This window comes from Sulfitobacter sp. G21635-S1, from assembly GCF_027213915.1.
Taxonomy (GTDB): domain Bacteria; phylum Pseudomonadota; class Alphaproteobacteria; order Rhodobacterales; family Rhodobacteraceae; genus Sulfitobacter.
Genome location: NZ_JAPWGV010000008.1, coordinates 110,036 through 166,573 on the forward strand (window position 1 = coordinate 110,036; position 56,538 = coordinate 166,573).

The following is a 56,538-nucleotide window of genomic DNA, read 5'->3' on the forward strand; positions in this document are numbered from 1 at the left end:
CTCAAGGGCCTGCGCTTTGACATCCGCTTCCATCTGCACCCGGATGTGGACGCGACGCTCGATCTCGGCGGCGCGGCGGTGTCGATGGCCCTGAAAAGCGGTGAAATCTGGGTGTTCCGCCATGACGGCACGCATAACCTCTCGCTGGAACCGGGTGCCTATCTTGAGACCACACGTCTCAAACCCCGCGCTGCACAGCAGATCGTGCTGTCCGGCATGGCATTTACATATGCCACCCGGGTCAGGTGGTCCTTGTCCAAGGCGCAGGAAACTGCGATTGGCGTCCGTGATCTTTCGATGGACGACCCATTGGCTGACAACACCGAACCGGACGAACAATAGGACCCTGCCAAATGCCTGATCTCTACCCCGTGAAACGCGCCCTTCTTTCCGTATCCGACAAGACCGGCCTGGTCGAACTTGGCCAGGCATTGGCCGCGCAGGGGGTCGAGCTGTTGTCCACGGGGGGCACCGCATCGGCGCTGCGCGACGCGGGGCTCACGGTCAGGGACGTGGCAGAGGTGACAGGCTTTCCCGAAATGATGGATGGCCGCGTCAAGACGCTGCACCCGGTTGTGCACGGCGGCCTGCTGGCGCTGCGCGACAATGACACGCATGTCGCGGCGATGAACGAACACAACATCGGCGGCATCGACCTGGTGGTGGTCAACCTCTACCCCTTCGAGGCAACCGTGGCCAAGGGCGCGGCCTATGACGAGGTGATCGAGAACATCGACATCGGCGGTCCCGCCATGATCCGCTCTGCGGCCAAGAACCACGGTTTCGTCAATGTCGTCGTGGATACCGAAGACTACGCCGCCCTCATCGCAGAGCTTGAGGCCAATGACGGCCAGACCACCTATGCCCTGCGGCAGCGCCTGGCGCAGACCGCCTATGCCCGCACGGCAGCCTATGACACCGCCGTCAGCACCTGGATGGCCGCGCAGATCGGCGAAACGCCGCGCCGCCGGACATTCGGCGGCACCCTGGCCCAGACCCTGCGCTACGGCGAAAACCCGCATCAGAACGCCGCCTTCTATACCGATGGCTCCGACCGTCCGGGCGTGGCGACGGCACAGCAGCATCAGGGCAAGGAACTGAGCTACAACAACATCAACGACACCGACGCGGCCTTTGAACTGGTCAGCGAATTCGACCCGGCACAGGGCCCGGCCTGCGCCATCATCAAACATGCCAACCCCTGCGGCGTGGCGACGGGCAAGACCATGGTCGATGCCTATACCCGTGCCTTCGACTGCGACCGCACCTCGGCCTTTGGCGGCATCATCGCGCTGAACCAGCCGCTGGACGGTGAAACCGCCGAAGCCATCAGCGGCATTTTCACGGAAGTGGTCATCGCCCCCGGGGCCGATGCCGATGCCATGCGCATTTTCGGCAAGAAGAAGAACCTGCGCCTGCTCACCACCTCGGGCCTTGCCCCGCGCGACGCGGCGGCGCTGGCGGTGCGGCAGGTGTCGGGCGGCTATCTGGTGCAGGACAAGGACGTGGGCCGGATCACCCGCGACGACCTGAAGGTGGTGACCAGACGCCAGCCATCCGAGCAGGAACTGAACGACCTGCTCTTTGCCTGGACCGTGGCAAAACACGTCAAATCCAACGCCATCATCTATGTGAAGGACGGCGCGACCGTGGGCGTCGGCGCAGGCCAGATGAGCCGGGTGGACAGCACCCGCATCGCCGCGCGCAAGGCCCAGGACATGGCCGAGGCGATGGGCCTCTCCGCACCGCTGACACAGGGTTCGGTCGTGGCCTCGGATGCGTTCTTTCCCTTCGCTGACGGTCTGATCACGGCGGCCGAGGCCGGGGCAACCGCCCTGATCCAGCCCGGCGGGTCGATGCGCGACGACGAAGTGATTGCCGCGGCAGACGAAGCCGGGCTCGCCATGGTCTTTACCGGCATGCGCCACTTCAGGCACTGAGACGGAGGCACCGATGCGCAGTTTCATCCTATTCACTGTGGTGGCCTTTCTGATCGACCAGATCAGCAAATACCTGGTCATTCACACCATGGAACTGGCGCGCATCCGGTCCATCGACGTGCTGCCGCCGCTGCTGAATTTCCGTTATGGCGAAAACCGGGGCATCAATTTCGGGCTGTTCGGCGGCGGGTCAGAGGCCAGCCGCTGGATCCTGATTGCCCTGGCGCTGCTGATCTGCACGGCAGTGACAATCTGGCTGATGCGCTCCGCCCAGCCCCGGCTTGCGCAGATCAGCGGTGGTTTGCTGGTCGGTGGCGCCATGGCGAACGTGCTGGACCGGCTGATCTATGGCTATGTGCTGGATTTCCTCAACATGTCCTGCTGCACGATCAAAAACCCCTTTGTTTTCAACGTCGCGGATATTTTCATCTTTGCCGGTGCCCTGGGCCTGATCCTGTTCAGCGGTGACGGCAAGACCGCCCCGCGCCGCCCGTGCAAAAAACCTAAGTGACATTGCCTGCCTGCCTGCGATATTGAAGGGCAGACCCAAAGGAGACGCCCATGCGCCGTATCGCTCTGATGATCCTGATCCCGCTGGCACTCTCGGCCTGTGCCAACAAGGGATTGCGTGACCTTCGGACAGAATCCAAGGGCCCGGACGAATTCATGCTGTCACCCTCTGCGCCGTTGCAGGAACCGGCCAACTACAGGGACCTGCCGCCGCCGACGCCGGGGCAGGCGAACCTGACGGACCGTTCCGCCAGAAATGAAGGCGTGGCCGCGTTCGGCGGCAACCCCCAGGCGCTGCAGGGGGGCGTGGACGGGCGCGATGGCGCCCTGGTCAACCACGCCAGCCGCCTGGGCGTGACACCGGGTATCCGGGGCATCCTGGCTGAAACAGATGCCCAGTTCCGCAAGCGCAAGGCACGGTTCACCCAGATCAGGATCGTGCCGGTGGACCGTTACCAGCAAGCCTACAAACGGCAGGCGCTGGACGCCGCTGCCGAGGCGGCCCGCTGGCGCCGCGCCGGTGCGCGCACGCCTTCCGCTCCACCGGAAGAACGGCGGTTCAACCCCAGCTAAGCACAGACCAGAACTCATTTATCCGTGAGTTGCCTTGAATACGGTGGCCGCCCGCGTATCTCTCCCATGTTGTTTTCAAAGGAGCGATCATGAAACGATTGCAACTTCTTGGCGCTGTTGCGGCGCTTCTCCTGCCGGGTCTGGCGCAGGCCAGGGACAACGAGGCGGTAACCACCTTTACACTCGATAACGGGATGGATGTGGTGGTGGTCGAAGACCACCGCGCACCGGTTGTGCAGCAGATGGTCTGGTATCGAGCCGGATCGGCGGATGAACCCAAAGGGTCGTCCGGCGTGGCGCATTTCCTGGAACACCTGTTGTTCAAGGCGACCGACAAACTTGAATCGGGCGAATTCTCGGCCACTGTCGCGGCGAACGGCGGGCGTGACAACGCCTTTACCAGCTACGATTACACCGCCTACCACCAGCGTGTCGCGGCGGACCGTCTGGAACTGATGATGGAGATGGAAAGCGACCGGATGCGCAACATCCGCCTGACGCCGGAAAACATCGCGACCGAACGGGACGTGATCATCGAGGAACGCAACCAGCGCACCGAAAGCAATCCCGGCGCGCTGATGAGCGAACAGATGAACGCGGCGCAATACCTCAACCACCGCTACGGCAGCCCCGTGATCGGCTGGATGCACGAGATGGAGGCGCTGGACCTCGATGATGCGCTGGCCTTCTACAAGACCTATTATTCGCCCAACAACGCGATCCTCGTGGTCTCGGGCGATGTGCAGCCCGACGCGGTGCGGGCCCTGGCCGAGAAATACTACGGCGTGATCCCCGCCAATCCGGACCTGCCCGAACGCCTCCGCACCCAGGAGCCGCCGCAGACCGCCGAACGGCGGCTGATCTTCCGCGATGCACGGGTGGCACAGCCCTATGTCAGCCGCTCCTACCTTGCGCCCGAACGCGACCCGGGCGCACAGGAAGAGGCCGCGGCCCTGACCCTGCTGGCCGAGATCCTGGGCGGCGGGACGACCTCCTTCCTGGCCGAGAAACTGCAATTCGACCAGCAGATCGTGACCTATTCCGGTGCCTTCTACCGGGGGGCCTCGCTGGATGACACGACCTTTGACCTCGTGGTCGTGCCTGCGGCCGGTGTCAGCCTGCAGGAGGCCGAAGACGCGATGGACAAGGCCCTTGCCGATTTCATGGAGACCGGCGTGGACGCCGAGCAGCTTGACCGGATCAAGCTGCAGATCCGCGCCAATCAGATCTATGCGCGCGACGACGCCGATTCCGTCGCCAACCGCTATGGTCAGGCGCTTGCCATCGGGCTGAGCGTGGAAGACGTGCAGAACTGGCCCGATGTGCTGGAGGCGGTCACCGCCGATGACATCATGGCCGCCGCGCGCGGTGTTTTCGACAAAAGACAATCGGTCACCGGCTGGCTGATGAAACCGGAGGTCACGCAATGAAACTGATTTATGGCCTGATCCTCGCGGTCCTGATGGCGCTGCCCGCCAGGGCAGAGGTGAACATCCAATCGGTCGAAAGCCCCGGCGGCCTGACCGCCTGGCTGGTCGAGGATCATTCGATCCCCTTCGTGGCGCTTGAACTGCGCTTTCGCGGCGGTGCCTCACTGGACCGGCCCGGCAAGCGCGGGTCCGTCAACCTGATGACCGCGCTGCTGGAAGAAGGGGCGGGCGACATGGATTCGCGCGCATTCTCCAAGGCTTCCGAAGCGCTGGCCACCTCCTTTGGGTTTGACGCCTCGCGCGATGATGTCTCGGTGTCGGCCCGTTTCCTGACCGAGAACCGCGCACCCTCCGTCGCGCTGCTGCGCGCCGCGCTCACCGAGCCGCTGTTCGACGAGGCCTCGATCGAACGGGTCCGGGGGCAGGTGCTGTCGATCATCCAGTCGGACGCAAAGGACCCCGATGACATCGCGTCAGAGACCTTTGATAGGATCGCCTATGGTGATCATCCTTATGCCAGTTCACTCAACGGGACGCTGGACAGCGTCGCGGCCCTGACCCGCGACGACCTGGTTGCGGCGCGCAAGGACGTCATGGCGCGGGACCGGGTGTACATCGGCGCGGTCGGCGACATCACGCCCGAAGAACTGGGCGCGCTGATTGATGAGCTGCTGGGCGATCTGCCCGAGACCGGGGCGCCGATGCCGCCACGGGCAGATGTGACGATTCCCGGCGGCGTGACCGTGGTGGATTTTCCAACCCCGCAATCCGTTGCCGTCTTCGGTCAGAAGGGCATCGCGCAGGACGACCCGGATTTTTTTGCAGCACTCCTGCTCAACCACGTGCTGGGCGGCGGGTCTTTTGAAAGCCGCCTGATGAACGAGGTGCGCGAAAAGCGCGGCCTGACCTATGGGGTCTATTCCTATCTGGTGGCGCGCGACCTGGCGGAGGTCTACATGGGGTCGGTCAGTTCCTCGAACGACCGCATCGCCGAGGCCATCGAGGTGATCCGCGCCGAATGGGCCAAGGCGGCCGAGAACGGCATCACCCAGGAAGAGCTGGACGCCGCCAAGACCTATATCACCGGGGCCTATCCGCTGCGGTTTGACGGCAATGCGCCGATTGCGAACATCCTGGTGGGGATGCAGCTGCTGGGCCTGCCCATCGACTATATCGCCACCCGCAACGACAAGGTCGAAGCAGTGACACTGGCCGATGTGAAACGCGTGGCGGGCGAATTGCTGAACCCGGAAGGCCTGCAGTTCGTGGTGGTCGGCCAGCCCGAAGGGCTGCAATCCACCACCAGCAACTGAGCGGACGGCGCCGCCAAACTTTTTGAAAAGTTTGATACGGAGTTTTTGAAAACTCCGTATAGCATCGCCCCGCGCGGCGCCCTGTCCGGTTAGGGATTCCCCGGCCAACCCTGCCTCATCACCTTCACTGCGCTGTCCGCCCTTGCGCAGCCAAACTTTTTGAAAAGTTTGACCCGGAGTTTTTGAAAACTCCGGCACCGGGCCTCACTCGCCGTAGGGGATCCAGATGTTCTTGACCTCTGTCGCGGCCTGAAGGAAGGGTTTGCCTTCGCCGTCGCGTCCCATCCAGTCGCGGGCGAAACCGTTGTTCACCCAGGTCCGCTTGATGTTCGAGGCGGCCCCTTTCTCCACCACCTTGCTGAATGCTGCCGCCCCGAAGGACCAGACCGCATCCACATCCATATGCCGCGCCATCGTGTCGGCGACATCCGCATGCGGCCCGGTCAGGATGTTCACCACGCCCGCAGGCACATCCGATGTCTCCAGCACCTGAACGAAATCCGTGGCCGCCAGCGGATAGGGTTCTGACGCGGCAAGGATCACCCGGTTGCCCATCGCCATGGCCGGGGCCATGACAGAGATCAGGCCCAGCAACGGTGCCTCTGCCGGGCAAAGCGCCGCGATCACCCCCACAGGTTCCTTCATCGCCAGCGCCACGCCCCGGATCGGCACGCCATGCGCCTGGCCGTCGTATTTGTCGGCCCAGGCGGCATAGGTGAACAGCCGCCGGATGCAGGCCTCCACCTCTTTCGCGCCGGTCTTGCCCCCCTGCATCGCATCCAGACGGGCCGCGAATTCATCTGTCCGTGCCGCCAGATTCTCGGCCATGTAATAGATGATCTGCGCCCGCAGATGGCCGCTGGTCTTTCCCCAGCCCCTGGCGGCCTGCGCCGCCTCCACCGCATTGCGCAAATCCTTGCGGTTGGCGACGCCCGCATGCCCCAGCAGCGCGCCGTTCCGGCCCCAGACCGGGGTGGAGTAGCCACCGTCGGGCCGCGCCTGCTTGCCCCCGATATAGAGCTTCGCGGTCCGGTCGATCAGGTCCTGCGGCCCCCCTTCGCCGGTGTGGGGCTCGATCTCCTTCAGCGGTTTGGGCGGTGTTTTGGGCCGCGTATAGGCTGCCAGCCCTTCCCAGCCGCCCTCGCGGCCAAAGCCGCTTTCGCGCACCCCGCCGAAACCGGCTGCGGCATCCATCAGGTTGGTGCCGTTGATCCAGACAATCCCGGCCGCCAGTTGCGGTGCCACATCCAGCGCCAGGTTGATGTTCTCCGACCACAGGGTCGCCGCCAGCCCGTAGCGGGTGTTGTTGGCCAGGCTCACCGCCTCCGCAGGCGTGCGGAAGGTGGTCGAGACCAGCACCGGGCCAAAGATTTCCTCCTGCATCAGCGTATCCGCCGGGTTCAGCCCGGTGATCAGCGTCGGCGGGTAATAGCAGCCATTCTCCGGCAGCGGGGTATCGGCGACAAATCGTTCCCCGGCGGTATTCGCCGCCACCATCTCGCTTACCGATTTCAGCTGCACGGGATCAACCAGCGTGCCCACGTCGATGCTCTTGTCCAGCGGGTCGCCCACGCGCAGCCTGGCCATCCGCGCGCGCAGCTTGGCATAGAAGGCATCGGCCACCGGTTCATGCACCAGCAGGCGCGAGCCCGCGCAGCAGACCTGCCCCTGATTGAACCAGATTGCATCCACCAGCCCCTCGACCGCGCTGTCGAGGTCGGCATCGTCAAAGACGATGTAGGGCGACTTGCCGCCCAGCTCCAGCGTCAGGGCCTTGCCGCTGCCCGCCGTCGCCTCGCGGATGCACCGCCCGACAGATGTGGAACCGGTAAAGGCAATCTTGTCGATATCGTCATGTGCCACGATCATCTCGCCCACGGCCCCATCGCCGGTGACAATGTTCACTACACCCCTGGGCAGGCCCGCCTGACGGCAGATATCCGCGAACAGCAGCGCGGTCAGCGAGGTGTATTCCGCAGGCTTCAGCACCACGGTATTGCCCATCGCCAGAGCGGGCGCGACCTTCCAGGCCAGCATCAGCAGGGGGAAGTTCCAGGGAATGATCTGGCCGCAGACCCCCAGCGCCTGCGCCTCGGGCAGCTCGCTCTCCATCAGCTGCGCCATGCCCGCATGGTAATAGAAATGCCGCTGCGCCAGCGGCACGTCGATGTCCCGCGCCTCGCGGATCGGCTTGCCGTTGTCGAGCACTTCGAGGACCGCAAAGAGACGGCTGTGTTTCTGGAGCAATCGCGCCAGCGCATAAAGATACCGCGCCCGGCCATGCCCGCCCAGCTTCTCCCACTTCGGCTGCGCCCGGCGCGCCGCCTTCACGGCGGCGTCCACATCTGCCTGCGTGCCCTGTGTCAGGGTCGCCAGAACCTCGCCCGTCGCGGGGTTGGTGCTGTCGAACCCCTTGCCGGGGTCGGTAAAGGCCCCGTCGATGAAATGGCCAAAGCGGCTGCCCTGATCCACCAGCCAGGCCAGCGCGTCGGCTGCGGATTCCGGGGCGGGGCCGTAGTCCATGCTTTCGAAGATTTCGGGAATGGTCATGTCGTCACCTCAGAGAAGTTCGAAGTATTGCGCGGTCAGGAAAAGGCAGAAGATGGTTGCGAACTCGGTATAGAGCTTTCGTGCCACCACGCGCTGTGCCGGTGACATTCCGATGACGGAAAATCCCCACCGGCCCGGCTCAGCGACCTTCCCGACAAGCGCGCAGCAGCGGGCAAGGTATGCGATGAAAAACACCGTCAGGATCAATCCTTGCAGGCTCTCTTTCGTCATCCGCCGCCCTTTCCCGTTAATATTTCTTAGATGATTTCAGGAATTTCCCCGAGGGGACGCCTAGCTTGTCGCGTGGCGGTAGCCCGCCGAATAATTGCCGGTGACGTGATGTTCCAGCTGCCGCTCGATGTCGTTCAGCAGCGATGAAGCGCCAAAACGGAACAGATCGGGCTGAAGCCAGCGGTCGCCCAGTTCCTCCTTCATCAGCGCGAGGTAGGTGATCGCATCCTTGGCCTTGGAGATCCCGCCCGCCGGTTTGTAGCCGATGCGAACGCCGGTGCGCTCGTGGTAATCGCGGATCGCGCGTATCATCACCAGGCTGACCGGCAGGGTGGCATTCACGCTTTCCTTCCCGGTGGAGGTCTTGATGAAATCGGCCCCCGCCATCATGCAGACAAGGCTGGCCCGCGCCACGTTGCGCAGGGTGCCCAGCTCGCCAGTGGCCAGGATCGCCTTCACATGCGCGTCGCCGCAGGCCTCCCGCATCGCGCGCATCTCGTCATAAAGCGCCTGCCAGTTGCCGGACAGCACATGGCGGCGCGAGATCACGATGTCGATCTCGCTGGCCCCGGCAGCGACGCTCATCTCGATCTCTTTCAGGCGCAGCTCGAAGGGCGACAGCCCGGCGGGAAAACCGGTGGAGACGGCGGCAACCGGAATGCCCGTGCCCGCCAGCGCCGCGACGGCGGGGGTGATCATCTCGTGATAGACGCAGACGGCCCCGGTGGTGATCGGGCCCATGCCCAGCGCCTTCAGCAGGGCGGGGGCGACGGGCTGGCGCGCCTTGGCGCACAGCCGCTCGACCCGGCGTGCGGTGTCGTCGCCCGACAGGGTGGTCAGGTCGATACAGGTGATGGCGCGCAGCAGCCAGGCCGCCTGATGCGCCTTCTTGACCGACCGGCGCGCGGGCAGGCTGGCGGCGCGGCGTTCGATCGCAGAGGTATTGGCACGCGCGGCCAGCACCCAGTTCAGGTCCAGCGGCATCCCCGGATTGCGCTGCAGGGTCACCTGCGGCAGATGCGTCTGGCCGGTGCTCACGAGGGGTGTCTGGGACGGGGCGAGTGGCTGTGCCATCGGGGCTCTCCGGTTCGTGTCAGAGTGCGAAGGTGCCACGCCTGCGCCCCCTTTGGCAAGCGGTGCTGCCGCCACGTCTTCTGCGGGAAAACTGCACGAACCGACCCTTTGATCTGCACATCACGCAGGCATCAAGGCCCGGAACAACAGAACGAGGGCAAGAGACATGAAGACTTTCCTGATCCGGGGGGTGCCGATGGCAATGCAGCAGGACGGATGGTGGCTGAACGCGCCACCTGCGGAACCGCCGCAGGGAAAGGCCCGCAGGGCACCGGGAACGCCCTGGCGCGCCGGTTTGCTGGTGATGCTGCTGGCGCTTGGTGATCTGCTGGTCTGGCAGGTCACGCCGGGGCTGTCGCTGGCGGTTTTCGCCGTGGCGATGGTCATCGCCGCGGCGGCCGCAGCGGGCCGGATGACGGCGCGGCGCTGCATGGTGGTGGGGGCGGGCAGCCTGCTGGCCTTCCTGCCGCTGGTCGAACTGGTGCAGCCGCTTTCCTTTGCCATTGCGGTCGCTGGCGGATCGGTGCTTTTCGCGGTGATCGCCGGGCTGCGACCGGGGCAGGTCGCCCGCGCCGCGCTGCGGCTCTGGCCCCTGGGGATGCGGCAGACGGTGCAGGACGGGGCCGATGCCCTTGGCCGTCCTGACGCCAGCCAGGTGCCCGGCTGGATACAGGGGGTTCTGAAACGCTGGTTCGTGCCGGCCTTCCTGGGCGGCGTCTTTGTCCTTCTGCTGCTGATGGCAAACCCGGTTGCCGACCGCTGGCTGGCCGATCTGACCCGGCATGAGCCTGCGCTTCCGGATGCCGACCGGGTCGGCTTCTGGCTGTGCCTGCTGCCGCTGGTCTGGACCGTGCTGCGCCTGCCCGCGATGCGCGAGCGGCTGGGCGCGGCACCGGCACCCGCCCGCATGGGCCCGCGGCGTGAGGGGCTGATCAACCCCGGCTCGACGGCGCGCGCGCTGATCCTTTTCAACGCGGTCTTTGCGGTGCAGACGCTGCTGGATGTGGTCTATCTCTACGGCGGTGTCGGCCTGCCGGATGGGATAACCTATGCCCAATATGCCCACCGGGGGGCCTATCCGCTGGTGGTCACCGGGCTGCTGGCCGGGGGCTTTGCCCTGATGACCCGGCGCTGGGTTCTGGGTGACCGGGTCCTGCGCGTGCTTCTGCTGCTCTGGGTGGCGCAGAACGTGGCGCTTGTGGTGTCGTCGCTGGTGCGGCTGGACCTTTATGTCGGTGTCTACGGGCTGACCCACCTGCGGCTGGCGGCGGGCATCTGGATGGGGCTGACCGCGGCCGGGCTGGCGCTGATCTTCTGGCAGGTCTGCGCCGGGCGGAACAATGGCTGGCTGGTGCTGCGCGGCGGCGGCATGGCGGCGGCGGTCCTGTATCTTTGTGCCTTTGTCAGCTTTGACGCCATGGTCGCGCGCTATAACCTGAGCCATCCGGTGCGCCAGGACCGCGCCTATCTTTGCGCGCTGGGCGAGGCTGCGCGTCCGGTGATTGCCGGTTTCGAGCTGGCACAGCGGCGCAGCATCTGCCCCGGCACGCATCGCATCACCAGCCCGCGCGACTGGCGCGAATGGGGCTTTCGCAACGCGCGCGCCCGCAATAGCCTTGCCACCATCCAAGCAAAGGCCCTGCGATGACTGCACCCCATATCCTGATCGTCGACGACGACCCCCAGATCCGCACAGTGCTGCGCATGGCCCTGGACAAGGCGGGGATGACCAGCGACGCTGCGGGCGACGGGGACGAGGGGCTGACCAAGGCAAGGTCCGGGCGTTATGACCTGATCGTGCTCGACATCGGATTGCCGCTGATGGACGGGCTGGCCCTGTGCCGGATATTGCGCCGGACCGACCAGACCCCGGTGCTGTTCCTGACCGCGCGGGATGACGAGATCGACAGGGTGCTGGGGTTCGAGCTGGGCGGTGACGATTACGTCAGCAAGCCGTTTTCGCCGCGCGAACTGACCGCGCGGATCGCCGCCATTCTCAAACGCAGCGGCGGCAGGCCGGCGCAGACGCCGCCAGGCCAGTCGCGCGGCGTGCTGACACTGGATACCGGCCGTCACACCTGTGCCGTCGCAGGGCAGGTTGTCGCCCTGACCGCGCGGGAGATGGGCATTCTGGGCCACCTGATGGCCCGCCCCGATCAGGTGCTGCCGCGCCCGGCGCTGACCGATGCGGTCTATGGCGCCCATGTCCATGTGTCGGACCGCACGCTGGACAGCCACCTGCGCAACCTGCGCGCCAAACTGGCAGAGGCGGGTTGTGCGGATGCCATCGAGACGGTGCATGGCGTCGGGATCAGGATGGGGCCATGCCAAGGCAGGTAAGGCGCAAATGGCGGCCGCCCCTGGCGCTGATCGTGATCGGGGCAATGGCGGGGATCGTCGCGGTGCCGGTCCTTGGGCTGACCTATTTCCGGGTTGCGGGGAACGTGCTGGGCTGGGCGGAAACCGCCTGGCTGATCTTATGGGTGGCGCTGGCTTCGGCGGGGATACTGGGGTTCCTGCTGTGGCGTCTGGTGTTGCGCCCGGTGACAGCGCTGACAGCACATGCCCGCGACATGAAGGCGGGCCGCGCCGGAAAGCCGCCTGCGCATTTCGGCACCCCGGAGTTTTCGGAACTGGGGCAGAGCGTGATCGACATGGGCGCCACATTGCACAGCCGCGCGGCCACGATGCGGGCCTATGCGGATCATGTCACCCATGAAATGAAATCGCCGCTGACCGCCATCGCCGGTGCCGCCGAACTGCTGGAGGACGCCACCGGGGAAGAGCGCAGGGCGCTGGTTGCCACGATTGCGGAGTCCGCCGCACGCATGGACCGCCTGCTGCGCGACCTGCGCCGCCATGCGGCGGCGGGCCTTGCGCGGGAGGGCGGCGAGGTGCTGCTGTCGGTGGCGGCAGGGCAGGTGCGGGGCGCTGTGGCAGAGCTGCGCCGGGACGGCATGGTGCCGATGCCGCAGGACGATCTGGCCGCGGTGCTGGAGCAGTTGATACAGAACGCGGTCAGCCATGGGGCGGATCAGGTCAGCCTTGACTGGGATGGCGGCAAACTGTCGGTCGCGGACAATGGCTCTGGCGTGGCGCCGGGCGACCGGGACCGGATGTTCGATCCGTTTTTCACTACCACCCGCGCACAGGGTGGGACCGGCATGGGCCTTGCCATCGTGCGGGCGCTGATCGGGGCGCATGGCGGCACCATCGCCCATGTGCCAACGCAGAAAGGTGCGGTCTTCGAGATATCCTTTTGAGGGGGGGCTTGCGCCGAGGGTCAGCGCACCCTTGGGTTCGAGTCACTTTCGCGGGCATTCGGCATAGAAGCGAAAAGTTGAGATTGCGAATTACTTGCAACTGTATTGACTTAGTTGCGAATCAATCTCATATAGAAATCATGAAAAACATGATGACCAGATTCACCCCGACCCGCCGCGCCACCCTGTTGGGGGGGCTCGCCCTTCTCGCCACAGCACCTGCCCTGCGCGCAGCGGACGTGCTGGACGTTGTTGCCACGACCGGCATGATCGCCGATGGCGTTCGCCGTGTCGGCGGCGATGCCGTCACCGTCCGGGCCCTGATGGGGCCCGGCGTCGACCCGCATGGATACCGCCAGACCCGCAGTGACATTGTCGCGATGACACGCGCCGATCTGACCCTGTGGCACGGTCTGTTCCTTGAGGCGCAGATGGAGCGGTTCTTTGAGGAACTGGGCGGCCAGCGCCGTGTCGTTGCAGTGGCCGAGGCCCTGGACAAGAGCAGGTTGCTGGAACATGCGGATTACGCGGGGCGCTATGACCCGCACGTCTGGATGGCACCCGATATCTGGACCGACGTGGTGTCCGAAATCGCCCGCGCCCTGACCGAAGCACGCCCCGACATGGCGGAAGAATTCGCCGCAAATGCCGCCGCCTACCGCGAAGAGCTTGCGGCGCTGTCGGCCTATGCCGGTGAGGCCGTGGCCATGGTGCCGGAAGAGACCCGGGTGCTGGTCACGGCGCATGACGCCTTCAGCTATTTCGGACGGGCCTATGGGTTCGAGGTGATCGGCATTCAGGGCATTTCCACCAATTCGGAAGCCGGGCTGAACCGCATCTCCGAGCTTGTCGATGTGCTGGTTGACCGCAAGATCGGCGCTGTCTTTGTCGAGACCTCGGTTTCGGACCGCAACATGCGCGCGCTGATCGAAGGGGCGGCGGCACGGGGCCACGAGGTTGTCATCGGCGGATCGCTTTATTCCGACGCGATGGGGCAGGAGGGCACCTATGAGGGGACCTATATCGGCATGATCGACCATAACGTGACCACCATCGCCCGTGCCCTGGGGGCGGATGTGTCACCTGGCGGCATGACCGGCAGGCTGAGCAGCGGCAGCTGAGCCATGAGCATCAAACTCGCCACTGAACGTCACCCGGAGACCGGACAGACCAGCCGCGAGGACAGTCCGCTGGCGGTGCGGGGCATGACCGTGTCCTATGGTCAGAAACCTGCGGTCTTTTCCGTCGACATGACGGTGGAGCCGGGCAAGATGACCGCCATCATCGGCCCCAACGGTGCGGGGAAATCCACCCTGCTCAAGGCGGCGCTGGGCATTCACAAGCCGCTGGCGGGCACCACGACGGTGTTCGGCAAGCCCGTGGGCGCGCAGCGGCACCGGATCGCCTATGTGCCGCAGCGGGCCAGCGTGGACTGGGATTTTCCCACCCGCGTGATCGACGTGGTGCTGATGGGGCTGTATCCGCAGCTGGGTCTGCTGGGCCGGGTCCGGCCCGCGCATCGCGCGCGGGCAGAGGATTGCCTGACCCGTGTCGGCATGGAGGATTTCGCCAGCCGCCAGATCGGGCAATTGTCCGGCGGACAGCAGCAGCGGGTCTTTCTGGCCCGTGCATTGGCGCAGGATGCGGACCTTTACCTGCTGGATGAACCCTTTGCCGGGGTCGATGCGGCCACCGAAAAGGCGATTATCAGCGTGCTGAAATCCCTGCGGGATGCGGGCAAGACGGTTGTGGCGGTGCATCATGACCTGTCGACCGTCACCGACTATTTCGACAATGTCTTTCTGATCAACACCCGCCGCATTGCGGAAGGGCCGGTGAAGACCACCTTTGTCACCGCGAACCTGCAGGACGCCTATGGCGGCCGGCTGGCGGGTGCGCAGATGGAAGCGCTGGCGCTGTCATGATCCGCGACGCGCTGCTGCTGCAACTTGGCTATAATGCGACCCTGGTGACCCTTGGCGCAACCCTGCTGGGGATGGCCGCAGGGGTTGGCGGGACGTTCCTGTTTCTGCGCAAGCGCGCGCTGGTCAGCGATGCGATCAGCCATGCCACGCTGCCGGGGGTCGCGCTGGCCTTTATGGTGATGGTGACACTGGGCGGCACTGGCCGGAACCTTGTCGGGCTGCTGACCGGGGCGGCGCTCTCGGCGGCGGTGGGGCTGTTGCTGGTATCCTGGCTGGGCACGCGGACCCGGCTGGCCGAGGATGCGGCGATCGGCTCCGTCCTGTCGGTTTTCTTTGGCTTCGGCATTGTGCTGCTGACGGTGATCCAGACCATGTCGGCGGGTCAGCAGGCGGGCCTTGAAGGGTTCCTTCTGGGCTCGACCGCCGGGATGCTGCGCAGCGATGCGATGGTGATCGCGGTCTCGGCGGCCCTGACCCTGGCGCTGGTGATGCTGATGCGACGGCCGCTGACGCTGGCCTCTTTCGATCCCGAATATGCGGTATCCATCGGGCAGGACGTGCGCCGCACGGATCTTGCCATGATGGGGCTGGTGCTGGCGGTGACGGTTGTGGGGCTGAAGATCGTCGGGCTGATCCTGATCGTGGCCCTGCTGATCATTCCACCGGTGACCGCGCGGTTCTGGACCGAGCGGACCGACCATGTCGTGATGATCTCGGGCGCTGTCGGAGGGTTGTCGGCCTATGTCGGCGCGGCGCTGTCGGCGGCGATCCCGGCTGTGCCGACCGGGCCGATCATCGTGCTGGTGGGCTTTGCGCTGTTTGCCCTGTCGCTGCTGGTGGCCCCGGGGCGCGGCGTGGTCTCGGCGCTGGCCCGGCACCGGACCCATCAGCGGCGGGTACATCTGCGGCAGGGGCTGCTGGCGATGGCGCAGGGGCAACCGATCTATGAGAACATGACGCTGCGGCTGTTGCACCGGCAGGGCTGGGCGCGGCCCGATGGCGTGCCCACCGAACTGGGCCGGGGCCGCGCCGCGCGGGCCTTGCGCGACGAGAGCCGCTGGCGGGTGATCCGCAGCGATCCCGCGTTCGAGGCGGCGACCGCGCAGGATGACGGGCTGACCGATATTGAAACCGTGCTGACCGCCGACCAGCTGGCCGAGGTGGATGCACGCATTCCCAGTGCGGAGGTGGTCGCATGAATGGCGCTGAATTTGTCCCGCTCAGCCTTGTGCCGCTGCTGACCGGCATCTGCGTGGCCGTCGCCTGTGCGCTGCCCGGTAACTTTCTGGTGCTGCGGCGGCAGGCGCTGATCGGGGATGCAATCAGCCATGTGGTGCTGCCGGGGATCGTCGTCGCCTTTCTGATCGGCGGCACGGTCAGCACCCTGCCGATGTTGCTGGGCGCTGCCGGGGCGGCGGTGATCGCCGTCGGCGCGATCGAGGCGGTGCGGCGGCTGGGCCGGATCGAGACCGGTGCCGCGATGGGCGTGGTCTTTACCACCATGTTCGCGGGCGGGGTGCTGTTGCTGGAGCAATCGGACACCTCGTCGGTGCACCTGGACGTGGAACATGCGCTTTATGGCAATCTGGAAAGCCTGATCTGGCTGGATGCGACCGGATGGTCCTCTCTGCTGGACCCGCAGGCGCTGGCCAGCCTGCCGGTGGAGCTGCCGCGCATGGCGGCGACGCTGCTGCTGGTGGCGGCCTTCATCGCGCTGTTCTGGCGGCCGCTCAAGATCAGTACCTTTGACGAGGGTTTTGCCCGCACCATCGGGCTGCGGACCAGCCCGCTGGGTCTGGCGCTGGTGATCATGGCGGCGATTGCGGCGGTGGCGGCCTTTGACGCGGTGGGCAGTATCATCGTGATCGCCATGTTCATCTGCCCGCCCGCAGCGGCGCGGCTGATGACCAACCGGCTGGAGCATCAGGTGGCCTGGTCGGTGGGTTTCGCCACGCTTGCCGCCGTGATGGGATATGTGCTGGCGGGCTATGGGCCGCTGTGGATCGGGATGCAGGACAGCGTCTCGGCTGCCGGGATGATCGCGACGGTGTCGGGGGTGATCCTGGCGGTGACCGCGCTGGTCGGTCCGCACCGGCTGCGCGGCTCAGCTGCCCCGGTAGGTTGAATAGCCGAAAGGTGAAAGCAGCAGCGGCACGTGGTAATGCGCCGCCGGGTCCGAGATGCCGAAACGGATCGGGATCTCGTCGAGGAAACGCGGGCTTTCGGCGGCTGTGCCGATCCGGTCGAGATAGGCCCCTGCGGCAAAGACCAGTTCATAGGTGCCGGGGGCGAAGCCTTCGGTTGGCAGGATCGGCGTATCGGTGCGCCCGTCCGCGTTGGTCTGCATCGCGGCCAGTTTGATCCGCGCCTCACCCTCCAGCCTATAGAGCGTGACCTCCATCGCGCGGGCCGGGGCACCCAGGGCCGTGTCCAGAACATGAGTGGTCAGATATCCGCCGGGCATCGGGGCCTCCTTGGCTGGAATGGGCATTTCACGGCAGGATAGAGCGGCGGTACGCCGCGTCAATGCGGGGCCGAGCCGCCCGTACCGGCCCGGATCTGCGGCGAATCCCGGGTGATTCGGGTTTTCTGGGCAAAGTGATTCGTTTTTCTTTGACCTGCGAATCATCCTTTGCCTATATAGGGCGTGAGAGGCAAAAACTGCACGCAAAGCGTGTATTCTTGAAGCTTTCGGAACGCCGTCTGGGGGACGCCACATTGTTTTTTGGGAATTCTGCGCTGTCGGATTCGACCCGCAAAAGCAAATGTACCCCGGCAGTCATTCAGGTTGGCCCGCGCCTAATAATCCCAGACTAACACATAAACACAGGCTGCAGCAGTCAATCTGGCATCGGGCTGCATCCAAAGCGGATGCAGCCCGATTGCTTTTCCACGGCACAACAGAAATTGCGCGCCTGTCGGTATTTGTGCAGGGTGGGGAACACAGCATCAGGACGTTACCATGAACCGCTATCCGCGCGACTTTCAGGGCCATGGCCCCAGACCGGCCGATGCCAGGTGGCCCCGGGGCGCACGCATCGCCGTGCAATTCGTCGTGAATTACGAAGAGGGCGGCGAGAATTGCCTGTTGCATGGCGATGCCTCGTCAGAGGCCTTCCTGTCCGAGATCGTGGGCGCGCAGCCCTGGACCGGACAGCGCCACTGGAACATGGAAAGCATCTATGACTACGGCGCCAGGGCCGGGTTCTGGCGGCTGCACCGGCTGTTCACCGGCGCGGGCATACCGGTCACGGTCTATGGGGTGGCCAGCGCGCTGGCCCGGGCGCCGGGACAGGTCGAGGCGATGAAGGAGGCGGGCTGGGAAATCGCCAGCCACGGGCTGAAATGGATCGACTACAAGGATCATACCGTCACCGCGGAACAGGCCGATATGGACGAGGCGATCCGCCTGCACACCGAGGTTGTGGGCAGCGCGCCGCGCGGCTGGTACTGCGGACGCACGTCGATCAATACCGTGGCACTGGCGGCGCGCAGCGGTGCTTTCGACTACATCTCGGACACCTATGACGATGACCTGCCCTATTGGATGCAGTTCGGCGACCGCGATCAGCTGATTATTCCCTATACGCTGGATTGCAACGACATGCGCTTTGCCACGCCGCAGGGGTTCAATTCGGGTGACCAGTTCTATGCCTATCTGCGCGACACGTTTGACGCGCTTTATGCCGAAGGGGCGGAAGGTGCCGCCAAGATGATGAGCGTGGGTCTGCATTGCCGGCTGGTCGGGCGGCCCGGACGCATCCAGGCGCTGAAACGCTTTGTCGATTATATCAAGGGGTTCGAGGGTGTCTGGACCCCGCGCCGCATTGACATCGCGGCGCATTGGCACGCGGTGCATCCGCCAGAGCCGCGCGGGCCCCGGCCCAGCCAGATGGACCGTGACAGCTTTGTCGCGGCCTATGGCGGGGTTTTCGAACATTCGCCCTGGATCGCGGAACGCGCCTTTCAGCTGGAGCTGGGCCCGGCCCATGACACGGCGGCGGGCCTGCACAATGCGCTGGCGCGCATGTTCCGGTCGGCCAGCGCGAAGGAGCGTCTGGGGGTGCTGACGGCGCACCCCGATCTCGCGGGGAAACTGGCCGCGGCCAGGCGGCTGACAGCGGAAAGCACGGCAGAGCAGGCCAGCGCCGGGCTGGATGCCCTGACCGATGCGGAACGCGCGCGGTTCGAAGCGTTGAATGCGGATTACGTGAGCAAACACGGCTTTCCCTTCATCATAGCGGTCAAGGATCATGACAAGGCAGGTATCCTGCGCGCTTTCGAGGCGCGGATCGCCAATGACACGCAGACGGAGTTCGCAACCGCCTGTGCACAGGTCGAGCGCATCGCACGGCTGCGTCTGGAGGACATGTTTTGAGTTACGCTTTCCCTCCCGGCGGGCTGCCGGACCAATCGGTCAACCCCGAAGGTGCCGCCGTTTTCACGCCTGCCTATGCGGTGCTGCCCGCGATCACCCAGCGCGATATCGTCACCAGCTATCTGCCGGGCTGGCGCAACATGCGGATGTGGGTGCTGGCGCGGCCCCTGTCGGGCTTTGCCGAGACGTTTTCGCAATATGCCGTGGAACTGCTGCCCGGCGGCGGTTCTGACACGCCGGAGGAGGAGGCGGAGGCGCAATCGGTGATCTTTGTCGCGCGCGGCGGGCTGACGCTGAACATCGACGGCCAGCGGCATGAGATGGGCGAAGGCGGCTATGCCTATATCCCGCCCGATACTGTCTGGACGATCTGGAACGATACCGATGCGGTGGCCCAGTTTCACTGGATCAGGAAGCGCTATCAGCAGGCCGAGGGCATCGAGATGCCGCAGGCCTTTGTCACCTCGGACAAGGAGGTGGCGCCGGTCGTCATGCCCGATTGCGAGGGGGTCTGGGCCACGACGCGCTTTGCCGATCCGGCGGACCTGCGCCATGACATGCACGTCAACATCGTCACCTTTCAGCCCGGGGGGCGCATCCCCTTTGCCGAAACCCATGTGATGGAACATGGGTTGTATGTTCTGGAAGGCACGGCGGAATACCTGCTGAACCGAGATTGGGTCAGTGTCGGACCGGGCGATTTCATGTGGCTGCGCGCCTTTTGCCCGCAGGCCTGTATCGCCACCGGCGAAGGGCCGTTCCGCTATCTGCTCTACAAGGATGTGAACCGGCACATGCCGCTATGAGCGCCCCGCGCGAGATTGTCGCGCAGGCGCTGACCGTTGCCGCCTTCGCCCCTTTCGGAGATCTGCTGGATTGCGCGGGTGCGCCGGACCGGCTGATCAACGCGGGGCTCTGCGGGCGCTACCACGACCGTGCCAGGCTGGATTTCGGGCCGGAGGGGCGCGCGGGGCTGAGCATTTTCAACGCGGTGCCGCGTGAACTGCCCTATCTGCTGGACCTGCTGGAGCGGCATCCGGAGGGGTCGCAGGCCTTTCTGCCGATGACCTCGAACCCTTTCCTTGTGATCGTAGCGCCGGATCTGGGCGACCGTCCTGGTGTGCCGCAAGCCTTTCTCACCGCGCCGCATCAGGGGATCAACCTGCACCGGGGAACATGGCACGGAGTGCTTACGCCTTTGGCGGGGCCGGGCATATTTGCCGTTGTCGACCGGATCGGGACCACGCCGAACCTTGACGAATACACTTTGGACCGGCCCTATATGATCAGGGCACAGCCCGCGTAACGGATCGTCCCGTCAGAGGGCGACCTCTCCAACAAGGGACAACAGCATGACATCCACTTCCATCGGGACGCCGGAGCAACTGCGCGATCCTAATTATACCCCTGCTTTGACGCGGGCGATTCCGCTGGGCATCCAGCATGTGCTGGCGATGTTCGTCAGCAATGTAACGCCCGCCATCATCATCGCCGGTGCGGCGGGGTTCGGCTTTGGCTCCAACTCGCCCGATTTCCCGGAACTGCTGTACCTGATCCAGATGTCGATGCTGTTTGCCGGAGTGGCGACGCTGCTGCAGACCATCACCATCGGCCCGGTCGGTGCGGCGCTGCCGATCGTGCAGGGCACGTCCTTTGCCTTTATCCCGATCATGATCCCGCTGGTTGCGGGAAAGGGGGTCGACGGGCTGGCCGCCCTGTTCGGCGGCATTGTCGTGGGCGGGCTGTTTCATGCCTGTCTGGGGTTGTTCATCGGCAAGATACGCTTTGCCCTGCCGCCGCTGGTGACGGGGCTGGTGGTCACCATGATCGGCCTCGCGCTGGTGCAGGTCGGCATCCAGTATGCCGCCGGCGGGGTGCCTGCCATCGGCACGCCGGAATATGGCAGTCTGCTGAACTGGTCGGCAGCGCTGGTGGTGATCCTGGTCACCCTGGGGCTGAAGTTCTTTACCCGGGGGATGCTGTCGATCTCTGCCGTGCTGATCGGTCTGATCGTGGGGTATTTCTATGCCGTGGCGGTTGGCATGCTGTCGTTTGGCGGCGACCGGGGCGTGATCGCAAGCTGGAACAACGCCGCCTGGATCGCCCTGCCGGACCCGTTCCGCTATGGCTTTGAGCTGTCGGCGGCGGCGATCATCGGCTTCTGCATGATGGCCTTCATCTCGGCCATCGAAACCGTGGGCGACGTGTCCGGGATCACCAAGGGCGGCGCGGGCCGCGAGGCCACGGATACCGAGATCGCGGGTGCGACCTATGCCGATGGTCTGGGCACGGCCATTGCAGGCGTCTTTGGCGGGTTGCCCAATACCTCGTTCAGCCAGAACGTCGGCCTGATCGCCATGACCGGTGTGATGAGCCGCCATGTGGTCACCTGCGGCGCGGTCTTCCTGATCATCTGCGGGCTGGTGCCCAAGGTGGGCGGATTGATCCGCACCGTGCCGATCGAAGTGCTGGGCGGCGGTGTGATCGTGATGTTCGGCATGGTGGTCGCGGCGGGCATGTCGATGCTGTCCGATGTGGACTGGAACCGCCGCAACATGGTGATCTTTGCCATCTCGATCTCTGTCGGGCTGGGCCTGCAGCTGGAGCCGGGTGCGGTGCAGCACCTGCCCGACACCATGCGCATCCTGATGACCAGCGGGCTGCTGCCTGCGGCGCTGATCGCGATCATCCTCAACCTGGCCCTGCCGGAGGAACTGGCCGAGGAATCGACCGAAGAAGTGTCAGGCGGCCTTCAGGGTCATTCAAAGGGCAGCCTGCCGCATTAGCAATGGGGGGGAGGGGCAAGGCGCTGAGCCGCCCCTCCTCTTTTTGGCTCTAAATATCCAGGCGCAACCGCACCGCAACAACCCAGGTTTCCGAAAGAGCACCCATGTACGACCTTGCCACCATGTCCTCCTGGATCGAATTCGCGGTTCGCTGGACCCATGTGATTGTCGGGATTGCCTGGATCGGGTCCTCGTTCTACTTCATCGCGCTGGACCTCGGGCTGCACCGCGACCGCGACCTTGCCTCCGGTGCCGATGGCGAGGAATGGCAGGTGCATGGCGGCGGATTCTACCACATCCAGAAATACCTGGTCGCGCCGGACAGGATGCCGGGCGACCTGGTGTGGTTCAAATGGGAAAGCTATTCCACATGGCTCAGCGGTTTTGCCCTGCTGGTGCTGGTCTATTATCTGGGTGCCGAGTTCTATCTCGTTGATCCGGCGGTGATGGCGCTGTCCACCTTTCAGGCCATTGCCATATCGCTGGCCTCGCTGGCCTTTGGCTGGCTCGTCTATGACCGGATCTGCAAAAGCCGCTTTGGCGATGACAACACGCGGCTGATGATCCTGCTCTACGTGATCCTGGTCGGGATGGCCTATTTCTATACTTCCGTCTTTTCGGGCCGTGCGGCACTGCTGCATCTGGGGGCGTTCACCGCCACGATCATGTCGGCCAATGTGTTCTTCATCATCATGCCCAACCAGCGCATCGTGGTGGCCGATCTGCAGGCGGGGCGCACGCCGGACGCCAAATACGGCAAGATTGCCAAGCAGCGCAGCACCCATAACAATTACCTGACCCTGCCGGTCATCTTCCTGATGCTGTCGAACCATTATCCGCTGGCTTTCGCGTCGGATATGAACTGGCTGATCGCGTCGCTTGTGTTTCTCATGGGGGTGACGATCCGCCATTACTTCAACAGCGTACATGCCCGCAAAGGCGACCCGACCTGGACCTGGCTGGCCACCGCGCTGCTTTTCATCCTGATCATGTGGCTGTCCACCGAACCGATGTTCCGCACCGAAGAACCGGCAGAGGCGACAGGCCCTGCCGCCCTGCGCTTTGCCCGGGCCGAAGGCTTCGACCGGGTGCAGGACATCGTCACGGGCCGCTGTTCCATGTGCCATGCGGCGGAACCGTCGTGGGAGGGGCTGCACTGGCCGCCCAAGGGGGTGCGGCTGGAGACGGAACATCAGATCGCCATGGCGGCGAAACAGATCTATTTGCAGGCCGGGCTGACCCATGCGATGCCGCCTGCGAACCTGAGCTATATGCAGGTGGCGGAGCGGGCAGAGATCGTGGCCTGGTACAAGGCCGCAACGACCCGCTGACAGCCGGTTTCCCACTGGCAGAATCGCGTGATCGCATGCTAGGTCTAGCGTTATGTCCCTGGCTCACCCCAATATAGCCGATAATCCCCCGGTCATCCGTCAGCTTGACGATGCCGCGATCAACCGGATCGCCGCCGGTGAGGTCGTCGAGCGGCCCGCTTCGGCGGTCAAGGAACTGGTGGAAAACGCCATCGACGCGGGCGCGCGGCGGATCACGGTGGAATATGCCGATGGCGGCAAGACCCTGATCCGGGTGACGGACGACGGCTGCGGCATCGCGCCGGGTGATCTGGCATTGGCGCTGTCGCGCCATGCGACCTCCAAGATTGACGGCTCGGACCTGCTGAACATCCACACTTTCGGCTTCCGGGGCGAGGCGCTGCCGTCGCTGGGTGCGGTGGGCAGGCTGTGCATCTCCAGCCGCGCGGCGGGTCATGACGGGGCCGAGATCACGGTGGCCGGTGGCAGGCAGGGCGACATACGGCCAGCGGCGCTGAACGGCGGTACGGTTGTCACCCTGCGCGACCTGTTCCATGCCACCCCGGCGCGGCTGAAGTTCCTGCGCACCGACCGGGCGGAGGCGCAGGCGATCGGCGACGTGATCAAGCGGCTGGCCATGGCCGAACCCTTTGTCCGTTTCACCCTGCGCGATGTTTCGGGTGACGGGCCGGGCCGCGAGGTGTTCCGCGCCGATGCCGAACAGGGCGAGATGTTCGAGGCCCTGCATGGCCGTCTGGCGCAGGTGCTGGGTCGGGAATTTGCCGACAACTCCCTGCCCATCGACGCGCAGCGCGAGGGGTTGCACCTGACCGGCTTTGCCGCGCTGCCGACCTATTCGCGCGGCTCTGCCGTGGCGCAATATCTTTTCGTCAATGGTCGCCCGGTGCGGGACAAGCTGTTGGTCGGGGCGCTGCGCGGGGCCTATTTCGACTTTCTCAGCCGTGACCGGCATCCGGCGGCGGCGCTGTTCATCGACTGCGAACCGACATTGGTGGACGTCAATGTGCATCCCGCGAAATCCGAGGTGCGGTTTCGCGATCCGGGGCTGGCGCGCGGTCTGATCGTCTCGGCCCTGCGCCATGCGCTGGCAGAGGCGGGGCACCGCGCCTCCACCACCGTTGCGGGGGCGACCCTTGGCGCGATGCGGCCCGAACCCACCGGCGCGCGGGTCTATCAGATGGACCGGCCCAGCCTTGGCGCAAGGGGGGCGGCCCATCAGGCCCAGGCCCCTGCCGGCTTTGCCGAAACCGCAGGCATGTGGGGACGGGTGGAGGCACCAGCCGAGCCCGTGACCGAAACCGCCGCGCCGGTGCCCGACTACCCGCTCGGCACAGCGCGTGGGCAGGTGCATGAGAACTACATCATCGCACAAACCGCCACCGGCATGGTGATCGTGGACCAGCATGCCGCGCATGAGCGGCTGGTCTATGAAAAGCTCAAACGCCAGATGGCAGAAAACGGTGTGGCGGCGCAGGCGCTGCTGATCCCGGAGATTGTCGAGCTGTCGGCAGGCGATTGCGCACGCTTGCTGGAGGTGTCGGACGACCTCGCGCGGTTTGGTCTGGGGATCGAGGCATTCGGCGGCAATGCCGTCGCGGTGCGCGAGACGCCTGCGATCCTGGGCACCGTCAATGCCCGCGCGATGCTGCTGGATATTCTGGATGAACTGGCCGACCAGAGCGACAGCAACATCCTGCAGGCCCGGATCGAGGCGATCCTGAGCCGCATCGCCTGTCACGGGTCGATCCGTTCGGGCCGCTGGATGCGGGCGGAAGAGATGAACGCCCTGCTGCGCGAGATGGAGGCGACGCCCCATTCCGGCCAGTGCAACCATGGGCGGCCGACCTATGTGGAACTCAAGCTGGCCGATATCGAGCGGCTGTTCGGACGCACATGATCGAGATTGGCGGCACAATCTACCAGTGGAATGACCCGCTTGTGCTGGCTGTTCTTGGGGCCGCGGCGCTGGTCCTGCTGATCCTGATCCTGCTGATCGCGGCGGTGCGCGCGGCGGGCCGGACGGCGCGACTGGCAGCACCCCTGTCGCAGCAGATGCAGGTGCTGGGCGGTCATGTGCAACAACTTGGCGCGGGGCAGGAGCAGCTGCGCGGCGGTTTGCAGATGGTCTCGGACACCCAGGCCAATGCGCAGAGCCAGCTGATACAATCGGTGGAGGCGCGGCTAAATACCGTGCAGTTGCAGATGCAGGAGCGGCTGGCAGAGAATGCCGCGCGGTCGCAGCGGTCGCTGACCGAAATGCAGGAGCGGATGAACCAGACCCTGCATGGATCGGCCAAGCAGACCACCACCAGCCTGACGCAATTGCAGGAACGTCTGGCCGCCATTGACAAGGCGCAGGACAATATCACCAAGCTGTCGGGCGATGTGCTGTCCCTGCAGGACATCCTGAGCAACAAGCAGACACGCGGTGCATTCGGTGAAATCCAGCTGCGCGACATCGTGTCCAAGCAGTTGCCCTCGGACAGCTACAGCCTTCAGCACACGCTGCCCAACGGCAAGCGGGCGGATTGCCTGATCCATCTGCCCAACCCGCCCGGCCCCATCGTGATCGACAGCAAGTTCCCGCTGGAGGCCTATGAGGCGCTGCGCAACGCGAAAACCGACTGGGATCTGAAGAACGCCGTGGCGGCGATGAAGGTCGCGGTGAAGAAACACATCCGCGATATTTCCGAGAAATACATCGTCGAAGGCGAAACGGCGGACGGCGCGCTGATGTTCCTGCCGTCCGAGGCGGTCTATGCCGAGTTGCATGCCAATTTCCCCGAACTGATCCGCGAAGGTTTTGCCGCGCGGGTCTGGATCGTGTCGCCCACCACCTGCATGGCCACGCTGAACACCATGCGCGCCATTCTCAAGGATGCGCGGATGCGCGAACAGGCCGGCGCCATCCGCAAGGAGCTGGGTGCGCTGCATGGCGATGTCGAGCGGCTGGTGACACGGGTCGGCAACCTTGACCGTCATTTCGGACAGGCGCGCAAGGATGTGGACGAGATCATGATCAGCTCGGAAAAGGCGTCCAAACGTGCAGGCCGCCTGCATAATTTCGACTTTGAGGAACTGGCCAAGGACGACGCCCCCGGCGTTGTCGTCCCGCTCGACAAGACATAGCGCACCCCCTTTCACAAATCCGTCAGAAGCTTGAAGCCGCGAAAACCGGTCTAGTTCTCATACCGTGGCGTTTTCAAAGTCATTTCAAAAAATCGCCGTGACCTCCGGGCGGGCTTTGCGCGCGCGCCGAACTTTTTTGCAACTCTTGGGCATCCAGCCTCGTAATTACTGCACGAACCCTTCACTACCGTAACAACTGACAGGAAATCATCACCTTATGCCATTTGAAGCTGTAGCAATGGAGCCAGCGCGCGGCGGATCGCCCCGGCGCAGGATTGCCGTCATCGGCGCTGGTATCTCGGGCATGGGGGCGGCACACAGGCTGGCTGACAGCCACCACGTGACCCTGTTCGAAAGCGCGGCGCGGCTGGGCGGGCATGCCCGCACGGTGATCGCCGGCAAGAACGGGGATCAGCCGGTCGATACCGGGTTTATCGTGTTCAACTATGCCAATTACCCCAATCTCGCGGCGCTTTTCGATGAACTGGAGGTGCCGGTTGTGAAATCGAACATGAGCTTTGGCGCCTCCATCGACGGCGGCCGGATCGAATATGCGCTGACCAGCCTGAACGCTGTCTTTGCGCAGCGGCGCAATGCCCTGAACCCGCGTTTCATCGCCATGCTGCGGGACATTTTCAGGTTCAACAAACATGCTACCCGCGTGGCCAGCGACCAGTCGCTGACCATCAGCGAATTCCTGTCGGTGCTGGGCACGGGGCGCTATTTCAAGGACTACTACCTGTCGCCGCTGTCTGGCGCGATCTGGTCGACGCCGACGGAAAAGATCATGGATTTCCCGGCCTATGCGATGGTCGATTTCTTTCGCAACCATGCGCTGCTGGGCTATTCCGGCCAGCACCAGTGGTACACGGTCCAGGGCGGCTCTTTGAGCTATGTCCGCCGGCTGGAGGCCGCGATGCGCGCCAGGCGTGTGGACATCCGGCTGAACGCGGCGGTGCAGGCCGTGCGCCGGTTGGAGCCAGGGGTGCAGATCAAGACCTGGGGCGGCGACTGGGAGACTTTCGATGAGGTGATATTTGCCACCCATTCGGACGATACGCTGGCGATGCTGGCAGATCCCGACCAAGCGGAGCAGGCCAGCCTTGGCGCGATCCGGTATCAGCCCAACGACATCACCCTGCATGCCGATGCCCGGATGATGCCCAGCCGGCGGGCCACCTGGGCCTCCTGGGTCTATACCGAAGACAGCAATACCACATCGGAGCGGATTGACCTGACCTATTGGATGAATTCGCTGCAGCCGATCCCGATGGAGGATCCGCATTTTGTCACCCTGAACACCAGGCGCAGGATCCGTGATGAACTGATCTATGATCAGGTGACCCTGCGCCATCCGGTCTATGATCTGGCAGCGCTTGCGGCGCAGAAAAGGATCGCCACCACCAACGGCAACCGCAACACATGGTTCTGCGGTGCCTGGATGCGCAATGGTTTCCACGAGGACGGGCTGGCAAGCGCATTGGAGGTGGCTGACCGGATCGAAAGGGGCGCCGCCCTGCCCATCGCCGCTGAATGAGGGGATCGGTCGATCATATCGTCGGGCAGACCTTTCACGGGCGCAAGGGGGCGACAAGGAACGCCTTTCGCTATGCCATCGACTACGTCTTGTGCGACGCGGAAACCGCACCGGAGATACCGGGGCTGTTTTGCCGCAACGGGGCGGGGCTGACCTCGCTTCTCGACCGTGACCATGGCGGCGCGCCGCATCGGGGCCGTGGCGCTGAGTGGGTGCGCGACGTGCTGGCGGCGCATCGGATCGGCGGCGTGCGGACCATCGAGATTCTGGCTCAGCCCCGGGTCCTCGGCTTTGTCTTCAACCCGGTCAGTTTCTGGCTGTGCCGGGATGATGCGGGCGCGCTGATCACGGTGATTGCAGAGGTGACGAATACCTATGGCGACCGGCATTGCTATCTGTGCCGGAACGAGGACCTGCGCCCGATCACGGCGGAGGACCATCTGACATCGACCAAGATTTTCCATGTCTCGCCGTTCCAGCCGGTGGAAGGCACCTATACCTTCCGCTTTGACATCCGGGCGGACCGGATCGGCATCTGGATCGATTACACAGCCGGAAACGGCGGGCTGATCGCGACGCTGACAGGCAGGCGCAAACCGCTGACCAATGCGGGTATCCTGCGCGCGGTCCTGCGGCGTCCGTTCGGGGCGCGGCGGGTATTGGCGCTGATCCACTGGCAGGCGGTCAAGCTGTGGTGGAAAGGCGCGACATTCCGTGCACGCCCCCTGCCGCCTGAGAAAGAAGTCAGCCGCTGATGCCGGTCCGGGCGCGGCGGCTTCCGTCTTATGCGCTTTTTGCGGCGCTGTTGTCGGCGGCCGGGCTGCCCGTTTATATCCATGCGCCGAAATTCTACGTTGACGAATATGGTGTCTCGCTTGCGGCGCTGGGGGCCGTGCTGTTCGGGTTGCGCCTGCTGGACGTGGTGCAGGACCCGCTGCTGGGACGTCTGTCGGAAAGGATGCGCAGGCATCGCGGCGCGGCAGTGGCCATCGGGGCCTTCGTGATGGCCGCCGCCATGCTGGGGCTGTTTGCCGTGCCGCCGCCGGTCCCGCCCATCGCCTGGTTCGGGATCATGCTGACGCTGGTGTTTTCCGGTTTCAGCTTTCTGACAATCTGCTTTTACGCCCAGGGTGTGTCCAAGGCGGACAGCCTGCCGGGGCGCGGTCATCTGGCCCTTGCGCGCTGGCGCGAGACCGGGGCGCTGCTGGGCGTCTGTGTCGCCTCAGTCGCGCCGGTGGGGCTGGGCGTGGTCATGGGGGCGCCCTTTGCGGGTTACGCGACCGGTTTTGCGGTGCTGGCGCTGGCCAGCGTGGTTGTCATGAACGGCGAGTGGCGCGATGCGGGGCTGCCACCTTCGACCGGGTTTGCCACCATCCTGCGCGACCCGGTGGCACGGCAGCTGCTGCTGCTCGCGCTGTTCAACGCAGCGCCGGTGGCGGTAACGTCGACCCTGTTCCTGTTCTATGTGGAAATCGCGCTGGAGGCGGCGGGCTGGGAAGGGCCGCTGCTGCTGTTGTTCTTCCTGTCCGCTGCCGGCGCGGCCCCGTGCTGGGGGCTGCTCGCCGAAAGCTTCGGCGGCAGGCGGGTTTTGCTGGCGGCGATGGCGCTGGGGATCGTGGCCTTCGGAGGAGCGCTGTTTCTCGGGCCCGGCGATGTGGCCGTCTTTGCGGTGATCTGTATCGCCTCGGGCGCGGTGCTGGGCGCGGACCTGACCCTGCTGCCCGCGATGTTCGCAACACGCATGGCCAGGGTCTCGCCCTCTGCTGCCGAGGGGTTCGGGCTGTGGACCTTTGTTTCAAAGTTCACATTGGCATTTGCCGCGATTGCCCTACTTCCATTGCTTGAGGGGGCCGGGTTGCGCACGGGTGACGCGCCCAGCCCCCCGCAGGCCACGCGGCTGCTGATCATTTTTTACGCCGGCGTGCCCTGTGCGCTGAAACTGATTGCGATCGGCCTGTTGAGCCGAATGAATGCGACTGAGGACATTTCATGGAAGCAATGATTTTCCTGTTGATTGGTGTGGCCCTGACGAGCATCGCGGTGCTGCTGCGCAGGCGGTTTGCCGAGTTTCCCGGTCAGCATCCGGAAGACTACAGCGAAGGGTTCCCCGCCTTCGACATGCAGCACCACCTGAACGGCGAGATGATCTGCGAAGGTGTGATCTTTGGCCCGCTGGGACGCGTGACCAGTTCTTTCGTGGCGGATTTCGACATCCGGTGGGAGGGCGAGACTGCCGTGATGACAGAGCGGTTCCGCTACAACGATGGCAGTTTTCAGGACCGGACATGGCATATCGCCCTGCAGGACAACGGTGCATTTACCGCCACGGCCGAGGATGTGCCGGGGCATGGCGCGGGCAGCGTGACCGGGTCTGCGGCGTTGATCCGCTATGACATCATCCTGCCCCCCGAAAGCGGTGGTCACCGACTGCGCACGGTCGACTGGATGTATCTGACACCCGACGGAACCATCGTGAACCGCAGTCAGTTCCGCAAATACGGGATCAAGGTGGCAGAGCTGATCGCCACCATCCGGCCAAAGGAGAGACGATGACGGGGTTTCAGTCGAAACGATACTGGCTAGTGGGTGCGAGCGGCGGGCTGGGTGCCGCTTTGGCGCAAAAGCTGAACCGCGCAGGGGCCGAGGTGATCGTTTCCGCCCGGTCCGAAGGCAAGCTCGCTGCGCTGGTTGCTGAATTGCCCGGCAAGGCCAGTTTCCAGACTGTCGATGTCACGGACGCAGAGAGCGTGAAGGCGGCGGCAGAGGCCGTGGGGCAGATTGACGGCATCGTCTATCTGGCCGGTGTCTATTGGCCCTTTGGTGCGCGGGACTGGAACGCGGAACAGGCAACCGCCATGGCAGATGTGAATTTCACCGGGCTGATGCGTGTCATGGGGCAGGTGGTGCCGGGGATGGTGGACCGCGATTCCGGACATATCGTCATCACCTCCAGTCTCACGGGGTTTCGCGGATTGCCCGGCTCCATCGGCTATACCGCGTCAAAGGCTGCCACCATGTCGCTGGCCGAATGCATGTATGCCGACCTGCGCAAGACCGGCGTCCGGGTGCAGGTGGTCAACCCCGGTTTCATCAGGACCCAGCTGACCGAAAAGAACAATTTCCGGATGCCCTTCATCATGACGCCTGAAGAGGCCGCGCAGCAGGTGATCGAACATATGGGCACGGACAGGTTCAAGAAGAGCTTTCCATGGCTTTTCTCGACCCTGTTCCGCATCAGCCAGTTCCTGCCCGACTGGCTGTATTTCCGCATTTTCTCCTAGTGCAGCGCGGCGCAGTTCAGGTATGCCTTGCTGTCAGAGCATCCCCTTGGCGCGTATGGTCCTGACGCTTTCGCGGCTTTCCATCCGGGCCAGAAAGGCCTCGATCCGGGGGAAGTCGGCGACCGTGACGCCATCACCCGCCAGCCAGTTGCAAACGATGAAAAGATAGGGGTCGGCGATGGTCAGCGCATCCCCGCAGACATAATCGCCGCGCAGGCATTCTGCTTCGACATAGGCGGCGCAGGCGGCCATGGTCTGCGGCACCTTTGCCTTCATGTCGTCAAAGCTGGATTGGGCATCGGCCCAGCGACTGCCCCGCATCTTGTGGGCATGGGCCACATGCATGGTTGAGGCAAGGTAATACATGACACCGCGCATATGGGCCGCTGATTGCGCATCCGCGGGCAGGAGCCCCGCCTGTGGTGCAAGGGCAGCAATATAGTCCAGCAAGGCGCCGGTTTCGGTCATCACCGTGCCGTCATCGCCGATCAGCGCCGGCACCCGGCCCTTGGGGTTGATCGCCAGGTAAGGTTCCCTGGTCTGTTCCGCATTGGCGAAATCGACCTTGACGCCTTCATAGGCGAGCGCGGCTTCTTCCAGGCCGATGGCCACTGCGATGGAAATCGTGCCGGGAGCGTAAAAGAGTTTCATCATGAGATGCGTCCTTTCAGATATGGGTTTGGGCACTGCGGCGGTCTGGCCTGTCCAGATGCGGCACCGCGTTGAACAGCACCGGAGACCAATGGCCGCCGATGGGAAAGAGCCGGTGCATGGAGGTATGCATGATCGCCAGCGCGATGCGCGCCATCGCCGGGATGCCAAGGCCCATGGCCTGGGCCATCACCATGGAAATCAGCCCGCCCGAGGTCACCACCAGCGCGGGCCCGTGACCGGAAGCAATCTCTTGCAGGGCATCTTGGATCCGGGTGTGGAAACTGTCCCAGGTTTCCGGCGCCTCTTCGATCATGCCGTCCTGCCAGTGCTGGAACACGGTGGGCAGATGCGAGGTAAAGGCCCCCTGTTCGGTCGGAAAGGCGATGCCGTGCTGCGCCTCCAGCAGCGAGGCGAGTGTGAAATACTCCAACTCGTTCAGGCGGGGGTCGCGGATGGGTTCCAGCCCGGTGCCCATGCCTTCGGCGGTCTCGATGTGCCGGGTGAGCGTGCCGGTGTAGAGCCGCGTGTGATGGGTTTCGGTCTGGCGCAGGTGATCGCCCAGCCAGGCGGCCTGTTCATGACCAAGCGGGCTGAGCTTGTCATAGCTCAGCTCGTCCTTGGCGCCGGAATTTGCCTGACCGTGACGGATAAGGGTGATGTGGGACATGGGACACCTGCCTGTTTCTGCCTTGATAGGCGAGCAGCGCGCCACTGGAAAGCGCGGTATCGGTATTTGGCCGCGTGATGGGGAAACCATGACGCCTGTCGGAAACACCGGGTGGCGCAAAACCGGGGGGGTGTGTCGGGATTGGGACTCCTGACCTGCACCGGATTTCGTTATAGGTTGGGGGCGCATGCGAGGAGACGGCAATGGCTGAGAAGATCACATTCACACTCGACGGCAAAACCGTGGAGGCCGAAGCGGGCTTGACGATCTGGGAAGTCGCCAACGGGCGCGGCCTGAAGATCCCGCATCTGTGCCACAAGCCCGCCCCCGGCTACCGCCCCGATGGCAACTGTCGCGCCTGCATGGTCGAGATCGAGGGCGAGCGCGTGCTGGCGGCAAGCTGCATCCGCGAACCTGCAGAGGGCATGGTCGTGACCACCAACAACGCGCGTGCGGAAAATGCGCGCAGGATGGTGGTGGAGCTGCTGATGGCAGATCAGCCCGGACATGACGTCAGCCACGACAAGTCCAGCCACCTGTGGGACATGGCCGCGATGAACGGGGTCGAAGCCAGCCGCTTTCCCAAGCTGGAAGAAGGCCGCATCCCGCTGCTGGACGACAGCCATGTGGCGATGAGCGTGAACCTGGATGCCTGCATTCAATGCGGGCTTTGCGTGCGCGCCTGCCGCGAAGTGCAGGTGAACGACGTGATCGGCATGTCGGGCCGCGGCCATGATGCCTATCCGACCTTCGACATGGCCGATCCGATGGGCGCCTCCACCTGCGTGGCCTGCGGCGAATGTGTGCAGGCCTGCCCCACCGGCGCGCTGATGCCCGCCACGGTGGTGGATGCCGATCAGGTGGGTGATTCCGCAGATTTCGATTCCGAGGTGGACAGCATCTGCCCCTTCTGCGGTGTCGGCTGCCAGATCTCGCTCAAGGTCAAGGATGGCAAGGTCAAATACGTCGAGGGCATCAACGGCCCCGCGAACGAAGGGCGGCTTTGCGTCAAGGGCCGGTTCGGATTTGACTATATCCACCACGATCACCGCCTGACCAAGCCGCTGATCCGCCGCGAGGACGCGCCGCCCAAGGGGCTGAACGTCGATCCCGGCAACTGGTCACAATTCTTTCGCGAAGCCAGCTGGGACGAGGCGCTGGATTTTGCCGCCAAGGGTCTGAAGGACATCGGCGGCCGGGGTGTGGCCGGCTTTGGCTCGGCCAAATGCACCAATGAAGAGGCCTATCTGTTCCAGAAGCTGATCCGCCAGGGGTTCGGACACAACAACGTCGATCACTGCACCCGGCTTTGCCATGCCTCCAGCGTGGCGGCCCTGATGGAGAACGTCGGTTCCGGCGCGGTGACCGCAACCTTCAACGAGATCGAAAATGCGGATGTGGCGATTGCCATCGGCTGCAACCCGATCGAAAACCACCCCGTCGCCGCGACCTATTTCAAGCAGTTCACCAAGCGCGGTGGCAAGCTGATCGTGATGGACCCGCGCGGCCAGGCGCTGAAACGGTTCTCCAGCCATATGCTGCAGTTCCGGCCCGGCACCGATGTGTCGATGCTGAATGCGATCATGCATGTGATCGTGGAGGAAGGGCTTTACGACCAGCAGTATATCGAAGCCTACACCGAGAACTGGGAGGCGGAGAAAGAGCACCTGAAGGATTTCACCCCGGAGAAGATGGCACCGATCTGCGGCATCGACGCCGAGACCCTGCGCGATGTGGCACGGACCTTTGCCGGGGCGAAGGCGGCGATGATTTTCTGGGGCATGGGTGTCAGCCAGCACATCCACGGCACCGACAACTCGCGCTGCCTGATTTCACTGGCGCTGATGACCGGGCAGGTCGGGCGGCCCGGCGCGGGCCTGCACCCCTTGCGGGGGCAGAACAACGTGCAGGGTGCGTCGGATGCGGGGCTTATCCCGATGTTCCTGCCGGACTACCAGTCGGTCATGGATGATGGTGTGCGTTCCGCCTTTACCGAGGTCTGGAAATCCGGGGATTTCTCGGCCGAGAAGGGGCTGACCGTGACCGAGATCATGGATGCGGTGCATGACGGCGATATCCGGGGCATGTATGTGCTGGGCGAAAACCCGGCAATGTCCGACCCGGATGTGGAGCATGCGCGCGATGCGCTGGCCAAGCTGGAACATCTGGTGGTGCAGGACATCTTCATCACCGAGACGGCGAATTATGCCGATGTGATCCTGCCCGCCAGCGCCTTTGCGGAGAAATCGGGGACCGTGACCAACACCAACCGGCAGGTGCAGATGGGCCGGGCGGCGGTGGCCCCTCCGGGCGAGGCGCGCGAGGATTGGTGGATCGAGGTGGAACTGGCAAGGCGGCTTGGGCTGGGCTGGTCCTATGACAGCCCGGCGGATGTCTTTGCCGAGATGAAGCTGAACATGCGGTCGCTGAACAACATCACCTGGGACCGGCTGAGCCGCGAGAATGCGGTGACCTATCCGTCGCTGAGCGAGACCGATCCGGGGCAGGCCATCGTCTTTGCCGATGGGTTCCCGCGCCCCGATGGCCGCGCGCGGTTCACGCCTGCCAGCATCATCGCGCCTGACGATGTGCCGGATGCGGATTATCCGATGATCCTGACCACGGGGCGTCAGCTGGAGCATTGGCACACCGGGTCGATGACCCGCCGCGCCACCGTGCTGGACGGGCTGGAGCCGGAGGCGAATTGTTCGCTGCACCCCAGCACGCTGCGCAAGCTGGGGGTCGCCCCGGGCGAGCACGTGCGCCTGAGCACCAAGCGTGGCAGCATCGAGATCATGGCCCGCGAGGACCGGGCGGTGTCTCCCGACATGGTGTTCCTGCCCTTTGCCTATGTCGAGGCGGCAGCGAACATCCTGACCAACCCGGCGGTGGACCCCTATGGCAAGATCCCGGAGTTCAAGTTCTCTGCCGTGAAGGTCGAGGCGGTGACGGGCGCTGTCGCGGCGCAGTGAACCTGCCGCAGTGTTGATCGGCTGGTGCGCGCCCTTGCGGGCGCGCATGCGATTTTATCCTTGCTGATGAGGGGCGCTGCCCCTCAAACTCCCCGGGAATATTTGCAGCCAAAAAGAGGAAAATACTATGAAGATCAATGCGGAGAGATTTCTGGCGGACCTTCATGCGCTGCGGGAATTTGGTGCCTCGGGTGTGGGCAAAGGGGTGGTCCGGCCCGCCTATACGCCGGCCGATCTGGCCGCGCGGCAGTGGCTGGCGGGGCGTTTCGAGGACGCCGGGTTGCAGGTGGCCATGGACGGGATGGGAAACCTCTTTGGCCTGGCAGAGGGGCCTTCGCTGCTGATGGGGTCGCATTCGGACAGCCAGCCGGAGGGCGGCTGGCTGGATGGTGCGCTGGGTGTCGTGGCGGCGCTGGAAGTGGCGCGGGCCAGCCGGGAAGCGGGGGGACCGGCCATATCGGTGGTCTCTTTCCAGGATGAGGAAGGGCGCTTTGGCGTCACCACCGGGTCGGCGGTCTGGTCGGGGCATCTGTCGCAGGCGGATGCGGATGTGCTGACGGATCATGCGGGTGTCACGCTGGCCGATGCGCGGGCGTCGATGGCCGGGATGGTCACCGGGCCGGTGGACCCGTCGCGCTTTACCGGGTTCATCGAGATGCACATCGAGCAGGGGCCGACGCTGGATACCTCCGGCGAGCAGATTGGCGTGGTCTCGGATATCGTGGGCATTCGCGACATGAAGGTGACCTTCGAAGGCCAGCAGAACCATGCGGGCACGACCCCGATGCATCTGCGCAAGGATGCTTTCCAGGCGGTCTCGGCATTCAATACCCTGCTGGAAGAGCGGTTTCGCAATGTGGTGACCCCGGCGACGGTCTGGACCATCGGGCATGTGTCCCTGCATCCCAATGCTTCCTCCATCGTGCCGGGAAAGGCTGTCTTTTCCATGCAGTGGCGCGACGGCGACAGGGACCGGCTGGCCCGGATGGAGGCGATCATCCGCGACACCGCGCAGGAAATCGCGGAGACCCGGGGCATGGCATTGTCCTATGGTCCGCTGTTGGGACTGGAGCCGGTGCGGATGGATGCGGGGCTGCGCGGGGCGCTGGAGGCCGGGGCGGAGGCGGTGGCGCCGGGGCAGTGGCGGGTGATGCCCTCGGGTGCCCTGCATGACGCAACGAATGTCTCGCGGCTGATGCCGGTAGCGATGCTTTTTGTCCCATCAATCAATGGGATAAGTCATGCCTTCGAGGAGGATACCGCCGAGGATGACCTGGTGGCCGGGGTTGCGGTTCTGGCGCGGGCTGTGGCGGAACTGGGCTGACACAGGCCCTGCACAAGCTGTACACAGCCCGTGCACCGTCAGCCGCCCACGGATTTGCGGAATGTGATCGAGGTGGGCCGCGTGTAGCCCGGATGCGCGGTTCGGGCGATTTCAGCATATCCGGCTGCGGCAAAGAGGGCGTGATTTTCGACCAGTTCGACACGGCATTGCAATTCGACCGCCCCGAGGCCGAGGTCGCGGGCACGGTGCTCTGCATGGTCGATCAGGCGGCGCGCGTACCCTTGTCGGCGCGCATCGGGATGGACCGCCAGTTTCCCCAGATAGAGCAGCTGCGGCCTGGGGGTCAGGATCACACAGGACAGGGGCGGCGTGCCGAGGGACCAGATTTCGCTGGTGGCGGCATCATCGTTCAATCCGGCCAGGGTCATCCGCAGCATCGAGGAGGGCGGGTCGATGCGGCCCTCCATCGGGGCAAAGCAGCTCCGGATCAGATCGAGGATCGCGGCCAGTGCCGGGTCATCCGGTCCGTGCCGCTGCGGTGTCAGCCCCATGTGACATCACCCAGAAAGATGTAGCCCGCGCCATAGATCGTCTTGATCAGCTGCGGGTTCTTGGGGTCTTCGCTGAGCTTGGTGCGCAGGCGCGAGATGCGCACATCCATTGCCCGGTCAAAACTTTCGGAGGCGGCGCCGCCCAGGCTTTCCTGCATCTGCGCCCGGCTGATCAGACGTTTGGGGCTGTCGAGGAAGAGGCGCAGGACCTCGCCTTCGGCATGGGAAAACGGGGTTTCCGCGCCTTCGGCATTTTCCAGCACGTAGCGGTCGAAATGTGCGGTCCAGCCGTTGAAACGGGCGGTGTCACCGGCCTGGGGGTTGGGCCGGGTGCTGCGCAGGCGGGCGCGGATGCGCGCGACCACTTCGGCCGGATCGAAGGGTTTGATGATGTAATCGTCCGCGCCCAACTCCAGCCCGGTCACACGGTCCTGCACCTCGGCCCGGCCCGAGATGATGATGACGATGGCGCCCTGTTCCAGCGCAAGCCGGTGAACCAAAGTCAGGCCATCGGTGTCGGGCAGGCTGAGGTCCACCAGGCAGACATCCGGGCGGTGCCGGGACAGCGCCGCCTCGAAGGCGCGGGCGCGGCCGAAGCTGAGGGTGTCGAACCCCGATTCCTCCAGCGCCTCTGCCAGCATGGTACGGATTTCGGGCTCGTCATCGAGGATGGTAACCAGGGGGCGTTCCTTGGCGGTCATGGTCATGTGCCTTTTTGCAGGGTCGGCTGGATCAATGCGGCCAGGTCCTGTTCCGCGAAGGGTTTGCGCAGCACCGGTGCAAGGCGCTGGGCCGCCACGAACATCTCGTGATCGCCGGGCAGGGAGGTCATCAGGCAGAGCGGTGTGGTGCCGCCTATCCGCTGGGCAAGGTCGATGCCGGTGGCTTCTCCGACCAGCTGGATGTCGGAGAGGACAAAGGTGATATCGGGCAGGTCGGCCAGCAGGGCCGTGGCCTCGTCTGCGCTGGTGGCTTCGATCACCGATTGTCCCAGACCGGTCAGCATGTCCCGGACGGAGGCGCGGATGGCGTCGTGATCCTCCACCAGCAGGACCAGCCCGCCGGTGGCGGGGATCGCCACCCGGTAGGGCAGGCGCAATGTCACCTGCGCCCCGCCGTCTGCCACGTTGGACAGGCGCAGGTTGCCGCCTGCCGATTTGGTCATGTCATAGACCATGGGCAGGCCCAGCCCGGAGCCTTCGCTGCCCTTGGTGGTAAAGAAAGGGTCAAGGCCGTGTTCCAGCGCCGAGGGTGAAAAGCCCGGCCCGCTGTCGGTGACGACCCATTCGACCCAGGTGTCATGGACCAGACGCTGGGTCACCTCGATCCTGCCGCTGGTGCCGATGGCGTCGCGGGCGTTCAGGATCAGGTTCAGCAGGCTGTCGGTCAGACGGCCCCTGTCCAGCAGGGCCATGGTGCCCGGCGCTTCGTTCACGGTGGTGAGGCTGACCTTGGCGGGCAGGGTCGGTGCCGCCAGCGTTTGCAGATCGGCGATCAGGCCGTCGAGGTCGATGGAGACCGGGCGCAGGGTTTCGGGCCCCGTCATATCGGCGATGGAACTGAGCAGCGCGCCGCCACGGCGGGCGGCGGCCAGGGTGCCGTCGATCAACGCGGCGGCCTCTGCCGGCATGGCCGAGAGGCGGCCGAGCTTGGATTGCAGGCCAAGGATGATGGTCAGCAGGTTGGAAAAATCATGCGCCAGACCGGAAATCATCTGCGCGGCCAGCTCGCGTTTGCGGGTCTGTTGCAGGGCTTCGCGGGTCTGGGTTTCCTCGGTGATGTCCATCGACATGATATATGCGCCCTTCTGCCCGTCGGGGGTGAAGGAGCCGCGAATCCGCCGCGCGCTTTCCTGATGGGTGAATTCGACGATGGCGGGTTCCCCGGCCAGCGCCCGGTCGAGCGCGGGTTTGATCCGGGCATAGGCAGACTCGCCCAGTGCCGTGGAGATATGAAGCCCGATGATGTTGCGGGGCCGTCCGGGCATCACGCTGCTGAGGCGGCGGTTGGAATAGGTATAGCGCCCGTCGGGTCCGACATGGGCGATATGGGCGGGCATCATTTCCGTCGTGAGGCGGGTGCGGGCCTCGCTTTCGGTCAATTGGCGCTTGGTCTCTTCCAGCGTGGTGATCATCGCGGCGCGTTCGCGGTTGGTCTGTGACAGTTGCTCTGCATGGGCCAGCACCTGATCGGAGAGCGCCCCGGCGCGGGCGCGCAGCAGAGCTTCCTGGGTCTTGGCGGCGGTGATGTCGGTATAGACCGTGACCCAACCGCCCTGGGGCAGGGGCGACCCTTCGACAGAGATGGTGCGCCCGTTGGCGCGGGTGCGTTCCATGTAATGCGGCTCGAAGGCGCGGGCCTGTTCCACGCGTTCCTGCACGAAGGCGTCGATGTCAGCGACCTCGCCGTATTCGCCACGGGCAGCAAGGTGGTGGATGGTTTCGCGAAAGCTTGCCCCCGGGGTGACCAGCGAATCGGGCAGGTTGAACATATGCTGGAAGGGGGCGTTACAGACGGCCAGTTGCAGGTTGGAATCGTAGATTGTCAGCGCCTGTGCGATCAGGTTCAGGCCTGCGGTGGTCATCGCCTTGGTCTGGTCGTCGGTGATCTGCATGGCCCCTCCTTCATTCGACGTAGCACCGGGATCAGGTTGAGGCCAAGACGAATTCGCTGCTGTTACAATTCGAAAGGATTGAGAAAACATCGGGAAAAAGTTGACCTTCAGGGTCAAAGCCGCACCTTTATCGGGTGGTAGAATCGCGCAAAGCGATCACGCCGCCGATGGGTGGCACTGGGAGGACTATAATTTGGCCAAGCCGCTGACGCGCGCCGACGGACCCGCATCCGTTCCGGCTCTTTTGCATCGAAATGCGCAGGAGTTTGCGAACGCGCCTGCGTATCGCGAAAAGGAATACGGGATCTGGCAAAGCTGGACCTGGGCCGAGACGCGGGACGAGGTCGAGGCGCTGGCGCTGGGCCTGATGGAGTTGGGCATCAATGAGGGCGATTTCATCGCCATCATCGGGCGCAACCGGCCTTATCTGTACTGGGTGATGATGGCCGCGCAGATGGTGGGGGCGGTGCCCGTGCCGCTGTATCAGGACTCCAACGCGGAAGAGATGGCCTATGTCATGGACCATTGCGGCGCGCGCTTTGCGGTGGTGGGCGACCAGGAGCAGGTCGACAAGATCATCGAGGTGCAGGACCAGCTGACCGGTTTCGAGCAGATGATCTATCTCGACCCGCGGGGCCTGCGCAAATACGACCATAGCGCGCTGACCCAATACAGTCGCGTGCAGGAGATGGGGCGCGAGAACCGCGAGAAACACATCAAGGAGATGGAGGCGCGGCAGGCCAGGCTGGATTATGACAGCACCGGCGTGATGCTTTATACTTCCGGCACGACGGGCAAGCCCAAGGGCGTGGTCCTGTCGAACCGCAACATCATCGAGACGGCCAAATCCTCGTGCGCCTTTGACGATCTGCGGCAGTCGGACGATATCCTGGCCTATCTGCCGATGGCCTGGGTTGGCGATTTCATCTTTTCGGTGGGTCAGGCGCTTTGGGCCGGGTTCTGCACGAACTGCCCGGAATCGGCGGATACGATGCATGTGGACCTGCGCGAGATCGGGCCGACCTATTACTTTGCCCCGCCGCGCGTGTTCGAGTCCCAGCTGACCAGCGTGATGATCCGGATGGAGGATGCGAGCCGCTTCAAGAAATGGCTGTTTGACACCTTCATGGCCCATGCCCGCAAGGTGGGGCCCGCGATCCTGGACGGCAAGGAGGTCGGCATCTGGGATCGGCTGAAGTACCGGCTGGGCGAGATCATGGTCTATGGTCCGCTGAAGAACACGCTGGGGTTCAGCCGGGTGCGCGTGGGCTATACCGCCGGTGAGGCCATCGGGCCGGAGATCTTTGATTTCTACCGGTCGCTGGGGATCAACCTCAAGCAGCTATACGGCCAGACCGAAGCCACGGTGTTCATCACCGCGCAGCCCGATGGCGAGGTGCGCAGCGATACGGTTGGGGTGACTTGCCCCGGTGTGGAGTTGCGGATCGCGGAGAATGGCGAAGTCTTTTACCGCTCGCCCGGTGTTTTTGTCGAATATTACAAGAACCCCGAAAGCACGGCGGACACCAAGGATGCCGAAGGCTGGGTGGCCACCGGTGACGCGGGTTTCATCGAGGAAGGCACCGGCCATCTGCGCATCATCGACCGGGCCAAGGACGTGGGCAAGATGGCGGACGGGAGCCTGTTCGCACCGAAGTATGTCGAGAACAAGCTGAAGTTCTATCCCAACATCCTTGAGGCCGTTGTCTTTGGCAACGGGCGCAATGAATGCACAGCCTTCATCAATATCGACCTGACGGCGGTGGGCAACTGGGCGGAACGCAACAACATCGGCTATGCCTCTTATCAGGAGCTGGCGCGGCATCCGAAGGTGATGGATACGATCCAGTCCCATGTGGAGGAGGTCAACGCCAGCATCGCCGAGGATGAGATGCTGTCGGGCTGCCAGCTGCACCGCTTTGTGGTGCTGCACAAGGAGCTGGATGCGGATGACGGGGAGCTGACGCGGACCCGCAAGGTGCGGCGCAAGATCATCGCCGAGAAGTATGACGACATCATCCGCGCGCTTTACGACGGCTCCGGGACGGTCAGCACCGAAACCGAAGTCACCTATGAGGATGGCCGCAAGGGCAGCATCAAGGCGACGCTGGAGGTCCGTGATGCGAAGGTATTCGCGGACAACCGCAAGAAGATGGCGGCGGAATGATGGCGATACGACGCGCACGTCCGTTCCGCACGCCATCCCATGCGTGGTGCAACTTGAAACAGAATGAAGGGGACAGGGTGTGAAGGACTCAGCGGACAGTTACCAGACCGCCGACGGCCGCACCATCGGCCCCGTGGTGATGGAAATGAAGAACATCACCCTGCGGTTCGGCGGGGTGGAGGCGATCAAGGACATTTCCTTTGACATCCGCGAGGGCGAGATCCGCGCGATCATCGGGCCGAACGGGGCCGGCAAATCGTCGATGCTGAACGTCATCTCCGGCTTCTATGTCCCGCAGGAGGGCGAAGTCTGGTACAAGGGCGCGCGCCGCCCGGTCATGAAGCCCTATCAGGTGGCCGAACAGGGCATTGCGCGGACCTTTCAGAACATCGCCCTTTTCGAGGGGATGAGCGTTCTGGACAACGTGATGACAGGGCGTTTGCCGCATATGAACACCGGCCTGTTTTACCAGTCTTTCTGGAAGGGCAAGGCCGAACGCGAAGAGATCGAGAACCGCGAAGTTGCGGAAAAGATCATTGATTTCCTTGAGATTCAGGCGATCCGCAAGACGCCGGTTGCGCGTTTGCCCTATGGTTTGAAAAAGCGGGTCGAACTGGCGCGGGCGCTGGCCGCCGAGCCGTCGATCCTGCTGCTGGATGAGCCGATGGCGGGCATGAACGTGGAGGAGAAAGAGGACATGAGCCGCTTCATCCTGGATGTGAACGACGAATTCGGCACCACGATTGCGCTGATCGAACACGACATGGGCGTGGTGATGGACCTTTCCGACCGGGTGGTGGTGATGGATTACGGCAAGAAGATCGGGGACGGCACCCCATCCGAGGTGCGCAACAACCAGGACGTCATCGACGCCTATCTGGGGGTGGCACATGACTGATTTTGCGGAAGCGATCCGCGCCTTCGGGACGCAGATTTACGGAGGGCCGATCAATGCCTGAGCAACTTGCCTTTACAATCGAGGTTTTCCTCAACGGGCTGATGGCCGGGGTGCTTTATGCGCTGGTGGCCCTTGGTTTCGTGCTGATCTACAAGGCCTCGGGCATTTTCAACTATGCCCAGGGGGTCATGGCGCTGTTTGCGGCGATGACGCTGGTGGGCATCCAGAACGGGCAGGTGCCCTTTGCCCATCTGATCAATGCGATCTTTGGCACCGACGTGCACAAGTTCGGCTGGACGGTTCATAGTTTCCTGGCGATCCTGCTGACTGTCATCGTGATGATCGCACTGGCCTGGGCGGTGCAGAAGTTCGTGTTCAAACATCTTGTGGGTCAGGAACCGATCATCCTGTTCATGGCGACCATCGGTCTGGCCTATTTCCTGGAAGGGGTCGCGGACCTGATGTGGGGGTCCGAGCTGAAGGCGCTGAACGTCTGCGCGGCGGATGGGGTCTGCCTGCCGCAGGGGCTGAACCTGTGGATCGACGAGACCACCTTCAATGCCTTCGGATACGGCTTTTTCATCGACAACCTGGATATCGTGGCCTCCATCGTTGCCGCCATTCTGGTGATCGGGCTGGTGATGTTCGCGCAATACACCAAGCAGGGCCGCGCCATGCGGGCCGTGGCGGACGACCACCAGGCGGCGCTGTCGGTCGGGGTGTCGCTGAACTTCATCTGGGTGCTGGTCTGGTCGCTGGCGGGGTTCGTGGCACTTGTCGCCGGGATCATGTGGGGCGCGAAGTCGGGCGTGCAATTCTCGCTGTCGCTGATCGCGCTGAAGGCCTTGCCGGTGCTGATGCTGGGCGGTTTCACCTCGATCCCCGGTGCCATCGTCGGCGGGCTGATCATCGGAGTGGGCGAGAAGCTGTTCGAATTCCTGATCGGCGCGCCCTACCTTGGCGGGGCGACCGAGAACTGGTTCGCCTATATGCTGGCGCTGCTGTTTCTGGTGTTTCGCCCGCAGGGGCTGTTCGGGGAGCGTATCATTGAACGGGTTTGATCATACGGCGGTGCGCAATGAATGCGCACCCTACATCAGCAACGTAGGGTGCGCATTCATTGCGCACCACAGGAGGGTTGACCATGTTCTACCGTGAAGCAGGTGATTTCCGGACAACCTATGCCGAGGATCAACAGACCTTTCCGATCAAGTTCGACCGGTATCGCTATTACCTCGTGCTGTTCATCGCCATCTGCGTGATCCCCTTTGTCATCAATGACTATTGGGCCAACTCGCTGCTGCTGCCCTTCCTGATCTATGCCATTGCGGCCATCGGGCTGAACATTCTGGTGGGTTATTGCGGGCAGGTGAGCCTGGGCACCGGCGGGTTCATGGCGGTAGGGGCCTATGCCTGTTACAAGCTGATGACGGCGATGCCCGATGTCAGCATGTTCATCCACGTGCTGCTTGCGGGGGCGATCACCGCCGCTGTGGGTGTGCTGTTCGGCCTGCCGTCGCTGCGGATCAAGGGGTTCTATCTGGCGGTGGCGACACTGGCGGCGCAATTCTTTCTGGTCTGGCTCTTCAACCGGTTTCCGTGGTTCTACAATTATTCCGCCTCCGGCCAGATCAACGCGCCGGAGCGGGATGTATTCGGCATTGTCATCACCGGCCCCAATGCGGAAGCCTGGGCGACCTATGCGTTCTGCCTGATCTTCACGATTGTCAGCGCCATCGTGGCGCGGAACCTGACGCGCGGCTCGGTGGGGCGCAAGTGGATGGCGATCCGCGACATGGACATCGCCGCCGAGATCATCGGGGTGAACCCGCTGCGGGCCAAGCTGACGGCCTTTGCGGTATCGTCGTTCTTCATCGGCGTCTCGGGGGCCTTGTTCTTTTCCATCTACCTGGGCGCGGTGGAGGTCGGTGAGGCCTTTGGCATCCAGAAATCCTTTCTCGTGCTTTTCATGATCATCATCGGGGGGCTGGGCAGCATCTTTGGCAGTTTTGCCGGGGCGGCCTTCCTGGTCCTGTTGCCGGTGCTGCTGAAGGTGGTGGGCGTGGACTGGCTGGGATGGCCGACGGATATCGTCGCACATCTGCAGCTGGTCATCGTGGGGGCGCTGATCGTGCTGTTCCTGGTCGCGGAGCCGCATGGCATTGCGCAGCTCTGGCGCGTGGCGAAAGAGAAACTGAGACTGTGGCCCTTCCCGCATTAGCGGGCGGTTGCTGAAACGAGGCGGGGTGAAACCCGGCCCTGAGAACGTAACAAGTCGGAATTTATCCAAGGGAGGAAAACACCGATGACATACAAACTAGGAACTCTGGCCGTTGCAGGCCTGATGGCGGCAAGCCCCGTGATGGCGGATCTTGTCTTTCCATCGCTGAGCTATCGCACCGGTCCTTATGCGGCGGGTGGTATCCCCTTTGCGGACGGATATGCCGATTACTTTACCATGCTGAACGAGCGTGATGGCGGCATTGGCGGGGTGAAGACCAGCGTCCCGGAATGCGAGACGGCATATAACACCGAAAAGGGTGTGGAATGCTACGAATCGCTGAAAGACAGCGGCGGGCTGGTTTATCAGCCCCTGTCGACAGGGATCACCTATCAGCTGATCCCCAAGACCACGGCGGATGACATCCCGATGCACACCATGGGCTATGGCCGGACCTCGGCCGCCAATGGCGCGGTCTTCACGCATACGTTCAACTACCCCGCCAACTACTGGAACGGTGCCTCGGGTGCGATCAACTATCTGCTGGCTGAAAACGGCGGTGACTTGAACGGCAAGAAGATCTCTCTGGTCTATCACAACTCGGCTTACGGCAAGGAGCCGATCCGCACGCTGCAGGAACTGTCGAAAAAGCATGGCTTCGAGTTCACCGAAGTGCCGGTCGATCACCCGGGCCAGGAGCAGAAGTCCCAGTGGCTGCAGATCCGCCGCGACAAGCCTGACTATGTGATCATGTATGGCTGGGGCGTGATGAACCAGGTGGCGGTTCAGGAAGCGGCAAACATCCGGTTCCCGATGGAGAATTTCATCGGCATCTGGTGGTCCGGTTCCGAAAACGACGTGCTGGCGGCGGGTGCTGCGGCCGATGGCTACAAGGCGCTGACGTTCCACGGTGTGGGCAGCGACTTCCCCGTGTTCGACGACATCCAGACCTATGTGGTGGACAAGGGGCTCGCGGCGGGGGCCGGCGACCAGATCGGCACGGTGCTGTATAACCGCGGTCTCTATGCGGCGATGCTGGCAGCCGAGGCGGCCAAGACCGCGCAGGAAATCCATGGCACGGCGGATATCACCCCGGCGATGATGCGCGATGGCATGGAGGCGCTGAAGATCACCGAAGAGAAGATGACCGAACTGGGCCTGCCGAACTTTGGCCCGACCTTCGACGTCTCCTGTTCCAACCACGGCGGCACCGGGCTTGTCGGTGTGACGCAGTGGGATGCCACAGCCAAGGAGTGGAAGCTGATCTCTGATTTTGCGCCCACGGACATGGATGTGATCGGACCGCTGATCGAAGAGGACTCTGCCGCTTACGCTGCCGAGAACAACATCGAGCCGAGCTGCGGCTAAGACGCAATTCCCGGCCCGCGCCGATATGCGGGCCGGGAACCACTCCCGATCCTGTTGGAAAGACGAAACCCATGCTGGACGACACCAATACCGCCGATGTGGCCGTGGACAACGTGCTGGAAGTCAACAACATCGAAGTGATCTACAACCATGTGATCCTAGTGTTGAAGGGCGTGAGCCTGAACGTGCCGAAGGGGGGTATCACCGCCCTGCTGGGCGGCAACGGCGCGGGCAAGACCACCACGCTCAAGGCGATTTCGGGTTTGCTGGCCTCCGAACGGGGCGAGGTGACCAAGGGGTCGATCAGGTATCGCGGCGCGCCGATCCATCACGCGGACCCGGCCGAGACGGTCAAGAAGGGTGTCGTGCAGGTGATGGAGGGGCGGCATTGCTTCGAGCATCTGACGATCGAGGAAAACCTGCTGACAGGAGCCTATACCCGCAGCGATGGCGCCGCAGCGATCAATGCAGACCTTGAAATGGTCTATGATTATTTTCCACGTCTCAAGGAGCGCCGCCGCAGTCAGGCCGGCTATACTTCGGGCGGGGAACAGCAGATGTGTGCGGTGGGCCGTGCGTTGATGTCCAAGCCCGAAACCATCCTGCTGGATGAACCTTCGATGGGGCTTGCGCCGCAACTGGTCGAACAGATTTTCGAAATCGTGAAGTCGATCAACGAAGAGCAGGGCGTGACCTTTCTTCTCGCCGAACAGAACACCAACGTGGCGCTTCGGTTTGCGCATTACGGCTATATCCTGGAATCCGGTCGCGTGGTGATGGACGGCCCCGCCGCCGATCTGCGCGAGAACCAGGATGTGAAGGAATTCTACCTTGGCCTGTCGGATGAGGGCCGCAAGAGCTATCGCGATGTGCGGTCCTACCGGCGTCGCAAGCGTTGGCTGTCCTGATGTGCCACGGGCGACTTGCCCGCTGAATTGTGGATCAACCGAAACGTAAGATGGGCGCGGCCCATCGCAACAGTCGAAGAACAAGGGTCAAAGTCATGTCAGCTTCCCATTTCGATGATCTCGAAATCCGCAGTGCGGATGAGCGGGCGGCGGCACAGGCCGCGCGGCTGAAAGAGATCCTGGCCGGGATCACCGATGCGCCGGAAGACTGGCGCGCCGATGCGGCTGCTGTCGGCGGGCCGGAGGATCTGCCGAAGCTGCCGGTATTGCGGAAATCCGACCTGAGCGGCTGGCAAAAGGCAAGACCGCCCTTTGGCGGGATTGCAGTGCGCAACGCGACCCATGTGTTCCAGTCGCCCGGCCCGATCTATGAACCGGGCGGCAGCTCTGCCGACTGGTTCCGCATGGGGCGTTTCCTGCATGCGGCGGGGCTGGGTGCGGGCGACATCGTGCAGAACTGCTTTGGCTATCATCTGACGCCTGCAGGCCATATGTTTGAAAGCGGCGCAAGGGCGGTGGGCGCGATGGTTCTGCCTGCCGGTGTGGGCCAGACCGAATTGCAGGTCACGGCGGCACGGGACGTGGGCACAACCGCCTATGCCGGGACCCCCGATTACCTCAAGATCATTCTGGAAAAGGCGGATGAAATGGGCGTGGCCCTGGGCATCACCAAGGCCGTTGTCGGCGGCGGCGCGCTGTTCCCGTCGTTGCGCCAGTACTACATCGACCGGGGGATTTCCTGCCTCCAGTGCTATGCCACCGCCGATCTGGGCAACATCGCCTACGAAAGTGTGGCGATGGAGGGCATGATCGTGGACGAGGGGGTGATCGTCGAGATCGTGACACCCGGCACCGGCGATCCCGTTCCGGCGGGGGAAGTCGGCGAAGTTGTGGTGACCTCGCTCAACCCGGATTATCCGCTGATCCGTTTCGCCACCGGCGATCTATCTGCGGTGATGCCGGGCGCATCGCCTTGCGGGCGCACCAATATGCGCATCAAGGGCTGGATGGGCCGGGCCGATCAGACCACCAAGATCAAGGGCATGTTCGTCCGCCCCGAGCAGGTGGCGGCGCTTGTCGCCCAGCATGACGAGATCCGCAAGGCGCGCGTGGTGGCCAGCCGCACAGGCGAGCAGGACGTGATGACAGTCCATATCGAAAGCGCGGGGGGGGACCCGGAGGCCTATGCGCAATCGGTGGCCAATCTGCTGAAGCTGAAAGGCAAGGTGGTGATCGTCGATCCTGACACGCTGCCCAAGGACGGGCTGGTGATCGAGGATCAGCGCAGCTACGACTGATCTGTTTTCCGGCGGGTGTCCTGAATGCCGACAGCAGATTGTTCCAGCAGAGGTGCGGGGCGGGGCTGGCAATCCTGACTGAAATCATCGAAATAGGGCCATGGCCCAGAGCACCAGCCAGATGACCGCGAGACGCCCTGCCCCGACAGACCGGGCGCGGGGTCTGGCCTTTGGCGCGGTGCTGGTTGCTGTTGTTTGCGCGCTGCCGATGCTGGCGGTGCTGATTGCGGCGCTGAGCGGGGGCACGGATACCGTGCGGCACCTCCTCGCGACCGTGCTGGGGGCCTATAGCTGGACCACGTTCAAGCTGGTTGTGATGGTGGCGGCGGGCACCTTTGCGGTGGGGGTCGGCGCGGCCTGGCTGGTGACCATGACACGCTTTCCCGCCGTGCGATTCCTTGAGATCGCGCTGGTGCTGCCGCTGGCCTTTCCGGCCTATGTGCTGGCCTATGCCTATACCTTTGTGCTGGATCATCCGGGCATCGTGCAAAGCACGCTGCGTGACGTTACCGGCTGGGGGCCGCGCGACTATTGGTTCCCGGATGTACGGTCTTTGGGCGGTGCGGCGGTGATGCTGATTCTGGTGCTTTACCCCTATGTCTACCTCTTGGCGCGGGCCGCGTTCCTGCAGCAGAGCGGAACGACATTTCTGGCGGCGCGGGCGCTGGGCTCTTCCGCCTTTGCGGCATTCTGCAAGGTCAGCCTGCCGCTGGCGCGTCCGGCAATTGCCGGTGGCGTCCTGTTGGCGGTGATGGAGACCATCGCGGATTTTGGCACTGTGGCCTATTTCGGCGTGCAGACCTTTGCCACGGGCATCTATACATCGTGGTTTTCGCTCTATGACCGGGCCGGGGCTGCGCAGCTGGCGCTGTGTCTGCTGTCGGTTGCCCTGTTGCTGGCGATGCTGGAGCGGGTGCAGCGGGGCAAGGCGAAATATCATGACCCGGCACGGCGCGCGCCCGGCATGCCCCCGATCGAGCTGCGCGGCTGGTCGGGGATCGGCGCGCTGGTGCTTTGCGGGGTGCCGGTGGTTTTTGGTGCGCTGCTGCCCATCGTGATTCTTCTGGTGATGGGCCTTGGCTCGGAGCAGGACCTTCTGAGCCCGCGCTACTTGGGTTTCATGCGCAATTCGGTGACGCTGGCGGGGACGGCCGCGCTTGTCACTGTGGTGGGCGCGATCTGCGTGGGCTTTTTCCGCCGGTTGCGTCCGGGGCGGCTGTCCCAGGGGGCGGCCTATGTGGCGCGGCTGGGCTATGCGGTGCCGGGCGGGGTGATCGCGGTGGGGCTGATGGTGCCCTTTGCCGCCTTTGACAATACGCTGGACGCCTGGATGCGCGCGACCTTCGGCATTTCCACCGGCTTGCTGATCACCGGGTCGATCTGGCTGCTGGTGGCGGCCTATATGGTGCGCTTCATGGCGGCGGCGCTGGGCGCCTATGAGGGCGGGCAGGCGATGGTTCACGCCAATATGGACGCTGCCGCGCGGTCATTGGGCGAAACGCCGGTCGGCACGCTGCGCCGGGTGCATCTGCCGATCCTGGCGCCCAGCCTGCTGACCGCGCTGCTGATCGTCTTTGTCGATGTGATGAAGGAGCTGCCCGCTACGCTGATCATGCGCCCGTTCAACTATGACACGCTGGCGGTGCAGGCCTACCGGCTGGCCAGTGACGAGCGGCTGGGCGGGGCTGCGGTGCCTTCGCTGGTGATCGTGGCGATGGGTCTGCTGCCGGTGATTCTGATCTGCCGCCAGGTGGGCCGGGGGCGGCGCAGGTAAGGCGCATCGGGCTGCACCTTCCCGCTGTGCCTTCAGTCCTTGGCGGCCTCGATCTTGTCCTGGGTCCTGGTCTCGAAATCGCAGGCGTCGTGGCGTTCGCGCAGCTGCATGGACAGGTCATCGCCAAAGGCCCGGTTGACCATCCGGCCGCGTTTGACCGCCGGGCGTGCGTCGATGGTTTCGGCCCAGCGCAGCACATTCCTGTAAGAGGTCACATCGAGGAATTCGGCCGCATCATAGAGCCGTCCCAGCACAAGCTGCCCGTACCAGGCCCAGATCGCCATATCGGCGATGGAATAGCTGCCTGCCATCCATTCGTTCTCGGCCAGATGCCGGTCGAGCACATCGAGCTGGCGTTTCGCCTCCATCGTGAAGCGGTCGATGGGGTATTGCCATTTCTCCGGCGCATAGGCGTAAAAATGGCCGAATCCGCCACCAAGATAAGGCGCGCTGCCCATCTGCCAGAACAGCCAGGACAGCATCTCTGTCCGGTCCGCCGGGTTTTCGGGGATGAAGGCACCAAACTTTTCCGCCAGGTGCATCATGATCGACGCAGATTCGAAGACCCGCTGCGGCTTGTCCCCGGAGTGATCCATCAGCGCGGGAATTTTCGAATTCGGGTTGGCCGAGACGAAACCGGAGGTGAACTGGTCACCTTCCATGATGTTGATGATCCAGGCGTCGTATTCCGCGCCTGTGTGACCGGCCGCCAGAAGCTCTTCGAACAGGACGGTGACCTTGACGCCATTGGGCGTGGCCAGTGAATATAGCTGGAAGGGATGTTTGCCGACCGGCAGGTCCTTTTCGCTGGTGGGACCCGCGACGGGGCGGTTGATGCTGGCAAAGCGCCCGCCGCTTTCGGCGTCCTGGGTCCAGACCTTGGGCGGTGTGTAGGTTTTCATCTCGGCCATATGGGTTCCTTCTCTTCGGCGGGCGCACGGCGCGTGCACCTTGTGGATTGGCCGTAAGGTGGGGCTTTGACCCAGTGAGGGCCAGAGGAAAAATGCATTCCGCCGCAAACATGGTTGTGATCCCGGCGTGTGGCAGGGGGCGGCCGGCCAAGAAAAAAGGCTGCCCCGAAGGACAGCCTTTCTGAATGGTAACTGCTGGCAGATCTCAGCCCTGGCGGGCTTTGAACCGGCGTTGGGTCTTGTTGATCACGTAAACGCGGCCTTTGCGACGCACAACGCGGCAATCACGGTGCCGGTTCTTGAGCGAGCGGAGCGAGTTGCGAACTTTCATGTCCTTCTCCATCTTTCTGTCTGGCGCGAACCAGCGCCGGGTTGCGGGCAGCCCGACACGCCAGAGGCGGTCAGACCAGTGAAATTCGGTGGTGGGCGATACTGGGATCGAACCAGTGACCCCTTCGATGTCAACGAAGTGCTCTACCGCTGAGCTAATCACCCACACTGAAACACGGATTATATACGGCCCCAAACAAAATGGGGCGCGAAAACCCGCGCCGTGAGGGGTGCTATAAAAGGAGTCGGGCACATGATCAAGGGCTTTTGGCATCGCAAGTTTCTGCGCTATGTTGATCGCGAAAGGGGGCCGTATGCCGAAGTCTGCCTACGAAGTTTTTCACCCGGAGCGCAACCGGTCCTGCGTGGTCTTTGCCTCGCCGCATTCCGGGCGTGATTACCCCTGGTCTTTCCTGCGTAAAACGGTGCTGGACGAACATGCGATCCGGTCGTCGGAAGATGCTTTTGTGGACATGCTGTTCGACTGCGCGCCGCGTTTCGGTGCGACTTTCATCAAGGCGGGCGCGCCGCGCGCCTTTGTGGATCTGAACCGGTCCAACGACGAGCTGGACCCGGCGCTGATCGAAGGGGTGCGCAGGCAGGGGCATAATCCGCGGGTGGCTTCCGGCCTTGGTGTCATCCCCCGTGTCGTGTCGAACGGGCGGGCGATCTACCGGGGCAAGATCACTGGTGCCGAGGCGGAGCGTCGCATCACGCAATATTGGCAGCCCTATCATGACATGGTGCAAAAGCTGCTGGATGCCGCGCATCAGCGGCATGGCCAGGCGGTGCTGCTGGATTGCCATTCCATGCCGCATGAGGCGATGGACGGGGTGGCCCGGTCGGGTATGCGCCGCCCTGATGTGGTTCTGGGGGACCGGTTCGGGGCCTCTGCCGGGGGCGAGGTCGTGGACCGGATCGAGGCGGCTTTTGCTGACGCCGGATTCGTGGTGACCCGCAACACGCCCTTTGCGGGGGCCTATATCACCCAGGCCTATGGCCGCCCGTCACGCGGGCAGCATGCGGTTCAGGTCGAAATCGACCGCTCGCTTTACATGAACGAGGCGCTGATCCGGCCCAATGGCGACTTTGACACGGTGCGCGCTGCCCTGCAGCAGGTGGTGGGGGAAGTGGCGCAGATCGGCCAGGGCCGGTTGCCGCTGGCCGCCGAATAGCCGTTCAGGTCTTTTTCCCGACTGACAGCATCGCCATGCCAAGGCAGAGCGTCCCCAGACCGGTTGCGGCGGTCCGCAGCTGATTCCAGAACTGCCATTCCGGTGAATAGCCCTGCCAGATCTGGCGCGCTGTTTCGATATCTTCGGGGACGGGGACTGCGCCAAGGGCTTCGTTCATCGGGACATTCACCGCCATTGTCAGCAGGACGCCCGGAAAGGTCACCAGCAGTGCCGCGCCAAGGCACCACCCGGCGGCGGCCCGCTGTGCAGCCACAAAGAGAATCACCGTTGTGACGGCCAGCACGACGGGCGTGCCAAAGAAAGCGGGGGCAAAGACCGCGTTGCGCACCGAGGCATTCATGGCCTGCATCGCGGCGATGGCGGTGCGGGGGTCGGCCTGATCCAGCCCCCACATGGTCGAGCAGACCCAGGCGTAGAAAAAGCCGAAGAGCGCGCCGCAGAGCAGCAGGGAGAGCAGAAGCAGGGGGCGGGAAAGTATGTTGGTCATCTGAATATCCGTATTGATGTGTACGCCTTTACATATCCGTATCTTAATGTACGTTTATTTGTCAAGCAGACGGGGGCATTCGATGCGTGACGACAAACGCCAGGCGCGCATGCGCGAGATTGAGGCAGTGGCCTATGAGCTGCTGGCCGAGCAGGGGTATGACGGAACCTCCATGCTGGCGGTGGCGAAACGGGCCAGGGCGTCGAACGAGACACTTTATCGGTGGTACGGCGACAAGAAGGGATTGTTCGTCAGCATGGTCCGGGCCAATGCCGACGCGGTGCGCGCGGCACTTGATCACGTGGAACCGGCGGGCCTGTCGCCACTGGACAGGCTGCATCGGCTGGCGCCGGTCCTGTTGGGCATGTTGCTGGGGGAGCGCGCGATTTCGCTGAACCGGGCCGCTGCGGCGGATGCCACAGGAGACCTGGGGCGCGCCATTGCCGAAGGGGGACGCGAGAGCATCCTGCCCCTGCTGGCCGGTGTGATGCAAGAAGCGATAGCAGCAGGGGAGGTGGTGCCGCCGAAGGAGGGGGATATCGCGCCGCTGTTCATGCATCTGCTGGTGGGCGATCAGCAGATCAGGCGGGTAATCGGGACCTTGCCCGCCCCCGGTGAGGCGCAGGTTGCGGCGCAGGCCAGGATTGCGATGGCCCAGTTCATGGCGCTCTGTGCGCCGTAATGAACTTAATCCGCTGAACGGCGGGGCCTGAGCCCAGCGCAGCGGCCTCGGGCGCGCGGATCAGCGCAGGGCGCGCCCCTTTACGATGGCCTTCTCGCCAAAGCGGGAGCGGATGCTGTCGGTGGCGCGTTCCGCGCGGTTGCGTTTATCGGCCTGCGGGTCCAGCAGGTCTCCGGCCAGATCGGAGCCCTCGGGCGTGCCAAGGTCGGAGATCCCGACACCGATCAGGCGGAAAGGGCCGGGGTCACCCAATTGGTCAAACAGCGCGCGGGCATGGCGATAGATGCGGTCCGCAAGCTGGGTATGGTCGGGGAGCGAGACGCGGCGGGTGAGAATCTTGAAATTCGCATGTTTCAGTTTCAGCGTGACGATGCGCCCGGCCATTCCCTTGGCCTTGGCCCGGTCGGCCACCTGCACCGACAGCCGCCAGATGTGGCCATCCAGAATATCGGCATCGCCTGTGTCCTCGCCAAAGGTGGTTTCCTTGGAGATGGATTTGACCGGTTCATGGGCCGAGACCCGGCGATGGTCCTGGCCGCGCGCCAGGTGCCACAGCCTTTCGCCCATGCCGCCGAAGCGAAGGATCAGATCCTGCTTTTCCCAACGCAGAAGGTCGGAAAAGTTGCGCACACCGGCCTTTTCCAGCGCCGCCTGGGTGACCGCACCGACCCCCCAGATCATGCTGACCGGTTTGTCGCGCAGGAAATCGGCGGTTTCCGCCTTGCCGATGACGGAAAAGCCGTGCGGCTTGTCGAGGTCGGAGGCGACCTTGGCCAGAAACTTGTTGTGGCTCAACCCGATGGAGCCGGTCAGCCCCAGTTCGGTTTTCATGCGACGGACCAGCCGCGCCAGCATGACCGCAGGGGCCGCGCCATGCAGGCGTTGGGTGCCGGTCATGTCGAGAAAGGCCTCGTCCAGGGAAAGCGGCTGAATGGCCGGAGTCAGTTCCTCCATCATGGCGCGAATGGCACGGGAGGCTTCGACATAGGCCGCCATCCTGGGTTTGATGATGATCGCCTCCGGACAGAGTTTGAGCGCCTGGAACATCGGCATCGCGGAGCGCACACCGCGAATCCGCGCGATATAGCAGGCGGTGGAGACCACCCCGCGCCGGCCGCCGCCGATGATGACAGGTTTGCCCGCCAGCGCCGGATTGTCGCGCTTTTCCACCGAGGCATAGAAGGCATCGCAATCCATATGCGCGATGGTCAGTTCCATGAGTTCGGGATGGGACAGCACACGGGGGCTGCCGCAGTTGGTGCACCGCGTCACGGCAGGTTGTTCTTTCAGGCAATCACGACAAAGGCTCGCCATCTTGGCACACGGATGAGAATGGTTATGTAGCCAATGTAGCGGGTGAGCGAAGGAAAGAACATGGGGCAGGACGAAGGCTTTGACGGTGCCAAGCTTGCGCTTTTCATCGGCGCGAAACTGGCAGTGATCCTGCGCGACGATATCCCCGGCCTGCCCTTTGCCGGATATTGGGACCTGCCCGGTGGCGGGCGCGAGGGGGATGAAACGCCCCTGGAATGCGCCCTTCGCGAGTGTCGCGAGGAGCTGGGATTGACGGTGCCCGAGGGTGCGGTGACATGGCGGCAGCGGTTTACCGAGGACGGACAGGTCAAATGGTTCTTCGTGGCAGGCCTGCCGGACCGGGCGGCGCAGGATGTCATTTTCGGCAACGAAGGGCAGCGATGGACGCTGATGTCGTCTGACGCATTTCTGGCACATCCCAAGGCCGTCCCGGCATTTCAGGCACGTCTGCGGCTGTTCCTGAAGCGCGAGGGCGTTTCAGGTCTTTGAAATTATTTGGATTTTCAAGACAAAGCCCCCCGCCTTCTGCAGCGGGGGGGAGTTGACGAACTTCAGGAAGAACCAGTTCGTCGGGGAGTATCACCTGACCTTAGGTTAACATGGCAAGCAGGGGCCACATAGTCGGGAATTCCTGACCGGACAGCCAGCAGGCCCGATGTTGTCATTTATGTTACAGTCAGCGGTTGAAGTTCAGGCGCTGCCGCCAGCCATCCAAGGGCAGTTCAGGAGGGGGCGTTGGGTCTGGCCGCCTGTGGGCTTTTCATCTCGGCGAGGATTTCAAGCGCCGCGTCGCGGGGGTCAGGCACCGCCCAGATCGGGCGGCCGACCACCACATGATCCGCGCCTGCGGCGATCGCCTGCGCCGGTGTCATGATGCGTTTCTGGTCGCCGGGCGCACTGCCGAAGGGGCGGACGCCGGGGGTCACCACCAGCTTGCCCTCCGCTTCGGGTAGGGCGCGGACAAGGGCGGCCTCGTGCGGGGAGCAGATG

General features: G+C 63.9%; 52 protein-coding genes and 1 tRNA gene (2 of these 53 only partly in view). 38 read left to right on the top strand and 15 right to left on the bottom strand.

Annotated elements, in window-relative coordinates; all coding sequences use genetic code 11:
• The 6 genes from O4H53_RS10295 to O4H53_RS10320 all read left to right on the top strand — a co-directional run.
• Window positions 1–342, top strand: the 3' portion of a protein-coding gene (locus O4H53_RS10295; RefSeq protein ID WP_269363528.1) for a heparinase II/III family protein. Its footprint begins 1,422 nt before the window's first position; only the last 342 of its 1,764 coding nucleotides appear in the window; its start codon lies off the left edge, out of view; its stop codon occupies window positions 340–342.
• Between the two features lie 11 nt (window positions 343–353).
• Entirely contained in the window at window positions 354–1,940 is a 1,587-nt protein-coding gene (purH, locus tag O4H53_RS10300) for a bifunctional phosphoribosylaminoimidazolecarboxamide formyltransferase/IMP cyclohydrolase (RefSeq protein ID WP_269363530.1), read from the top strand.
• Between the two features lie 13 nt (window positions 1,941–1,953).
• Window positions 1,954–2,451 carry a signal peptidase II gene (gene lspA, locus O4H53_RS10305; protein ID WP_269363532.1) on the top strand — a complete coding sequence of 166 codons (498 nt, stop codon included), beginning with the start codon at window positions 1,954–1,956 and terminating at the stop codon, window positions 2,449–2,451.
• A gap of 50 nt (window positions 2,452–2,501) precedes the next feature.
• Window positions 2,502–3,023, top strand: coding sequence for a DUF3035 domain-containing protein (locus O4H53_RS10310; RefSeq protein WP_269363533.1), 522 nt, complete (start codon window positions 2,502–2,504; stop codon window positions 3,021–3,023).
• Window positions 3,024–3,112: 89 nt separating this feature from the next.
• On the top strand, window positions 3,113–4,453 hold the full coding sequence (locus tag O4H53_RS10315) for a M16 family metallopeptidase (RefSeq protein ID WP_269363534.1): 1,341 nt from the start codon (window positions 3,113–3,115) through the stop codon (window positions 4,451–4,453).
• Window positions 4,450–5,766 (top strand): M16 family metallopeptidase, encoded by a 1,317-nt coding sequence (locus O4H53_RS10320; protein ID WP_269363536.1) that lies wholly within the window; start codon window positions 4,450–4,452, stop codon window positions 5,764–5,766. The genes O4H53_RS10315 and O4H53_RS10320 overlap by 4 nt, the downstream gene beginning before the upstream one ends.
• Before the next feature lie 204 nt (window positions 5,767–5,970).
• On the opposite strand, the gene O4H53_RS10325 is transcribed toward O4H53_RS10320, so the two are convergent.
• The 3 genes from O4H53_RS10325 to deoC are packed head-to-tail and all read right to left on the bottom strand — an operon-like array spanning window position 5,971 to window position 9,621.
• Window positions 5,971–8,316 (bottom strand): aldehyde dehydrogenase family protein, encoded by a 2,346-nt coding sequence (locus O4H53_RS10325; protein WP_269363538.1) that lies wholly within the window; start codon window positions 8,314–8,316, stop codon window positions 5,971–5,973.
• Window positions 8,317–8,325: 9 nt separating this feature from the next.
• Window positions 8,326–8,547: a hypothetical protein gene (locus O4H53_RS10330; protein ID WP_269363540.1), complete on the bottom strand. Its 222-nt coding sequence runs from the start codon at window positions 8,545–8,547 to the stop codon at window positions 8,326–8,328.
• Between the two features lie 60 nt (window positions 8,548–8,607).
• Window positions 8,608–9,621 carry a deoxyribose-phosphate aldolase gene (deoC, locus tag O4H53_RS10335; RefSeq protein ID WP_269363542.1) on the bottom strand — a complete coding sequence of 338 codons (1,014 nt, stop codon included), beginning with the start codon at window positions 9,619–9,621 and terminating at the stop codon, window positions 8,608–8,610.
• Window positions 9,622–9,787: 166 nt separating this feature from the next.
• On the opposite strand from deoC, the gene O4H53_RS10340 reads away from it, so the two are divergent.
• The 7 genes from O4H53_RS10340 (at window position 9,788) to O4H53_RS10370 (ending at window position 16,934) form a co-directional block, all read left to right on the top strand.
• Window positions 9,788–11,269: a DUF4153 domain-containing protein gene (locus O4H53_RS10340; RefSeq protein WP_269363544.1), complete on the top strand. Its 1,482-nt coding sequence runs from the start codon at window positions 9,788–9,790 to the stop codon at window positions 11,267–11,269.
• Window positions 11,266–11,961, top strand: a complete 696-nt coding sequence (locus O4H53_RS10345) for a response regulator transcription factor (RefSeq protein ID WP_269363546.1) — start codon at window positions 11,266–11,268, stop codon at window positions 11,959–11,961. The genes O4H53_RS10340 and O4H53_RS10345 overlap by 4 nt, the downstream gene beginning before the upstream one ends.
• Window positions 11,946–12,884 carry a HAMP domain-containing sensor histidine kinase gene (locus O4H53_RS10350; RefSeq protein WP_269363548.1) on the top strand — a complete coding sequence of 313 codons (939 nt, stop codon included), beginning with the start codon at window positions 11,946–11,948 and terminating at the stop codon, window positions 12,882–12,884. The genes O4H53_RS10345 and O4H53_RS10350 overlap by 16 nt, the downstream gene beginning before the upstream one ends.
• 149 nt (window positions 12,885–13,033) lie before the next feature.
• The gene (locus O4H53_RS10355) at window positions 13,034–14,005 is read left to right on the top strand and encodes a metal ABC transporter solute-binding protein, Zn/Mn family (protein ID WP_443069600.1); all 972 of its coding nucleotides are present in this window, start codon (window positions 13,034–13,036) and stop codon (window positions 14,003–14,005) included.
• A gap of 3 nt (window positions 14,006–14,008) precedes the next feature.
• Window positions 14,009–14,809, top strand: a complete 801-nt coding sequence (locus tag O4H53_RS10360) for a metal ABC transporter ATP-binding protein (protein WP_269363552.1) — start codon at window positions 14,009–14,011, stop codon at window positions 14,807–14,809.
• Window positions 14,806–16,008 carry a metal ABC transporter permease gene (locus O4H53_RS10365; protein WP_269363554.1) on the top strand — a complete coding sequence of 401 codons (1,203 nt, stop codon included), beginning with the start codon at window positions 14,806–14,808 and terminating at the stop codon, window positions 16,006–16,008. Before O4H53_RS10360 ends, O4H53_RS10365 begins: the two co-directional genes overlap by 4 nt.
• The gene (locus O4H53_RS10370; protein ID WP_269363556.1) at window positions 16,005–16,934 is read left to right on the top strand and encodes a metal ABC transporter permease; all 930 of its coding nucleotides are present in this window, start codon (window positions 16,005–16,007) and stop codon (window positions 16,932–16,934) included. Before O4H53_RS10365 ends, O4H53_RS10370 begins: the two co-directional genes overlap by 4 nt.
• On the opposite strand, the gene uraH is transcribed toward O4H53_RS10370, so the two are convergent.
• A complete protein-coding gene (gene uraH / locus O4H53_RS10375) occupies window positions 16,914–17,273 on the bottom strand; it encodes a hydroxyisourate hydrolase (protein ID WP_269363557.1) in 360 nt (119 codons plus the stop codon). The genes O4H53_RS10370 and uraH overlap by 21 nt on opposite strands.
• Window positions 17,274–17,771: 498 nt before the next feature.
• Here uraH and puuE point away from each other — a divergent pair, with 498 nt between their 5' ends.
• The 12 genes from puuE (at window position 17,772) to O4H53_RS10435 (ending at window position 31,251) form a co-directional block, all read left to right on the top strand.
• Complete coding sequence (puuE, locus tag O4H53_RS10380; RefSeq protein WP_269363559.1) at window positions 17,772–19,187, top strand: allantoinase PuuE; 1,416 nt, start codon at window positions 17,772–17,774, stop codon at window positions 19,185–19,187.
• Window positions 19,184–19,993 carry a bifunctional allantoicase/(S)-ureidoglycine aminohydrolase gene (locus O4H53_RS10385; RefSeq protein ID WP_269363561.1) on the top strand — a complete coding sequence of 270 codons (810 nt, stop codon included), beginning with the start codon at window positions 19,184–19,186 and terminating at the stop codon, window positions 19,991–19,993. The genes puuE and O4H53_RS10385 overlap by 4 nt, the downstream gene beginning before the upstream one ends.
• Entirely contained in the window at window positions 19,990–20,493 is a 504-nt protein-coding gene (locus O4H53_RS10390; protein WP_269363563.1) for an ureidoglycolate lyase, read from the top strand. The genes O4H53_RS10385 and O4H53_RS10390 overlap by 4 nt, the downstream gene beginning before the upstream one ends.
• 46 nt (window positions 20,494–20,539) lie before the next feature.
• Window positions 20,540–21,973, top strand: a complete 1,434-nt coding sequence (locus tag O4H53_RS10395; RefSeq protein ID WP_269363565.1) for a uracil-xanthine permease family protein — start codon at window positions 20,540–20,542, stop codon at window positions 21,971–21,973.
• A 104-nt stretch (window positions 21,974–22,077) separates the two neighbouring features.
• Window positions 22,078–23,304: a urate hydroxylase PuuD gene (locus O4H53_RS10400; protein WP_269363567.1), complete on the top strand. Its 1,227-nt coding sequence runs from the start codon at window positions 22,078–22,080 to the stop codon at window positions 23,302–23,304.
• Between the two features lie 52 nt (window positions 23,305–23,356).
• Entirely contained in the window at window positions 23,357–25,201 is a 1,845-nt protein-coding gene (mutL, locus tag O4H53_RS10405; protein ID WP_269363569.1) for a DNA mismatch repair endonuclease MutL, read from the top strand.
• The gene (locus O4H53_RS10410; protein WP_269363571.1) at window positions 25,198–26,433 is read left to right on the top strand and encodes a DNA recombination protein RmuC; all 1,236 of its coding nucleotides are present in this window, start codon (window positions 25,198–25,200) and stop codon (window positions 26,431–26,433) included. The genes mutL and O4H53_RS10410 overlap by 4 nt, the downstream gene beginning before the upstream one ends.
• A gap of 217 nt (window positions 26,434–26,650) precedes the next feature.
• Window positions 26,651–27,970 carry an NAD(P)/FAD-dependent oxidoreductase gene (locus O4H53_RS10415; protein WP_443069599.1) on the top strand — a complete coding sequence of 440 codons (1,320 nt, stop codon included), beginning with the start codon at window positions 26,651–26,653 and terminating at the stop codon, window positions 27,968–27,970.
• Entirely contained in the window at window positions 27,967–28,725 is a 759-nt protein-coding gene (locus O4H53_RS10420; protein ID WP_269363574.1) for a DUF1365 domain-containing protein, read from the top strand. The genes O4H53_RS10415 and O4H53_RS10420 overlap by 4 nt, the downstream gene beginning before the upstream one ends.
• A complete protein-coding gene (locus O4H53_RS10425) occupies window positions 28,725–29,972 on the top strand; it encodes an MFS transporter (RefSeq protein ID WP_269363575.1) in 1,248 nt (415 codons plus the stop codon). Before O4H53_RS10420 ends, O4H53_RS10425 begins: the two co-directional genes overlap by 1 nt.
• Window positions 29,960–30,523, top strand: coding sequence for a DUF3833 family protein (locus O4H53_RS10430; RefSeq protein ID WP_269363577.1), 564 nt, complete (start codon window positions 29,960–29,962; stop codon window positions 30,521–30,523). The genes O4H53_RS10425 and O4H53_RS10430 overlap by 13 nt, the downstream gene beginning before the upstream one ends.
• Window positions 30,520–31,251: an SDR family NAD(P)-dependent oxidoreductase gene (locus tag O4H53_RS10435; RefSeq protein ID WP_269363580.1), complete on the top strand. Its 732-nt coding sequence runs from the start codon at window positions 30,520–30,522 to the stop codon at window positions 31,249–31,251. Before O4H53_RS10430 ends, O4H53_RS10435 begins: the two co-directional genes overlap by 4 nt.
• 33 nt (window positions 31,252–31,284) lie before the next feature.
• Here the strand turns inward: O4H53_RS10435 and O4H53_RS10440 are convergent, their stop codons facing one another.
• Together O4H53_RS10440 and O4H53_RS10445 are read right to left on the bottom strand one after the other, a co-directional pair.
• Window positions 31,285–31,905: a glutathione S-transferase family protein gene (locus O4H53_RS10440; protein ID WP_269363581.1), complete on the bottom strand. Its 621-nt coding sequence runs from the start codon at window positions 31,903–31,905 to the stop codon at window positions 31,285–31,287.
• 13 nt (window positions 31,906–31,918) lie between these two features.
• Window positions 31,919–32,572 (bottom strand): histidine phosphatase family protein, encoded by a 654-nt coding sequence (locus tag O4H53_RS10445; RefSeq protein WP_269363583.1) that lies wholly within the window; start codon window positions 32,570–32,572, stop codon window positions 31,919–31,921.
• Window positions 32,573–32,775: 203 nt separating this feature from the next.
• Here O4H53_RS10445 and fdhF point away from each other — a divergent pair, with 203 nt between their 5' ends.
• Both fdhF and O4H53_RS10455 read left to right on the top strand, forming a co-directional pair.
• Entirely contained in the window at window positions 32,776–35,544 is a 2,769-nt protein-coding gene (gene fdhF, locus O4H53_RS10450) for a formate dehydrogenase subunit alpha (RefSeq protein WP_269363585.1), read from the top strand.
• A gap of 127 nt (window positions 35,545–35,671) precedes the next feature.
• Window positions 35,672–36,868 (top strand): Zn-dependent hydrolase, encoded by a 1,197-nt coding sequence (locus O4H53_RS10455; protein WP_269363587.1) that lies wholly within the window; start codon window positions 35,672–35,674, stop codon window positions 36,866–36,868.
• A 38-nt stretch (window positions 36,869–36,906) separates the two neighbouring features.
• Here O4H53_RS10455 and O4H53_RS10460 read toward each other — a convergent pair whose 3' ends face one another.
• The 3 genes from O4H53_RS10460 to O4H53_RS10470 are packed head-to-tail and all read right to left on the bottom strand — an operon-like array spanning window position 36,907 to window position 39,994.
• Window positions 36,907–37,380 (bottom strand): GNAT family N-acetyltransferase, encoded by a 474-nt coding sequence (locus O4H53_RS10460; protein WP_269363588.1) that lies wholly within the window; start codon window positions 37,378–37,380, stop codon window positions 36,907–36,909.
• Window positions 37,371–38,081: a response regulator transcription factor gene (locus O4H53_RS10465; RefSeq protein WP_114276177.1), complete on the bottom strand. Its 711-nt coding sequence runs from the start codon at window positions 38,079–38,081 to the stop codon at window positions 37,371–37,373. The genes O4H53_RS10460 and O4H53_RS10465 overlap by 10 nt, the downstream gene beginning before the upstream one ends.
• 2 nt (window positions 38,082–38,083) lie before the next feature.
• Window positions 38,084–39,994 (bottom strand): PAS-domain containing protein, encoded by a 1,911-nt coding sequence (locus tag O4H53_RS10470; RefSeq protein WP_269363591.1) that lies wholly within the window; start codon window positions 39,992–39,994, stop codon window positions 38,084–38,086.
• Between the two features lie 193 nt (window positions 39,995–40,187).
• On the opposite strand from O4H53_RS10470, the gene O4H53_RS10475 reads away from it, so the two are divergent.
• From O4H53_RS10475 to O4H53_RS10510, 8 genes are all read left to right on the top strand, one after another.
• Entirely contained in the window at window positions 40,188–42,161 is a 1,974-nt protein-coding gene (locus tag O4H53_RS10475) for an AMP-binding protein (RefSeq protein ID WP_269363592.1), read from the top strand.
• Window positions 42,162–42,240: 79 nt separating this feature from the next.
• A complete protein-coding gene (locus O4H53_RS10480) occupies window positions 42,241–43,059 on the top strand; it encodes an ABC transporter ATP-binding protein (protein ID WP_269363593.1) in 819 nt (272 codons plus the stop codon).
• 53 nt (window positions 43,060–43,112) lie between these two features.
• Entirely contained in the window at window positions 43,113–44,120 is a 1,008-nt protein-coding gene (locus O4H53_RS10485; protein ID WP_269363595.1) for a branched-chain amino acid ABC transporter permease, read from the top strand.
• A gap of 83 nt (window positions 44,121–44,203) precedes the next feature.
• Window positions 44,204–45,280 (top strand): branched-chain amino acid ABC transporter permease, encoded by a 1,077-nt coding sequence (locus O4H53_RS10490; protein ID WP_269363597.1) that lies wholly within the window; start codon window positions 44,204–44,206, stop codon window positions 45,278–45,280.
• An 84-nt stretch (window positions 45,281–45,364) separates the two neighbouring features.
• A complete protein-coding gene (locus O4H53_RS10495; RefSeq protein WP_269363599.1) occupies window positions 45,365–46,648 on the top strand; it encodes an ABC transporter substrate-binding protein in 1,284 nt (427 codons plus the stop codon).
• Window positions 46,649–46,719: 71 nt separating this feature from the next.
• Entirely contained in the window at window positions 46,720–47,556 is an 837-nt protein-coding gene (locus O4H53_RS10500) for an ABC transporter ATP-binding protein (RefSeq protein ID WP_114276185.1), read from the top strand.
• Window positions 47,557–47,651: 95 nt separating this feature from the next.
• Window positions 47,652–48,854: a phenylacetate--CoA ligase family protein gene (locus O4H53_RS10505; RefSeq protein ID WP_269363601.1), complete on the top strand. Its 1,203-nt coding sequence runs from the start codon at window positions 47,652–47,654 to the stop codon at window positions 48,852–48,854.
• 121 nt (window positions 48,855–48,975) lie between these two features.
• Window positions 48,976–50,628, top strand: coding sequence for an ABC transporter permease (locus O4H53_RS10510; protein WP_269363634.1), 1,653 nt, complete (start codon window positions 48,976–48,978; stop codon window positions 50,626–50,628).
• Between the two features lie 32 nt (window positions 50,629–50,660).
• On the opposite strand, the gene yghU is transcribed toward O4H53_RS10510, so the two are convergent.
• The 3 genes from yghU to O4H53_RS10525 form a co-directional block, all read right to left on the bottom strand.
• The gene (gene yghU / locus O4H53_RS10515) at window positions 50,661–51,539 is read right to left on the bottom strand and encodes a glutathione-dependent disulfide-bond oxidoreductase (RefSeq protein WP_269363603.1); all 879 of its coding nucleotides are present in this window, start codon (window positions 51,537–51,539) and stop codon (window positions 50,661–50,663) included.
• Between the two features lie 205 nt (window positions 51,540–51,744).
• On the bottom strand, window positions 51,745–51,870 hold the full coding sequence (ykgO, locus tag O4H53_RS10520; protein WP_005850168.1) for a type B 50S ribosomal protein L36: 126 nt from the start codon (window positions 51,868–51,870) through the stop codon (window positions 51,745–51,747).
• A gap of 89 nt (window positions 51,871–51,959) precedes the next feature.
• Window positions 51,960–52,034, bottom strand: a tRNA-Val gene (locus O4H53_RS10525).
• A gap of 149 nt (window positions 52,035–52,183) precedes the next feature.
• Between O4H53_RS10525 and O4H53_RS10530 the strand changes: the two genes are divergently transcribed.
• The gene (locus O4H53_RS10530) at window positions 52,184–53,044 is read left to right on the top strand and encodes an N-formylglutamate amidohydrolase (RefSeq protein ID WP_114276211.1); all 861 of its coding nucleotides are present in this window, start codon (window positions 52,184–52,186) and stop codon (window positions 53,042–53,044) included.
• Between the two features lie 4 nt (window positions 53,045–53,048).
• Here O4H53_RS10530 and O4H53_RS10535 read toward each other — a convergent pair whose 3' ends face one another.
• Window positions 53,049–53,552, bottom strand: coding sequence for an anthrone oxygenase family protein (locus O4H53_RS10535; protein WP_269363606.1), 504 nt, complete (start codon window positions 53,550–53,552; stop codon window positions 53,049–53,051).
• Window positions 53,553–53,634: 82 nt separating this feature from the next.
• Between O4H53_RS10535 and O4H53_RS10540 the strand changes: the two genes are divergently transcribed.
• Window positions 53,635–54,234 carry a TetR/AcrR family transcriptional regulator gene (locus tag O4H53_RS10540; protein WP_269363607.1) on the top strand — a complete coding sequence of 200 codons (600 nt, stop codon included), beginning with the start codon at window positions 53,635–53,637 and terminating at the stop codon, window positions 54,232–54,234.
• A 60-nt stretch (window positions 54,235–54,294) separates the two neighbouring features.
• On the opposite strand, the gene O4H53_RS10545 is transcribed toward O4H53_RS10540, so the two are convergent.
• Complete coding sequence (locus tag O4H53_RS10545) at window positions 54,295–55,548, bottom strand: DNA polymerase IV (RefSeq protein WP_269363609.1); 1,254 nt, start codon at window positions 55,546–55,548, stop codon at window positions 54,295–54,297.
• Window positions 55,549–55,608: 60 nt separating this feature from the next.
• On the opposite strand from O4H53_RS10545, the gene O4H53_RS10550 reads away from it, so the two are divergent.
• Window positions 55,609–56,037, top strand: a complete 429-nt coding sequence (locus O4H53_RS10550; protein ID WP_269363612.1) for an NUDIX hydrolase — start codon at window positions 55,609–55,611, stop codon at window positions 56,035–56,037.
• Between the two features lie 233 nt (window positions 56,038–56,270).
• On the opposite strand, the gene pyrF is transcribed toward O4H53_RS10550, so the two are convergent.
• Window positions 56,271–56,538 carry the end of an orotidine-5'-phosphate decarboxylase gene (gene pyrF, locus O4H53_RS10555; protein WP_269363613.1) on the bottom strand. Its footprint extends 455 nt past the window's final position, so only the last 268 of its 723 coding nucleotides appear in the window; its start codon lies beyond the right edge, outside the window; its stop codon occupies window positions 56,271–56,273.

What these genes read in the sequence shown, in the direction of transcription:
- purH (WP_269363530.1), top strand. Translation starts at nt 354, where the DNA reads ATGCCTGATCTCTACCCCGTGAAACGCGCCCTTCTTTCCGTATCCGAC.
- lspA (WP_269363532.1), top strand. Translation starts at nt 1,954, where the DNA reads ATGCGCAGTTTCATCCTATTCACTGTGGTGGCCTTTCTGATCGACCAG.
- O4H53_RS10310 (WP_269363533.1), top strand. Translation starts at nt 2,502, where the DNA reads ATGCGCCGTATCGCTCTGATGATCCTGATCCCGCTGGCACTCTCGGCC.
- O4H53_RS10315 (WP_269363534.1), top strand. Translation starts at nt 3,113, where the DNA reads ATGAAACGATTGCAACTTCTTGGCGCTGTTGCGGCGCTTCTCCTGCCG.
- O4H53_RS10320 (WP_269363536.1), top strand. Translation starts at nt 4,450, where the DNA reads ATGAAACTGATTTATGGCCTGATCCTCGCGGTCCTGATGGCGCTGCCC.
- O4H53_RS10325 (WP_269363538.1), bottom strand. Translation starts at nt 8,316, where the DNA reads ATGACCATTCCCGAAATCTTCGAAAGCATGGACTACGGCCCCGCCCCG.
- O4H53_RS10330 (WP_269363540.1), bottom strand. Translation starts at nt 8,547, where the DNA reads ATGACGAAAGAGAGCCTGCAAGGATTGATCCTGACGGTGTTTTTCATC.
- deoC (WP_269363542.1), bottom strand. Translation starts at nt 9,621, where the DNA reads ATGGCACAGCCACTCGCCCCGTCCCAGACACCCCTCGTGAGCACCGGC.
- O4H53_RS10340 (WP_269363544.1), top strand. Translation starts at nt 9,788, where the DNA reads ATGAAGACTTTCCTGATCCGGGGGGTGCCGATGGCAATGCAGCAGGAC.
- O4H53_RS10345 (WP_269363546.1), top strand. Translation starts at nt 11,266, where the DNA reads ATGACTGCACCCCATATCCTGATCGTCGACGACGACCCCCAGATCCGC.
- O4H53_RS10350 (WP_269363548.1), top strand. Translation starts at nt 11,946, where the DNA reads ATGCCAAGGCAGGTAAGGCGCAAATGGCGGCCGCCCCTGGCGCTGATC.
- O4H53_RS10355 (WP_443069600.1), top strand. Translation starts at nt 13,034, where the DNA reads ATGATGACCAGATTCACCCCGACCCGCCGCGCCACCCTGTTGGGGGGG.
- O4H53_RS10360 (WP_269363552.1), top strand. Translation starts at nt 14,009, where the DNA reads ATGAGCATCAAACTCGCCACTGAACGTCACCCGGAGACCGGACAGACC.
- O4H53_RS10365 (WP_269363554.1), top strand. Translation starts at nt 14,806, where the DNA reads ATGATCCGCGACGCGCTGCTGCTGCAACTTGGCTATAATGCGACCCTG.
- O4H53_RS10370 (WP_269363556.1), top strand. Translation starts at nt 16,005, where the DNA reads ATGAATGGCGCTGAATTTGTCCCGCTCAGCCTTGTGCCGCTGCTGACC.
- uraH (WP_269363557.1), bottom strand. Translation starts at nt 17,273, where the DNA reads ATGCCCGGCGGATATCTGACCACTCATGTTCTGGACACGGCCCTGGGT.
- puuE (WP_269363559.1), top strand. Translation starts at nt 17,772, where the DNA reads ATGAACCGCTATCCGCGCGACTTTCAGGGCCATGGCCCCAGACCGGCC.
- O4H53_RS10390 (WP_269363563.1), top strand. Translation starts at nt 19,990, where the DNA reads ATGAGCGCCCCGCGCGAGATTGTCGCGCAGGCGCTGACCGTTGCCGCC.
- O4H53_RS10395 (WP_269363565.1), top strand. Translation starts at nt 20,540, where the DNA reads ATGACATCCACTTCCATCGGGACGCCGGAGCAACTGCGCGATCCTAAT.
- O4H53_RS10400 (WP_269363567.1), top strand. Translation starts at nt 22,078, where the DNA reads ATGTACGACCTTGCCACCATGTCCTCCTGGATCGAATTCGCGGTTCGC.
- mutL (WP_269363569.1), top strand. Translation starts at nt 23,357, where the DNA reads ATGTCCCTGGCTCACCCCAATATAGCCGATAATCCCCCGGTCATCCGT.
- O4H53_RS10410 (WP_269363571.1), top strand. Translation starts at nt 25,198, where the DNA reads ATGATCGAGATTGGCGGCACAATCTACCAGTGGAATGACCCGCTTGTG.
- O4H53_RS10415 (WP_443069599.1), top strand. Translation starts at nt 26,651, where the DNA reads ATGCCATTTGAAGCTGTAGCAATGGAGCCAGCGCGCGGCGGATCGCCC.
- O4H53_RS10420 (WP_269363574.1), top strand. Translation starts at nt 27,967, where the DNA reads ATGAGGGGATCGGTCGATCATATCGTCGGGCAGACCTTTCACGGGCGC.
- O4H53_RS10425 (WP_269363575.1), top strand. Translation starts at nt 28,725, where the DNA reads ATGCCGGTCCGGGCGCGGCGGCTTCCGTCTTATGCGCTTTTTGCGGCG.
- O4H53_RS10430 (WP_269363577.1), top strand. Translation starts at nt 29,960, where the DNA reads ATGGAAGCAATGATTTTCCTGTTGATTGGTGTGGCCCTGACGAGCATC.
- O4H53_RS10435 (WP_269363580.1), top strand. Translation starts at nt 30,520, where the DNA reads ATGACGGGGTTTCAGTCGAAACGATACTGGCTAGTGGGTGCGAGCGGC.
- O4H53_RS10440 (WP_269363581.1), bottom strand. Translation starts at nt 31,905, where the DNA reads ATGATGAAACTCTTTTACGCTCCCGGCACGATTTCCATCGCAGTGGCC.
- O4H53_RS10445 (WP_269363583.1), bottom strand. Translation starts at nt 32,572, where the DNA reads ATGTCCCACATCACCCTTATCCGTCACGGTCAGGCAAATTCCGGCGCC.
- fdhF (WP_269363585.1), top strand. Translation starts at nt 32,776, where the DNA reads ATGGCTGAGAAGATCACATTCACACTCGACGGCAAAACCGTGGAGGCC.
- O4H53_RS10455 (WP_269363587.1), top strand. Translation starts at nt 35,672, where the DNA reads ATGAAGATCAATGCGGAGAGATTTCTGGCGGACCTTCATGCGCTGCGG.
- O4H53_RS10460 (WP_269363588.1), bottom strand. Translation starts at nt 37,380, where the DNA reads ATGGGGCTGACACCGCAGCGGCACGGACCGGATGACCCGGCACTGGCC.
- O4H53_RS10465 (WP_114276177.1), bottom strand. Translation starts at nt 38,081, where the DNA reads ATGACCGCCAAGGAACGCCCCCTGGTTACCATCCTCGATGACGAGCCC.
- O4H53_RS10470 (WP_269363591.1), bottom strand. Translation starts at nt 39,994, where the DNA reads ATGCAGATCACCGACGACCAGACCAAGGCGATGACCACCGCAGGCCTG.
- O4H53_RS10485 (WP_269363595.1), top strand. Translation starts at nt 43,113, where the DNA reads ATGCCTGAGCAACTTGCCTTTACAATCGAGGTTTTCCTCAACGGGCTG.
- O4H53_RS10490 (WP_269363597.1), top strand. Translation starts at nt 44,204, where the DNA reads ATGTTCTACCGTGAAGCAGGTGATTTCCGGACAACCTATGCCGAGGAT.
- O4H53_RS10495 (WP_269363599.1), top strand. Translation starts at nt 45,365, where the DNA reads ATGACATACAAACTAGGAACTCTGGCCGTTGCAGGCCTGATGGCGGCA.
- O4H53_RS10500 (WP_114276185.1), top strand. Translation starts at nt 46,720, where the DNA reads ATGCTGGACGACACCAATACCGCCGATGTGGCCGTGGACAACGTGCTG.
- O4H53_RS10505 (WP_269363601.1), top strand. Translation starts at nt 47,652, where the DNA reads ATGTCAGCTTCCCATTTCGATGATCTCGAAATCCGCAGTGCGGATGAG.
- O4H53_RS10510 (WP_269363634.1), top strand. Translation starts at nt 48,976, where the DNA reads ATGACCGCGAGACGCCCTGCCCCGACAGACCGGGCGCGGGGTCTGGCC.
- yghU (WP_269363603.1), bottom strand. Translation starts at nt 51,539, where the DNA reads ATGGCCGAGATGAAAACCTACACACCGCCCAAGGTCTGGACCCAGGAC.
- ykgO (WP_005850168.1), bottom strand. Translation starts at nt 51,870, where the DNA reads ATGAAAGTTCGCAACTCGCTCCGCTCGCTCAAGAACCGGCACCGTGAT.
- O4H53_RS10530 (WP_114276211.1), top strand. Translation starts at nt 52,184, where the DNA reads ATGCCGAAGTCTGCCTACGAAGTTTTTCACCCGGAGCGCAACCGGTCC.
- O4H53_RS10535 (WP_269363606.1), bottom strand. Translation starts at nt 53,552, where the DNA reads ATGACCAACATACTTTCCCGCCCCCTGCTTCTGCTCTCCCTGCTGCTC.
- O4H53_RS10540 (WP_269363607.1), top strand. Translation starts at nt 53,635, where the DNA reads ATGCGTGACGACAAACGCCAGGCGCGCATGCGCGAGATTGAGGCAGTG.
- O4H53_RS10545 (WP_269363609.1), bottom strand. Translation starts at nt 55,548, where the DNA reads ATGGCGAGCCTTTGTCGTGATTGCCTGAAAGAACAACCTGCCGTGACG.
- O4H53_RS10550 (WP_269363612.1), top strand. Translation starts at nt 55,609, where the DNA reads ATGGGGCAGGACGAAGGCTTTGACGGTGCCAAGCTTGCGCTTTTCATC.